We start from the raw sequence: 57,671 nt of genomic DNA, 5'->3' as shown, positions 1-57,671 counted from the left end.
TGGCACGCGAGCGCGATCGCGACCGTCTTCGGGTTTCGTGCGATGCGCGTGAAGTCCGCGACCGTCAGCGACAATCCCAGGCCGAACATGATCACGGCCAAAGCCAGTGGCAGGCCGACGGATACGAGTGGAGAGTCCATATTCTTCCTCGACATTCCGCGGGCCGCGGCCCGCATGTGAGACCAATTCGTCTCAGAATGAATGGAGGGTAGCGGGATGTGACCTACGTCGCAACAGGTTCGAGGCACATCGGAACCCGTGCGTGCCTCCGGATGGCCGGACTACGAAACCCCCTCCGGCCATTCGGAAGGGGTTTCGCGATTCGACCAAGCTGTGGTTCGACCAAGCTGTGGGTCGTTCGAGATTGCTACTTGCTGGAACCGCCCGCCGACAGCGAGCTCAGCAGGCAGTTCCAGTGTGGACCGCCGCCGATGCAGCCATGGCCGACGACCGGCTCGGACTGCTGGGCGGGTGCGGCGGGCTCCAGCGGGATGGCCGAGGCGGGCACGGCGGTGGCCAGCGGAGCGAGCAGGATTGCGCCGACGAGCATGCCGGCGCGCAGGTGCTTACGCATTCGAGAGATTCCTTTCGGGCGGCGAGGGGAGCCGCCGCCGGAGACGCTATCGATGGCGGCGGCGTCGCCGACAGACGAGGAAAGGTGGGCCACCGAAACTGGGGTCGGTCCCTCGCGCGGGGCGACTCGGCCGCGGTAACGGCCCGTCGCAACGCCCTCCGCGGCCTCCGATCTTGCACAATCGGTACATGGCCAAGCCCTGCTTGCTCTTGCAGTTGCGGCCCGAGCGCGCCGCGGCGGATGACGAGTACTTTGCGATCCTGCGCGCCGGAGATCTCGACGCCGGCGATGTGGTGCGGGTGCACATGGACGAGGAGCTGCCCCATGTCGAGCTCGACGACTACGCGGCGGTCATCGTCGGCGGCGGACCGAGCAATGTCAGCAGCCCCGAGGCGAACAAGTACGGCTATCAGAAGCGCTTCGAGCCACGGCTGAAGAAGCTGGTCACCGAGATCGTCGGCCGTGACTTCCCGTATCTCGGCGCCTGCTACGGATTGGGCGTTCTCGCCGACGTGCTCGGCGGGGAGGTCGGCGGCGACCGGTACGCCGAGACGGCGGGCGCGCAGACCATCGAGCTGACCGACAGCGCCGCCGCCGATTCCCTCCTGCGCGATCTCCCGCGGTCGTTCCGCGCCTTCGTCGGCCACAAGGAGGCCTGCCAGGATGTGCCCCCCGGCGCGACCTTGCTTGCGGGCTCGTCCAGCTGCCCGGTGCAGATGATCCGAACCGGACAGCACGTGTACGCAACCCAGTTCCACCCCGAGCTGGATGGCCACGGTCTCGCGATCCGCATCGACGCCTATCGCCACGCGGGGTACTTCAAGCCGGAGGAAGCGGACTACCTCACCGAGCTCGGCCACCGCGAGACGATCACGGTCCCGCCAGAGATTCTGCGCCGCTTCGTCACCCGATATCGCGGCGAGTAGGGGACGTCGGCCCGCGCGAGCGCGACCCGTCCGGCCGGGCATGGTATGCGCGGTTCGGCCCGGGCCCGTCCGAAGCTATCCCCAGGCGACCTCGATCCGGCCTGGCCCTGGCGCCGCCGACGAGACCGGCGTGACGTCTCGTCGCGCCGTGGCGGCGTAGCGATCGGCATGTCCTAGGTCACACGGCGGCGGTCGGGTGTCTGAGTCACACAGATGTGTGGCTAAGATCTGGCAATCGGCTAGGCAGGCCCCTGCCTGGGCAGATGTCGCTGAGCCGTCACGACGTCGCGACCTGTGGTCTGATAGGGGCCGAAATTGCCCCGACGATCGATTCCTTCTTGCTTTGTTCGACACCGGGCCGCTGGACGGCGGACCGGATCCGACCGGGTTCGTGGGTCTCGAGCGGGCATGACGCGAGAGGGATGTAGTACTCGGATGGATGGAGTTCGTCGTGCTGTTCGGGGTCGAATTCGTCGGAGGTCGAGTAATCCGCTTTTCGTCCAGCTGCTGACCGCCGCGGTCGAGTCCGCGGCCAATACGATAGCCCTCAGCTATGACCCGACCGGCGATCCGGCGGACCGGCGCGAACTCACCTACACCGAGCTGGACCGGTCCTCGTCGCGACTGGCGCGGGAACTGATCGACCGCGGCGTCGGCCCCGGTGACGTCGTCGCCATCGGCTTCACCCGTTCGATCGAGTCGGTGCTGGCCGTCTGGGCCATCGCGAAGACCGGAGCGGCCTATGTGCCGGTCGACCCCGCCCTGCCTGAGGAACGCATCGCCTACCTCGTCGCCGACTCCGGGGCCGTGCTCGGCCTGACCGCCTCGGCGCACCGCTCGCAGCTCGGCACGGGCATCGACTGGCTCGAGCTCGACGAGCAGCAGCACCGGGAGCGGATCGCGGCACGGCCCGCGCACCCGATCTCCTACGTCGACCGGGTGCGCGCGCTGACCGAACAGCATCCGGCCTACGTCATCTACACGTCCGGCTCGACCGGCCGCCCGAAGGGCGTCGTCGTGACCCACGCCGGTCTCGCGAGCCTGGTCACCGCCGCGCGGGAGCGCTACGCGGTGGACGCGGGCGCGCGGATTCTGCACGTGTGCTCGCCGAACTTCGACGTGTCGGTGCTCGAACTGCTGCTCGCCTTCGGTTCCGGCGCGACACTCGTGGTGTCCCCGCCGACGGTGTTCGGCGGTCCCGAGCTCGCCGACCTGCTGCGCCGCGAGCGTGTCACCCACATGCTGATCACGCCCGCCGCGCTGGAATCGGTCGACCCGGCCGGGCTCGACGCGTTGCGGGTCGTGGTCGTCGCGGGTGACGCGTTCGGTCCCGGACTGGTCGAGCGGTGGGCGGTCGCGGGGCGATCGTTCTACAACGGCTACGGTCCCACCGAGGCCACCATCCTCGCGACCGGAAGCGCCGCGCTGGCGCCCGGGCAGCCGATCACCATCGGCGCCGCCTTCCCCGGCGTCGGCGCGCTGGTGCTGGACGCGCGGTTGCGTCCGGTGCCCGCCGACGTCACCGGCGAGCTCTACCTCTCCGGCCCCGCGCTGGCGCAGGGCTACCTGGGGCGGGCGGCGCTCACGGCGGAACGATTCGTGGCCTGCCCGTTCGGTGCGGACGCGGGCGCGCGGATGTATCGCACCGGCGACCTGGTGCGCCGCACCGCGGACGGCGACATCGAGTACCTCGGCCGCACCGACTTCCAGGTGAAGATCCGCGGCTTCCGCATCGAACTCGGTGAGATCGACGCCGCGCTCACCGCCCACCCCGATGTCGACTACGCCGCGACGCTGGGCCGAGTCGCGCCCTCCGGCGCGACCGTGCTGGTCTCCTATGTCCTTGCCAGGGAAGGTGTTTCGCTGGATTTCAGCGAACTGTCCCGCTTCGCGGGCGCGGCGCTGCCCGGCCACATGGTGCCGTCGGCGTTCGTGATGCTGGACGCGATTCCGTTGACCGCCAACGGAAAACTGGATCGGCAGGCATTGCCCGAGCCGGTGTTCGAGGCGGCGGTCTCGCGCGCCCCGGAGGGCGCGGTGGAAACCCGGATCGCCGAGTTGTTCGCGCAGGTGCTCGGGGTGCGGCGGGTCGGGGCGGAGGATTCGTTCTTCGCCGCGGGCGGCGACAGCATTCTGTCGATCCAGCTGGTGTCGCGGGCCAGGGCGGCGGGGATCCTCTTCACGCCCCAGGATGTGTTCGAGCACCGCACGGTCGCCGGGTTGGCGCGGGTCGCGGTGGTCGGCGGCGAGTCCGCGCCGATGCTCGCGGAGTTGCCGGGCGGCGGCGTCGGAGAGATCCCGCTGACGCCGGTGCTGGCCGCCTATCTGGCCGGGGGCAGGTCGTACGGCCGCTTCACCCAGCACATGGTGCTCGCGCTACCCGAGCACATCGACCGGGCGGGCTTGGTGGCCACGCTCACCGCCGTGCTGGATCACCACGACATGCTGCGTGCCCGGGTTCGCTCCGTCGACGGGCAGTGGCGGCTGAACAGCCTGCCCGCGGGCGCGATGGATGTGGACGCGCTGCTCACCCGCGTCGACGTCCCCACGGGTCTCGACCTCGAGGATCTGAGCGAAACCGCCAGTGCCGCAATGGATGCCGCCCTCGACACGCTGGACCCGGCGGCCGGGCGGATGATCGCCTGCACCTGGCTGTCCCGCGAGGACGGCCGGGACGCGCTGATCGTCGCCGCACACCACTACGTGATCGATGGCGTGTCGTGGCGAATCCTGATCGCGGACCTGGTGGCCGCGTGGGCGCAACACGATGGCGGGCAACGGATCACGCTGCCCGCGGTTGGCACGTCGTTCCGGCGGTGGGCGCACGGCCTGGCCGAGGCGGCCGCCGACCGCGCCGACGAATTGCCCTACTGGCGGCGAACTCTGGCCGTCGCCGACCCGCCACTCGGCGCGCGGGCGCTGGATCCGGCCGTCGACACGTCGGATACGGTGCGGCGCTTCACGGTCGAGGTATCCGCCGAGGTCACGCACGCGGTGCTGACCGAGCTGCCGACGCTGTACCGGGCCGGGGCGAACGACGGTCTGCTCGCGGCGTTGGCGCTCGCGACACGCGCCTGGTGGGCGACGAGGGGTGTCGACGCCGCGGCGACCAGGGTGCGGCTCGAGGGGCACGGCCGCGAGGAGGCCACCGTCGCGGGCGCCGATCTGACCCGCACCGTCGGCTGGTTCACCACCATGTATCCGGTGGCGCTCGATCTGTCCGGCATCGACGCGGAGGCCGCCTGGCGCGGCGGCGAGGCGACCGCGGCGGTGCTCAAGGCGGTGAAGGAGCAACTGCTCGCGGTGCCGGACAAGGGCATCGGCTTCGGCATGCTCCGCTATCTGAACCCGGAGGCCGAACTCGGCGGCGCGCTCGGCCAGATCGGCTTCAACTATCTCGGCCGGATCTCCGCGGGCGACCTGCCGGAGGCGCTGACGGATCGGAGCTGGCTGCCGACCGACGACTGGGGCGCCCCCGACGCCGCACAGGATCCGGCGATGCCCGCCGCCGCGGTGGTGGACATCAACGCGCTCGTCAGCGACACCGACTCCGGCGCGCAGCTGACCGCGTCCTTCGCCTATGCGTCCGACATCCTCGACGCGGATGCCGTCCAGGAACTGGCCGACCACTGGGTGGCCGCGCTGACCGTCCTCGCCGGGCACGTGCGCGATTCCTCCGCGGGCGGCCTGACTCCGGCCGACGTCCCGCTGGTGCGGGTCGGCCAAGCGGAGCTCGACACCTGGCGGCGGGAGCGGCCGGGTCTGGTCGACGTGCTGCCGCTCTCGCCTCTCCAGCTCGGCTTGCTGTTCCTCACCCAGATCTCGCCGACCGCGGACCCCTATCTGCTCCAGCTGTCGGTGGAATTGTCCGGGGCCATCGATCTCGATCGACTCCGGCGGGCGGCGCAGGCGGTGCTGGATCGTCACTCGATCCTGCGGTCCGCGTTCGGATCCTCGGCCGTGGGCGCTGCGGTTCAGTTCGTCGGCGAAGGACTGGAGGTGCCGTGGCGGGTGGTCGACACGCCGGACGCCGATCCGGCGGCGTTCTTCACCGCCGAACAGCGCCTCGGATTCGATCCGGCGCGGGCGCCGCTGCTGCGATTCACCGTGTACCGCGGCGATTTCGGGCGCACGCACCTGGTGCTGACCGCGCATCACATCCTGTTGGACGGCTGGTCGATGCCGTTGCTGATGAAGGATCTGCTGATTTCCTATGCCGCGGACGGTGTTTCGTCGCCGCTGCCGCGGATTCGGCCGTATCGCGACTATCTCGCGTGGCTGGCGCACTACGACCGGGACGCCGCGCTGCGCACGTGGGGCCGCGCGCTGGACGGTCTGACGCCGACGATGCTCGCCGCGTCTGTCGCGCCGCCCGCGCACCCCGCCGAGGGCTACGGCGTGTGCGCCGCGGACCTGTCGCAGGCCGAGACCGCGGCGTTGACGGCGTTCGCCGCCGCGGCGGAGGTCACCGTGAACACGGTGGTGCAGGCGGCGTGGGGCCTGGTGCTCGCCGCTTGCGCCGGACGTGACGACGTGGTCTTCGGCGCGGTGGTGTCCGGGCGGCCGCCGCAGCTCGACGGAGTCGACGACATGGTCGGCTTGTTCGCGAACACCGTCCCGGTCCGGGTCCGGTTCGACGCGGGAACCTCGCTGCAGCAGCTGGTGACCAGGCTTCAGGCCGAACAGGTTTCGCTGCTCGACGGTCATCACGTCGGGCTGGCCGATATCCAGCGCGCCGCCGGTGCGGGCGAGTTGTTCGACTCGCTGCTGGCGTACGAGTCCTATCCCGTCGACGCCGACGGCCTGCGGCAGGCCTACGGGTCGATCGACGGTCTGGAGATCGTCGATCTGCAAGCGGTCAACTACACCCACTACCCGGTGGCCGTTCAAGTCGACATGGGCGCCGAGCTGCGACTACAAGTGCAGCACCGGCACGACACGATCACCGCCCCGGCCGCGCGGGCGCTCGCGGACCGGCTGCGGACGCTGCTCGGCGAATTCGTCGAAGCGCCGGAACGTACGGCGACGGAAACGCTCGCGCTGCTGGACGATCGCAACGATCTGATCGCGCAGACGAGGTACTGGCGCGACGCGCTCGCGGACCTGCCGGACGAGCTGAACCTGCCCACCGATCGCCCGAGGCCCGCGGCGCCCACCGGCGCGGACGGCCGGGTCGGCTTCGCGATCGATGCCGACCTGCACCGGCGACTACATCAGGTCGCGCGGACGGCCGACACAACCGTGTTCACGGTCGTCCACGCGACTTTCGCAGTCCTGCTGGCCCGACTATCCGGCGCCGACGACATCGCGATCGGCACACCGGTCACCGACGGATCGGGCAACACCCTGGTGCTGCGCACCAGCGTGCCGGGGGACCTCCCCTTCGTCCATCTGCTGGCGCACGCGAAAGACGTTGCGCTACAAGCCTTCGCGCGAATCGATCTGCCTTTCGACGGCCTGGCGGCGCTGCTGGATTCGGACCACCCGCTGGTGCGGACGATGTTCTCGGCCGGAGATCGGGCTCCCCACGCGGTCGAGCCCTCCGGTTCCGGTGACCCTCACGCGAAATACGACCTTTCCCTGCACATTCGGGAGCACGCGGCCGGCATCGCGGCCGACTTCACCTTCTCGCGCGCGTTGTTCGACGAGCGCACCGTTCAGGTGTTCGCCGAGCGCCTCCTCCGGCTGCTCGCGGCTGCCGTGCGCCGACCGGAGGTTCACGTCGGCGACCTCCCGCTGCTCGACGCGCACGAGCAGGCGCTGCTGACCCGCGTCGCCGCCGACGACGTCATGGCCACCGGCCTCCTGCCCGACCTGTTGACCAGCGGCGTCGCGCTGGGTCGCGATCGCATCGCGGTGCGTGACCGGAACCGTTCGATCGGCTACGGCGAACTCGACGAGCGCACTTCGCGATTGGCGCGCGTGCTGATCCGCCGCGGCGTGGGCCCCGAGCGATCGGTCGCCGTCGCCCTGCCTCGCTCGGCCGACCTGGTGGCCGCGGTGCTGGCCATCGCCAAAGCCGGTGGCGCGCACGTGCCGATCGACCCGGGGTATCCCGCGGAACGGGTACGGCACATGGTGTCCGACTCCGGTGCGGTGCTCGGTATCACCAGCGCCGAGTACGCGGATCGGCTGCCCGGCGGCGTGGACTGGCTGTTGCTCGACGACCCGGCTACCGAGCGGGAATGCGCCGATCGGTCGCCCGGCCCGGTGACGGACGCGGATCGCCTTGCGCCGCTGCGCATGCGACACCCCGCGTACGTCATCTACACGTCCGGTTCGACGGGTGTGCCCAAGGGCGTCACCGTGACCCACGCAGGTCTGGGCGGCATGCTGGACGAAACGGTGAAACGCTATCGGCTGGAGCCGCATCACCGGTTCCTGCAGGTCTGCTCGCCGTGCTTCGACCCTTCGGTGCTCGAGTGGCTGTGCGCGTTCTCCGTGGGCGCGACGTTGGTCGTCGTGCCGCCCGGTGTGGTTGGCGGGGCCGAGCTCGGCGACCTGTTGCGCGACGAGGCGGTCACGCACACGATCATCACCCCGGCGGTCCTCGGCACCGTCGACCCGGCCGGGCTGGACGCGCTGGCGGTGGTGGCCGTCGGTGGAGACGTGACGACCCCGGAGCTACTGGCGAAGTGGCAGCCGGGCCGGCGCTATCTCAACGCCTACGGCCCGACCGAGGCCACCATCGTCTCGTCGTTCGCGGAATTGTCCGCCGGACAGCCCATTACGATCGGTACGCCGGTACACGGCCTGTCCGCGCTGGTCTTGGACGCGCGGCTGAACCCGGTGCCGCCGGGTGTGGCGGGCGAGCTGTATCTCGCGGGTGGCGCGCTGGCCCGCGGCTACCGCAACCGGGCCGGCTTGACCGCCGAACGTTTCCTCCCCAACCCGTGGGGCGGACCCGGCGCGCGGATGTACCGCACCGGCGACGTGGTGCGCCTGCGTCCGGCATCCGTCTGCACCGCCGCAGGATCACGCTCGGCGCCTTGGGATCTCGACTACGTGGGGCGCGCCGATACGCAGGTCAAGGTGCGCGGCTTCCGCATCGAGCTCGGCGAGATCGACGCGGTGGTCGCCGGACACGACGACGTCGGCTTCGCGGTCACGATCGGACGGACGATGGTGTCGGGATCGACGGCGCTGGTGTCGTACGTGCTCGCCGCACCGGGCCGCACGGTGGATCCGGCGCTGGTCACCGAGCACGCGGCGAGGATTCTGCCGTCGCACATGGTGCCTTCGGCGATCGTCGTCCTCGACGAACTCCCGTTGACCACCAACGGCAAACTGGATCGAAAGGCGTTGCCGGAGACGGTCTTCGAGACAACGCCGACTCGTGCGCCGCTCGGCCCCCTCGAATCGCGCCTCGCCGAGCTGTTCGCGCAGGTGCTCGGTGTGCAGTCGGTCGGGGCGAACGACTCGTTCTTCGCCGTCGGCGGCGACAGCATCATGTCGATCCAGCTGGTGTCGCGGGCGAAGGGAGCCGGAATCGTCTTCACGGCGCGCGACGTGTTCGAACACAAGACCGTGGCTGGACTGGCGCGCGTCGCGACGGCCGACGCGGACGCGGCGCCGACGGTGCTGGCGGAGTTGCCCGGCGGCGGTGTCGGGGAGGTGCCGCTGACACCGGTGCTCGCCGAATTCCTCACCAACGGTTCCTGCGATCGCTTCGCCCAGACCGTCGTGCTCGCACTGCCCGATGGCATCGACCGTGCCGGACTCGTCGCGACGATCGCTGCGGTGCTCGACCGGCACGAGGTGCTGTGTTCCCGGGTGTGGCAGGACGACGGCCGGTGGCGGTTCGAAACGCTGACGCGCGACGCGGTCGACGCCGACGCATTGGTGATCGAGATCGACGCGACTGCCGTGGCCGACTCCGAGTTGACCCGAACAGGTAGTGCGGCAATGGCTTCGGCGCTGACCGCCCTGGATCCGGCCGCCGCCAAGATGATCGCCTTCGCGTGGGTGCGCAGGACGGGCGCGCGCGACATGCTGGCCGTCGCGGCACACCACTACGTGATCGACGGGGTGTCCTGGCGCATCCTCATTCCCGATCTGGCGCTGGCCTGGGCGCAGCGTGCGGCAGGGCAGCCGATCGCGCTGCCCGCGGTCGGCACGTCGTTCCGGCGCTGGGCGCACGGCTTGGCCGACGCGGCCGCGGGCCGGGCCGCCGAAGCCGGGTACTGGCAGCGGGTGCTGACCACGCCGGATCCGCTGCTCGGCGCGCGCACCGTCGACTGCGCGATCGACACCGAGCCGACCATGCGATCGATCACCGTGCAGGTGCCGGTCGAGGTCACCGAGGCCATGCTGACCACGCTTCCCGCGCTGTATCGCGGCGGCGTCAACGACGGACTGCTCGCCGCGCTGGCGCTGTCCGTGCGCGCGTGGCGGGCGCGGCGCGGTGTCGACGCACCGACGACCCGAATCCGGCTCGAAGGCCACGGACGCGAGGAAACCGCCGTTCCCGGAGCCGATCTCACGCGCACCCTCGGCTGGTTCACCAGCATCTACCCCGTCGCCATCGACCTGTCCGGCATCGACACCGTGCAGGCGCTCGCCGACGGCGCGGTGCTCGCCACCGTACTGAAGACGGTCAAGGAACAACTGCTCGCGGTGCCGGACAAGGGCATCGGCTTCGGCATGCTGCGCCATCTCGATCCGGGCACCGCCGGACGCCTCACCGGCGACATCGGACAGATCGGCTTCAACTATCTCGGCCGCGCCTCGGCGGGCGGCGCAGTCGACCAGATCGACGGAAGCTGGCTGCCGGCAGCCGATCTCGGCGAGATCGAGATCGAATACGATCCCGCGCTGCCCGCCGGGGCGGTGATCGATATCAACGCGATCGTCGCCGACACCGCGACCGGTCCGCGGATGGAGGCGAGCTTCCGCTACCCGAGCGGAATCCTCGACGAGGCGGCGGTGCGGGAACTCGCCGACGACTGGACGGCCGCGCTGGCCGCGGTCGCCGGGCACGTGCGGCACCCGGCCGCGGGCGGTCTCACGCCCTCGGATGTGCCGCTGACGCGGGTCTCCCAAGCCGAACTGGACCGGTGGCGGCGGACATATCCGGGACTGTCGGACGTGCTGCCGCTCTCGCCGCTCCAGTCCTCGCTTCTGGTGCTCATCGAACTGCTCGCCGGATCGGTCGACGCCTACATCATCCAGCTGGCGGCCGAGCTGACGGGCGAACTGGATACGAACCGGTTGCGCCGGGCGGCCCAGACCATCCTGGACCGGCACGCAAACCTGCGCTCCGCCTTCGTCGCCACCGCCGACGGGACGCCGGTGCAGCTGGTGGTGGACGGCATCGAGATGCCGTGGCGGATCGTCGACGGCGTCACCGATGCCGATCTGCCGGACCTGCTTGCCGCCGAGCAGCGCACCGAATTCGATCCCGCGGTGGCGCCGCTGCTGCGATTCACGCTGTACCGCACCGATTCCGGACGCAGCCACCTGGTGCTGACCGGCCACCACATCCTGCTCGACGGCTGGTCGATGCCGCTGCTGATGAAGGAGTTGCTCGTCCTGTACGCGACCGGTGGTGACGCGTCGCCGCTGCCGCCGGTCCGCCCCTACCGCGACTACCTGCGCTGGCTGTCGCAGCAGGATCGCGAGGGCGCGGAGCGGGCCTGGTCGGAGGTGCTCGCGGGCGCCACGGCGACCATGCTCGCCCCCGAACTGACCTGGCCCGCGGCATCGGGCAACGGATTCGGCCTCTGCGAATTCGAGCTGTCGGCCGCGCAGACCGCCGAGCTGACCGCGTACGCGGCCGCGGCCGAAGTCACCGCCAACACGGTGATCCAGGCCGCGTGGGGTCTGGTCGTCGCGGCCAGTACCGGACGCGACGATGTCGTCTTCGGCGCGACCATCTCCGGCAGGCCCGCGGAACTCGACGGCATCGGCGAAATGATCGGCCTGTTCGTCGACGCGATCCCGGTGCGCATCCGATTCGATCGGGGCACGACGGTCCGGGCGCTGATCGACGGGGTGCAGGCTGAGCAGGTGTCGCTGCTGGACCACCACCACCTCGGGCTCGGCGCCATCCAGCGCGTCGCGGGGCAGGGCGAACTGTTCGACACGATGCTGGTGTTCGAGTCGTACCCGGTCGACGTGGAGGGCCTGCGGCAGGCCAGCGGCGCTCTCGACGGCGTGCGGGTCGACGGACTGGACGGGGCCGACTACACGCACTATCCGATCACCGTGCTCGTCTTCCTCGGCAGCCGGACGCTGGTGCAGATGAAGTACCGGCGCGACATCGTCGCCGATGCGACGGCGCAGGCCGTTGCCGATCGGCTTCGTCGCGTGCTCGGCGATCTCCTCGACGCACCCGACCGCGCCGCCGCCGAAACCGCGCTTTTGCTCGACGTCGAATCGGACGACTCGATCACCCGGTCCCGGTACTGGCGCACCGCGTTGGCGGGCCTGCCCGATCTGGAGCTGCCCGCGGGTGGACCGCGGGCCGCGCGGGGGCCGGATGACCGTGGGCGCGTGGCGTTCTCGGTGCCGGACGAGGTGCACCGGGGTCTGCGCGTGCTCGCGGACACCGCGGGGGTGACCTGGTCGGCGGTCGTGCGCACGGCGTTGGCTGTACTGCTGGCACGACTTTCGGGCGTCGACGACGTCTCGATCGGTTCACCCGTGCGAGACGGCCGCAGCGCCGAGGTGGTGTTGCGTACCCGGGTGGATCGGCGCGCGCGCTTCGTGGACCTCCTGCCGGACGCGCACCGGGTCGAGCTGGAAGGCTTCGCGCACTCCGGCATTCCGTTCGACGAACTGGTCGAGCTGCTGGGTGTGGGCCGCTCGTCGGCGCGGCATCCGCTGTTCCAGGCGGCATTGTCGTTCCAGGGACCGGCGGAAGCGGTGGGGGATCTCGCCCTTTCGCTCACCGATGACTCCTCCGGCCTGCGCGGCGAGATGTGCTACGCCCGTGATCGTTTCGGTGACTTCGACGCGGATACGTTCGCGCAGCGCTTCGTTCGAGTGCTGTCGGCTCTCGCGGAGCGGCCCGACCTGCCGGTCGGCGATCTGCCGCTGCTTGCCGCCGACGAGCACGAGCGGTTGACGCGGATGGGTGGTGGATCGCTCGCTGCCGTCGGCACCTTGCCGGATCTGCTGGTCCGGGGCGTGCGCTTCGGCCGGGACCGGATCGCCGTGCGCGACGCGGGCGGCGGGTACACCTACGGTGAACTCGACGAGCTGTCCTCGCGGCTGGCGCGCGTGCTGATCGAGCGCGGCGTCGCGCCGGAAACCGTGGTGGCGCTGGCGATGCGGCGCTCCTACGAGATGATCGTCGCGGTGTGGGCGGTCGCCAAGGCCGGTGGCGCGTATCTGCCGGTCGATCCGACCTATCCGGCGGAGCGGGTGCGCTACATGATCGCCGATTCCGGTGCGGCGCTGGGCATCACCGTCTCCGATCAGGCCGCCGGACTGTCCGGCGCGGTGGAGTGGCTGCTGCTGGACGACCCCGCGGTGCGGGCTCGGTGTGCCGCGCACTCGGCCGCCGCGCCTGTCGACGCGGACCGGCGTGCACCGCTGCGCCTGTCGCATCCGGCGTATGTGATCTACACGTCGGGGTCGACGGGCCGTCCCAAGGGCGTCGCCGTCACCCACGCCGGGCTCGGCGGACTGGTCGGCCACACGGTCGACATGCTGCGCCTCGCACCGGAACACCGGATGCTGCACGTGTGTTCGCCGAGTTTCGACCAATCGGTGGAGGAGCTGTCCAGCGCCTTCTACAGCGGGGCGACGCTCGTGATCGCGCCACCGGACATCGTCGGCGGCGCGGAACTGCACGACCTGCTGCGCGCCGAGCGGGTGACGCACACCATCATCACGCCGGCGCTGCTCGGCACCGTCGACCCGAGCGGCCTGGACGACCTGGCCGTGGTATCCGCCGGTGGCGAGGCCACCACCCCCGAACTGGTCGCCAGGTGGCAGCCGGGTCGCCGCTTCATCAACGGCTACGGTCCGACCGAGGCGACGATCGGCGCCACCTACACGACTCTGCTGGCGGGACAACGCGTCACGATCGGCCGCCCGGTCCCCGGCGTGTGGGCGACGGTGCTCGACGAGCGCTTGCATCCGGTCCCTGCTGGCGTCGCGGGTGAGCTGTATCTCGCGGGTCCCGCGCTCGCGCGCGGCTATCACGGACGCTCCGGTGCGACCGCGGACCGCTTCGTCGCGCATCCGTGGATGCCCGGCGAGCGCATGTACCGGACCGGCGACCTGGTCCGATGGGTCCCCGCCGTGGAATCGGGCGGCTGGGAGCTGGAATGCCTGGGCCGCACGGACTTCCAGGTGAAGGTCCGCGGCTTCCGCATCGAACTCGGTGAGATCGACGCGGTGCTCGGCGGGCACCCGCTGGTGGACTACGCGGTGACGGTGGGGCGTGAGAATCCCAGCGGCGTCACGGTTCTGGTGTCGTATGTGACCGGCCGCGGCATCGATGCCGACCGGCTGTCGCGGTGGGCCGCGCGGACGCTGCCGTCGCACATGGTGCCCGCCGCGATCGTCGTGCTCGACGAGGTTCCGCTGACCGCGGTCGGCAAACTCGACCGAAACGCCCTTCCTGAACCGGAATTCGCGGCACGCGTATTCCGGGAACCGTCCACGGCCATGGAGCGGACGGTGGCCGAGGTGTTCACCGAGGTGCTCGGCATCGATCGAATCGGCGCAGACGACGATTTCTTCGAGCTCGGCGGCAATTCGCTGCTGGCCACCAGGGTGACCGCACGTCTCGGCGCGGCGGTGGAAGCCAGGGTTCCGGTGCGGCTGCTGTTCGCCGCGCCGACCATAGCGGGGTGCGCGCGCAAGGTGGCTGAGCTGACCGGTGCGGGCGGGCGTCCCGCCTTGGTGGCGGGCCAACGGCCGGAACGTATTCCGCTGTCGCCCGCGCAGCAACGGATGTGGTTCCTCAACAGGTTCGACACCGGGTCGGCCGCCTACAACCTCCCGGTCGCGATCCGCCTGACCGGCGACCTCGACAGCGAGGCGATGCGGCAGGCGTTCACCGACCTCGTCGTGCGGCACGAGATCCTGCGCACGGTGTATCCGCAGCTCGCGGACGGTCCGGTACAGGTCGTCCTGCCACCGGGACACCCCGGCGTTCCGCTGCTGCGCGTGCGGGCCGTTGCCGATGTCGAAACCGCGGTGGCCGAGCTGCTTTCGACGGCCTTCGACGTCACCGCCGAGGTGCCGGTGCGGGCCGTGCTGTTCCAGGGCGGTGACCGCGAATTCGTCTTGGCCATGGTCGTCCATCACATCGCGGGCGACGGCTTCTCGGGCGGCCCGCTGACCCGCGATCTGGCGGCGGCATACGCGGCCCGTGCGCTGGGACAGGCACCGCAGTGGACGCCGCCCGCCGTGCAGTACGCGGACTACGCGCTGTGGCAGCGTGCACTGCTCGGTCACGAGGACGAGCCGGGTTCACTGGCGGCGCAGCAGATCGCCTACTGGCGCGAGGCGCTCGCCGGGCTGCCGGATCAGCTGGAGCTGCCGAGGGATCGGCCGCGGCCGGCGGTGCAGTCCTTCGCGGGCGGGCGCGTGCCGCTGCGCATCGAGCCGTCCACCCACGCGGCGCTGGCGGAGCTGGCGCGGGCGCAGGGCGCGACGCTGTTCATGGTCGTGCACACTGCGCTGGCGGTGCTGCTGGCCCGGCTGTCGGGCACCGAGGACATCGCGATCGGCACACCGGTGGCGGGACGCGGCGAAGCGGTGCTGGACGATCTGATCGGCATGTTCGTCAACACCCTGGTGTTCCGCACCCGGGTGGACCCGGACGCGGACTTCACGGAATTGCTCGCGCGGCAGCGCGATACCGACCTCCAGGCCTTCGCCAACGCCGACGTCCCGTTCGAGCGGCTTGTCGAAGTGCTGAATCCGGCGCGGTCGACGGCGCGGCATCCGCTGTTCCAGGTGGGTCTGTCGTTCCAGAATCTGGCCGAGGTCCGAATGGAACTGCCGGGCTTGACGATCGCCCCGTGGGAAACGGATCGGCAGCTCGCGCAGTTCGATCTGCACGTCATCGTCGCCGACAGCTACGACGAGGCAGGCACGCCAGCGGGTATCGGCGGCTTCTTCACCTATGCGGCGGATCTGTTCGACGAGTCGACGGTGCGCGGTTTCGTGGACCGGTTCGTCCGGGTGCTGGACGCGGTGGCCGCCGACGTGGCGGTGCCGGTGGGTGCGATCGATCTGCTCGCGCCCGAAGAGAGCACTCGGATTCTCGCGGCATGGAACGACACCGCGCACCGGGTGGATGCGAGCGCCACGCTGGTTTCCCTGCTGGACGAGACCGTCGCCGCCATGCCGGAGTCCGTGGCGCTGGTGGCCGCGGACGGCCATCCTACGCGCTATGCCGAGTTGGATGCGCGAGTCAATCGCCTTGCGCGCTATCTGATTTCGCTGGGCGTTGGTCCGGAGTCGCGGGTGGCGCTCGCCCTTCGGCGGTCGGTGGATCTGGTTGTCGCGATGTACGCGGTGAGCAAGGCCGGCGGTGCGTACGTGCCGGTCGATCCGGATCAGCCCGCGCAGCGGACCGAGTACATTCTCGAGACGGCGGCGCCGGTCTGCGTGCTGACCGATGCCGATGCGGATTTCACCACTTCCGCCGCGCCGGTGGTGCGCCTGGATCGGCTGGACCTATCGGCGATGGACTCTTCGGTGCTCACCGACCTGGACCGCCTCGCGCCGTTGCGCGCCGAGCACACGGCGTACGTGATCTTCACGTCGGGTTCCACGGGTCGTCCGAAGGGCGTCGCGGTGTCGCACGGCGCGATCGTGAATCAGTTGCTCTGGAAGACAGCCGAATTCGATATGCGCGCCGATGACGTCGTGCTGTTGAACACGGCGGCGACGTTCGACGTGTCGGTGTGGGAGTTCTGGTCGCCCGCGGTGCGCGGCGGCCGGTTGGTGATCGCCGCACCAGGCGGTCATCGGGACCCGGCGTATCTGAACGACCTCATGGCGCGGGAGGGTGTGACGACGCTGCACATGGTGCCGTCCATGTTGGACGTCTTGTTGTTGGCGGGTCGCCTGCCGGATTCCCTGCGCCGGGTGCTGGCCATCGGCGAGACGCTGCCTGCCGCGCTGGCGCGCAGGTTCGCGGCGGCCGCGCCGAATACGGCGCTGTTCAATGTGTACGGTCCGACCGAGGCCGCCGTGTCCATCACCAATCACCCGGTGCGACCGGCCGACGAGGTGGTGGTGCCGATCGGCGTCCCGCTCTGGAACAGCCAGGTGTACGTCCTGGATTCGCGGCTGCGGCCGGTGCCGGTCGGCGTCCCCGGTGAGCTGTATTTGGCGGGTGCGCAGTTGGCGCGCGGTTACTTCGGCAGGCTGGATCTGACCGCGGAGCGATTCGTGGCCAACCCCTTCGGCGCGGGCGAACGGATGTACCGCACGGGCGACCTCGTGACGTGGAACGCGGCGGGGGAGTTGGAGTGCCTGGGTCGCACCGACTTCCAGGTGAAGATCCGCGGGTTCCGCATCGAGCTCGGCGAGATCGACGCCGTGCTCGCCGAACACCCGGAGGTGGATTTCGCCGTCACGGTCGGTAGGGAAAATGCCGCCGGGGCAACGGTTCTGGTGTCGTATGTGATGGCACCCGGCCTGGACTCGAGTCTCTTGATCGAGTGGGCCGCGCGAACGCTGCCCTCGCACATGGTGCCCGCGGCGATCGTCGTCCTCGATGAGGTCCCCTTGACCCCGGTCGGCAAACTCGACCGCGCGGCGCTGCCCGAACCGGAGCTCGCCGCCCGCGCCTACCGCGCTCCGTCGACCGCGTTGGAGACCACCACCTGCGAGGTGTTCGCGGAAGTGCTGTGCGTCGATCGAATCGGACTGGACGACAACTTCTTCGAGCTGGGCGGCAACTCGCTCATCGCGACCGCGCTGACCGCACGGTTGAGCGAGGCGGTGGCCGTGCCGATTCCGGTGATGTGGGTGTTCACCGCGCCGACCCCGGCGGGCATCGTCGCCGAGCTACGCGCAGGCGGCGCCGACAGTGCGGACGCGGCCTTCGACATGCTGCTGCCGCTGCGGACCTCGGGCACGGCCGAGCCGCTGTTCTGCATCCACCCGATCGGCGGCATCGCCTGGTCGTTCGCCGGGCTCGCCGCGCACCTGGACGCGGACCGGCCGCTCTACGGCCTCCAGTCGCCCGCCCTGAGTTCGGCCGACCAGCTTCCGGATTCGATCGAGGACTGGGCGCGGCTCTACGTCGAACAGATCCGCGCCGTGCAGCCGGAGGGGCCGTATCACCTGCTCGGCTGGTCGCTCGGCGGCGTGCTGGCGCACGCCATGGCCGTTCAGCTCCAGGACGAGGGCGAGCAGGTGGCGCTGCTGGGAATGCTGGACAGCCACCTGCGCGGCGGCTCCGATCTCCCCGTCGCGGCGACGCCGGTGCCAGTGCCGGAACTGCTCGGTGGACTGCTCGGCGAACAAGTCGTGGAATTCGGCCTGGACGACATCGTGGATCTGTCGCAACTGGCTGAGCGGTTGAGCGCCCTCCCCGAACCGTTCGCCTCGTTCGGGGCCGCACGGATCGAGCGGGTCGTGGACGCCGCGGGTGCGTCGGTCGCGCTCGACGCGGCCTATCGCCCGCGACCGTTCGACGGTGACCTGGTGTATTTCACCGCCGCCCAGGATGATTCGACCGGCTCGGCAGGCGCGTCGACGTGGTCTGCCGCGATCACGGGTTCCGTGCACAACCACGCGCTGGACACCACGCACTGGCGCATGACCTCCGATCCGGCGCTGCGCCGGATCGCGGAGGCGTTGCGCGCGTGGTGGTGACGAGCGGTCACGCTCGGCGGGATCGGCAGGGGTGCGTTCACCCGTTCGCCGATCCCGCCGCCCACGGTCTATCGCGCGGCCTTCAGAGCGGCGCCGCGCGCCCGCAGGTCATCGGCCAGCTGCTTGCCCTGCGCCCGCGCCTCGTCCCGCACCTGCGCGATCTCCTGCTTGGTCGGCCGGACGAAACCCTTGGCCTCCTCGATACGCACGCCTGCCCGCTGCTGCGCCGCCTCCGCCGCGATCATCCGCTGATCGGCCTTCGCGATGGCGCTGTCCATGCGGGCGCCGACCAGGTTCGAGAGGGTGTTGTTCGACATTGTTCTGCTCCTTGTGCTGGGGCCGGAGTCGGTGTCTCCGGCTGACAAGAAAGACAATGACCGCCGCCGCTGACAGCGCGCTGACAGACCGCCGACACCCTTCGATTCAGTAATTGCAGAGCTCGACCCAGCGGTTGCCACGGGTGTTGTCCTTGAACCACAGACCCGCGCCCGAGATATAGGGCACCGCAACGTCATAGCGGCCCTCGCGGTAGACGACATGCTGATGGTCCCAGGTGACGCGGGGCGAGTTGTTGTCCACATCGTCGAGGAATCCGTAGAAGTAGAGGTAGCGGTATTCCCGGTCGATGTCCCCGTCGTCGAACTCGACTTCGAGGTCGGTGTCGGCCTCGAACCACCCGTACCCCGCCATGTCCCCCTTGCACTTACCCTCCACCCGATACGACTTCGCCTGCGCCGTACCGGCCACCGCGACCACGACGGCGGCGAACACGGCAAGCACACACAGCAATTTCTTCACGATGAACCTCCCCGGATTGCGTTGGCGCCCTCGACGTTAGGGCCCGCGCCCGGGCAAACGCTGAAGAAGTTCTTGCAACATCAGCGTTTGGTTGTCGCTCGCGCGATGGCGCGGAACGCGCGTTGCCGTAAGTGCTTCCGCGCCCTGGCGAGCAAGGGCGTTTCCGGCAGCGGTGCCGCGCCCCCGAACCGGGGAAACAGGGTGGCCGCGTTCGCGCGCTCGATGCCGCGGCGGGCGGATTCGTCGAGCGGGGAGTACTCGTCGAGCCCGGCATTGAAGTAGTGCACCGCGGGTTCGGGCGCGAAGGGCCAGTCGCTGCCGTACAGGACGTGCCCGGGTTCGGCGAAGGCGAGCAGGCTCGGGAGCGCTGCGGCACTGGCGGACAGGGCGGTGTCGAAGTAGAAGCCCGCGAAGTCGTCGAGGACGTCCACGGGGCTGGCGCCGGTCTGGTTGAAGATGCTCAGCGCCATGCGGTGTGCGGCGTAGGGGACGAACCCGCCCGCGTGGCTGAGGATGAAGCGGATGCGGGGATAGCGCTGGCGGATTCCGTTGCGTACCAAGAGATACGCCGCGCGTGTCGTGTCGAGCAGGAAGTCGGTGGCGAAGGGCGGAATTTCGGGCACGGCCTCGGCGGGCAGATCCGCGGGATGCACGAGGACGACCGCCGAGCGGTCGTCGAGGACGCGGAACAGGTCGTCTTGGCCCTCGGCGCCGAGGTAGGCGCCCCGCGAGTTGCCGAGGAGGACGACACCGTCGGCCCCGAGCTCGTCCAACGCTCGCCGGGCTTCGGCGGCGGCCGCGGCTACATCGGGCATCGGCAGCATGGCGAAGAAGCCGAAACGATCGGGGTGATCGGCGGCCAGCTTCGCGGTGTAGTCGTTGACGGTGCGGGCGAGTTCCGCGGCCTCGGTGGGATCGTCCAGAAACGTCGTGCCGGGAGTCGAGACCGAGAGCACGGCGGATCCGATGCCCGCCGCGGTCATCAACCGAAGGGCCGCCTCCGGCGTCCATTCGGGCAGTTCACGGCCACCCGGAGCGTCGATCCCGTGCGTTCGGAGCGCCTCCCGGTAGCCAGGTGGGATCAGGTGCTGATGAACGTCGATGCGGTCGCTCGACATGTCGCTTCCTTCCTGCGAGGCCGGGTCTGCCGTGGTTGTGATGATATCATCAATAAGTACGTTAACTCTAGATTAATGATGAAATAATCAAAATCTTCCTCATGGCTCGCGCGGCGAGATGTGGGCCTTGGGCAGTGACCGGCTCCTGGCCGAAACGAGGTCGGCCGACACGCTCTCGGGACCGGCTCTTCGACGTGGCGTTCCGGCGTTCCTCGACCGGGGACGATGCGACGATCGACGAAGCGCGACGCCTCGTCAGCGCCTACCTCGATACCTACGCGAGCCCCTCTTCGTTCCGGGCTTGACCTTGCCCCTGGGGCAGGGTTCGACGATGGTCCGCATGAACGACAACGCACTCCACACCGTCGAAGCCCAGTTCCGCGAGCAGATCGCCGCCTACTGCGAAGCCAACATGGTCCCCGGCTTCGTCGCCGGTGTCTACCACGCAGGCGAGCAGGTCGTCGTCGCCCACGGCACCGCGAACATCGCCACCGGCGCACCGATGCTCGAAGACACCGGATTCCTCTTCGGCTCCGTGACCAAGGTCCTGACCACCACGCTGGTCCTCCAGCAAATCGATCGCGGACTCCTCGACCTCGACGCGCCGGTGACCAAATACCTGCCCGAATTCGCGCTCACCACACCGGGCGCGGCGGACAAGATCCTGGTCCGGCACCTGATCTCGCACACCAACGGCATCGACGCCGACCTGTTCTTCCCCGATGCCAAAGGTCGCGACGCCCTGAAGGCCTATGTCGACGGCCTCGCGAGCAATTGCGGCACCCTGTTCGAACCCGGAGAGCAGCTCAGCTACTCCAACGGCGGCATGATCCTGGCGGGCCGCCTGCTGGAGGTGGTGACCGGACTGTCCTTCCACGACCTGCTCGAGCGCGACATCTACGCACCCGTCGGCATGCGAAACTCCTGCACCTCCGCCGAGCAGGCCATCCTGCGGGGCACCGCCGTCGGCCACTTCCCTGACCCGGAGACCATGGCCGCCAAGCCCACCCGCATGTTCATGCTGCCCGACACCTGGGGACCGGCAGGAGCCACGCCGATCGGCACCATCTCCGACCTGCTCGCCTTCGGGCGCACCCACCTCGCGGGCGGTGTGTCCCCCTCCGGCACGCGCGTCCTGTCGGCCGAATCGACCGCGCTGATGCAGCAGGTCTCCTACGACATGGAGACCCCGAACGTCCCGCCGATGGGCCTGGGCTGGGTGCGGTATCCGTTCGGCGACACGACCGTCCTCGCCATGTCGGGAGCATCGCCCGGTGGCGTGTCCATCCTGTTCGTCCTGCCCGAACACGACTTGGTTCTCGCCGCGTTCGGCAACACCCCGGGGGCGGTCGTGCTGCAGGATCAGATCCTGCAATGGCTGCTCAGCGAACATCTCGGCGTCCAGATCCCCGCTCTGGTCACCGAATCGTCGCAGGACATCGATCTCACCCCTTACGTGGGCACCTACCGCTCCAACCAGTTGCGCATCGACATCAGCATCGTCGACGGTCAGCTCGAGGAGCGGGTGACCTACGAACCGGCGGACGCATCGCAGGAGGGAATCTTCACCGAGTTCGTCGGCGGCGCGACCGCCGCACCGCCGCAGCGCTACGTGCCGATCCGGCCCGGACTCTTCGCGCCCGTCGGCTACCCGCTCGAGTCCTTCGACGGATACCTGCGCCTCCTGCTCGTGTCCTATCACGACATCCGCGACGGCCGAGCGCAGTTCCGCAACGGCGGCGGCCGCCTGACCCGGCGGGCCTGACCGATCCCGAGTGACCCGAACGCCGAGTGGAAGGATCTCCAGCATGATCACGATCGGCCGGCTCGCGGAATACGCCGGTGTGACCATCAAAGCCATCCGCCACTACCACGAGCGCGGTCTGCTCGCCGAGCCCGACCGCGACTCGTCCGGCTACCGGCGCTACACCGCCGAACACGCCATCGACCTCGTCAAGATCAGGACCCTGGCCGATGCGGGCGTGCCACTGGCCCGCATCGAGGACCTGCTCGACGCCGATCCTGAGGCGCTCACGGCGGCCATCGCCGAGATCGACCACGACCTGCGAGACCGCATCGCGCAGCTGCGGCGAACCCGCACTCGTCTCGCCCAGCTGCGCGGTGGCGACCGGCTCTTCGTCTCTCCGGAGGCCGCGGACTATCTCGACGAGCTGCGCGAACTCGGCGTCAGCGCGCGCCAGATGCGCCTGGAGCGCGACGGCTGGATCCTCATGCAGACCGCCTCACCCGAGGACGCGGCCCTGTGGATCACCGAAAAACGCGAGCTCCTCGGCGATCCCGAGTTCTGCGCCCTCTACCTCGAACACGACGCGGCTTACGACTGGTCGCCGAACGACCCCCGCCTCCCGGGCCTCGCCGACCGCACCCGCCACTGGTTCGCCAACCATCCCAAGCGTTCCGACACCCGCCCCGTCGCCAACCCGACCATCGCCCGATTGGCCGTGCAGTCCCAGCCCGGAGCCTCCTCCCCGGCCTGGGACCGCCTCGCTCAACTCATGAACGGCTAGCCGCGAACCCGAGTCGCCCGCTCGTGGTGGTTGCACCGACCAGGTCTGGAATTGGGCCGGTGCTGAACTGTCTCGACACGCTGACGCCAAGGCCCAGCACGCTCCCTGCCCGCGCCGAGCGCCCCTGATCGCCCGGAAACATCTACGGCCAGAATGCCGTTTGCTCCCGAGCGGTCAAGGGGCGCTCAGCGAGCGTCACACGCGGACACGCCTCACTGCGTGCCGAACCACCGAGCGAGTGCTTCGCGCAGTGCGGGCGCGTCGGCGTGCTCGTCGGCGGTCGCGACCCAGGCGATGTAGCCGTCCGGGCGGATCAGCAGTGCGTCGGCCGGCCGGTCGTCGGTCTCGGCGGTGACGAGGTCGACGCGGTCCTTCCAGTCGCGGGCGGTGTCGAGCAGGTCCGGGCGATCGGCGAGAACGAGCAGGACGGGACGTGCGGCGTGGAGCAGTGCCGCGACGCTGGTCGTGCCCTGCTCGGTTCGCAGGTCGAGGTCGGGTGCGAAGGTGCCGGTCGATGCGTGGTCGTCGGTGCGGGTGGTCGGGTAGCGGAGGTCGGTGCCCGCGATGTGGGCGCCGAGGCGGCGCATCGGCTGCTCGTCGGTGAGCAGTTCCCGGAACACCTCCCGGAGTGCGTCGGATTCCGCGTCGTGTCCGCGCCGGAGTGCGGCCTGGGCCCGGGCCTGGAGCATCGCGCGGGCGCCCGCGTAGTGGCGTTCGGTGTGGTAGGTGTCCAGCAGGCCGTCGGGCGCCCAGCCCTGGACGTCGGCGGCCAGCTTCCAGGCGAGGTTGACCGCGTCGCACAGACCGGCGTTCATCGACGCCCCCGTCGCGGGGAACAGGTGCGCTGCGTCACCGGCCACGAGAATTCTTCCGGCACGGTAGTTCTCGGCCTGTCGCGCCTGAAACTGGTAGCGCGACAAGCGACGTGCCTCGCCTAGGGGAACGTCCGCGCCAAGCACGCGGCGAACGCTCGCGCCGAACTCCGCCATGGTCATCGGCTCGTCGTTGTCGTACTCGGTGAGTTCGCTCTCGGTGGTCGAGACGAGCAGCACGTCGGAGGCGAGCCACCCGAACGCGAAGACACCGTCGTCCGTCCGCGTGAAACCCGCACGGACCCGGCCCAGCCCGGGGACGTCGAGATCACCGTTGTCGAGGCGGGTCACCGACTCCGCCACGGTGACCTCGGCCAGGCGGTTGACCTCGGGCATCACGGAACCGGGGAACGCGATTCCCGCCAGCTCACGGACGCGGCTGCGGCCTCCGTCGCAGGCCACGAGGTATCGGGCGGTCACCCGGTAGGTCCCGTCCGGACCCTGGACTTCCGCAATCACGGTGTCGGCGTCCTGGCTCACCCCGACAACTTGGGCGCCGCGGCGGATCTCCACACCGCGTTCGGCGGCGCGTTCGTCGAGCAGCCGCTCGACCCGCGGCTGCGGAATCTGCATCGCCCGGATCGGAGGGTCGGTCAGCGCGGACAGATCCACGCTCAGTCCGCCGAACGGAAACCCCGGCGCCGGGTCGGGATTGGTGCTGGCGGCGCGGAACCGGTCGAGCAGGCCTCGGTAGTGCAGCAGCGGCAGGATCTGCCCGCCGAGACCGTTCGCCCGCGGAATCTCCGCGGGCTGCGGCCGCCGCTCGAGCACGAGCGGTTGCACGCCCGCCAACCGCAGCTCGGCCGCCAGCATCAGGCCGACCGGGCCCGCGCCCACGATGATCACATCGGTGTCTTTCACTCACTACTCCCGTTTTTCCGCAGGTGATGGCGATCGGCCAGCCATTCTGCGGCACCACCCGGGTCTTGCCGCAAGCCCCGGGGTGGGCTATACCTTGAGAGGGGGATGAAGAAGCTGGCCTGAATCCGTCGGACAGCGTGCCGGATTCGACGCCGACCTCGTCGGTCGGTGAATCAGTGCCCGCCGCGCACCGCCATACCGATTGCCGCGAGCAGGCCCAGCGCGCCGAGCGTGATGCCGATCGCGCCCAACCAGCGCGCGGTCGTGTCGTCCGGGGATCCGGCATCCGATCCGGTCGCCTGAATGTCGCCGTGGTCTTGCGCGCCCGCGTCATCCCCATCCCGCAGCGTCAACGACGGCGCCGGATACTCCGGCTCGTCGTCGCCGGAGGCCGGGACCTGATCCCAGCGAACGACCTTTCCGTCGGCATAGGTCTGTACTGCGGGCATGGTCATTTTCTCGGTATCGGGCAGGCCGTTGGCCAGGACCGAGAACTGCTCGAACTGCCCCGCTTCAATGCCGGTACCGGGATCCGCGGTCCAGGTGACGGTGGTGATGTTGCGGCCGGAGTCTTTGTCCACCACGGCCTTCCATCCCGGCATTGCCTCGGTGTCGACGGTTGTGACGCCGGAGATCTCCACTCCCACTCCGACGGTCGGGCTGCCGCTGGCCGATTCGTTCGGTACCCGGAACACCAATACCGCCGAGCCGCCCCTGGAGGCGTCCGCCGCCGACACCGTGACATGGGCGAACGCCGCGCCGGCAGCCCCGGCCATGGCGATAGCGGCTGCCAGGGCCGCCACCGCGCTACGCGCAAACGCAGTACCGCTCATCGATCAGACCTCTCCTTCATACGAGGAAACGAACACAACCGATGCCCACCGACAATAGGTCATCAGGGTGCTCTACCTGCGAATATCGCGGCCAGATGCTGGGCTTCATGTGGTGTATCCGGTCGCGAACCAGCCCGCGCATTCGCCGGGAGCCAGACACCCGTGGGCGGCCGTCAGCGATTTTCTGTGCGTGAGCGTGCAGGTCCGAGGTTTGTGAAACGGTGACATCGTGGTCCGGCGAGTGTCCACGCGGGTTCGGTCGAAACCTGTGTACTCTCCCTGCCGAGATCCGCTTCGATGTCCGGCGGCAAGTCGCGCGAGATCGTTCGGTCGATCACGGTTCGGCTGCGTCCGCGTTCGTGCATACCACCTGTTCGGCAGACCTTTGCGTGCTTTCTGGAAACGGAGGCGTCGTGGACTGGGAGTTGTGGCAGCGCAGTTGGGATCAGCAGCAGGAGCTGTATCTACCCGAACGCGAGGAGCGGTTCCGGGTGATGATGGATGTGGTGGCGGCCGCGGTCGGCCGGACGCCGCACGTGCTGGATTTGGCTTGCGGGACAGGCACTATCAGCCGACGGCTGTTCACGCGATTGCCGGGTGCGAGATCGGTCGCGGTCGATGTGGATCCGACGATGCTGGCGATTGCGCGGGGATCGTTCGACGGGGATGCGCGGATCACGTTCGTGACGGCTGATCTGGCCGATCCCGGCTGGATGGAGTCGTTGCCGGACGAGCCGTTCGATGCCGTGCTGACCGCGACGTCGTTGCATTGGATGAAGAGTGAGCCGGTGACGCGGCTGTATGCCGATCTGGCGAAGCTGGTTCGACCGGGCGGAGTGCTCGTCAATGCCGATCACATGCCCGACCCGGAGACTCCGATGCTCAACGCCCTAGACGCCGCCATCCAGGACTCGCACCGGGAACGCGCCCGCGCCAAGGGTGCGCTCGAGTGGGAGCAGTGGTGGGCGACGGTAGCGCGCGACCCAGGCTTCACCGACGAACACGCGGGCAGCCGAGAGATATTCGACCAGCACAGCGGGGGCGAGGAGCATCCGATCGCGTGGCACTGCCTGCGATTGAAAGAAGCCGGGTTTCTGGAGACGGGCGTGGCGTGGCGGTCGATCAGCGACGCGATGGTGGTCGCGATCAGGTGACGACCGATCGCTCCGGCAAGCGACAATCGGCGAGGGGCGCTACGTAGCGGGTAGCCTCCGTCGCAACCCCAGAACCGCCGCCAAACCGACACCCACCAGCAGCGCGGCGACCGCGAAAGCCCAGTGCGTTCCCCGCGCTATTTCTGCCGGTGTGCCCGTGGTGACATCCCGGGTCCCCGCGGCGCGTGCGAAGACCGCGCCCATGACCGACGCACCGGTCATCAGCCCCAGGTTGCGGGAGAGGTTCAGCATCCCGGATACCAGCCCGCGTTGTTGTGCGGCAACGTCTTTCATGATCGCGGTGTTGTTGGCCGCTTGGAATGTCGCGTAGCAGGCGGTGCAGACGATCAATGGCAGGACATAGCCGAGCACACCCGCAGCGGTGGGCATCACGGACAGGGTCAGCGCGGCGCCGATGATGCCGACGAGTCCGGCGATCACCATGGTCCTCGATCCGAAGCGGTCGGTGACACGCCCCGCCGGGACGCCGGTGAGCGCCGACACCGCCGGACCCGCCGATATCACGAGCCCCACCGCGGCAGGCCCGAGACCCAGCGCCCCGGCGAGGTGGAACGGGCCGACGATCAGGGTCGTCATCATGACGGCAGAGACCACGGTGCTCGTCGCCAGTCCAACGGCGAGCACCGGATCGCGCAACATGCCGAGGGTCAACAGCGGGAACGCAACCTTGCTCTCGGTGACACCGAACAACACCGAGCCCGCACCGGCGACGCCGAGCAAACCAATGGTGAGTGCGCCGAAAGACTCGACGGTCATGGCGAGTGCGTAGGCGCCGAGCGTCACGGCCAACAGGACCGTGCCCAGTACGTCGAAGCGCCGCGCCGTGGACCCGGCCGCAGTGTCGGCCGACATCGGAAGGGTGAGCGTCAGCGCCAGCACGCCGATCGGCACGACAGCCAAAAAGATTGCCCGCCAACCGAAAGTCGCGATCAGCATCCCGCCGAGTGAAGGCCCGAGCGCCGTTCCGACGGCTGACATCGTGCCCAGCAACCCCATCGCACTACCCGTGCGGTGTTCGGGCACGACCGCGCCGACGGAGGCCATCGCCAGCGCCATCATGCAGGCGGCCCCGACCCCTTGCAGCGCCCGCGCGGCGATCAGCAGGAACAGATTCGGGGCGAGACCGCACAGCAGCGTCGCGACGGTGAACACAGCAATGCCGATCACCAAGAGGCGACCGCGGCCGACCATGTCGCCTAGCCGACCGACTCCGACGATCAGCGTCGTGATGGCCAGCAGGTAGGCGATCACGATCCACTGCACCTCGTTGAAGGACGCGCCCAGTGCCGCCGCCATCGACGGCAGACCCACGTTGGCGATGCTGATGCTGAGTGAGGGCAACAGCATGGACAGCGAGAGTGCGGTGAGCACCCAGGTCGGTGAGCGACGGCCGGCAGTCTCGAACCCGATGCCGGGAGGTGTTGCTGATCTGGACATGAAGGTCTTCCTCCTGGCCTCGACGGTGTGCACCGAACGTAAGTTCCGTTCCGACCTGGCGGAAGACGCAAAGAAGTGAATCCAATTGTGCACCGGACGCCATGTGTGCGCGCCGCTGTGCGATCCTGTCCGCATGGCACGGCCAGACCTGAACTTGCTCGTCACACTGGACGTCCTGCTGGAGGAGGGCAGCGTGACGCGGGCGGGTGAACGGCTCGCGCTGAGCCCGTCCGCGATGAGTCGTGCGCTCGCGCGGCTGCGGCGCGCCACCGGCGACCCGTTGCTCGTCCGCGCGGGACGAGGATTGGTGCCCACGCCCCGCGCCGTCGAGTTGCGCGCACGCGTGCGCGGGCTCGTCCAAGAGGCCGAAGCGGTGTTGCGACCGGTCGAGAAACTCGATTTGGCGACACTGCAAAGGACTTTCGCGCTGCGCGGCAGCGACGGATTCGTGGAGAGATTCGGTCCCGCGCTCGTCGCCGAGGTCGCCGCCGCGGCGCCGGGCGTGCGATTGCGGTTCCTGCAGAAGACCAAGAAGGACACCGCCCCCCTGCGCGAGGGCGTCGTCGACCTGGAAACCGGCGTCATCGAGAACACGCCGCCGCCGGACGTGCTCAGCAAACCACTGTTCACGGACCGCTTCATCGGCGTGGTCCGCGACGAGCACCCACTCGGCGCAGGCACGATGACCGCAGCACGGTACGCCGCGGCGCGGCATGTGCACGTCTCCCGTCGCGGACTGACCGCCGGACTGGTGGACGAGGCGCTACAACCGACCGGCCACCGACGCGACGTCGTGACGGTCGTAGACGGCTTCGGCGCGGCGCTGGCGCTGGCACGAGCCACCGATCTCGTCGCCACGGTCCCGCGACGGCACACAGCGAACCTGCGACAGGGCCTGCACTCCTTCGAATTGCCTTTCCGCGCACCCGAAGTGACGATCTCGCTGCTGTGGCACGTCCGGCTCGACGCCGACCCAGCGCACCGGTGGCTGCGTGATCGCGTGGCGGCGGTGTGCCACTTCGATGACGAGGACTGACATGACGGGACATGCCAGAGTGCATCTTCATGGGACACAACGACAACGACGCGGACACACTCCGTCGCATGGCCAGTCTGGCAACACCGATGGCTCTGCGGGTTGCAGTGACCTGGGGTCTGCCGGACCGGCTCCTCGGTTTTCGCTATAGGGAACCGGCGTTTTGAGTGGCCATGGCCAGCAGTGTCAGGGCGTCGTGTTCGGCTGTGCCGGGCGGAGCCTGATAGAGCAGCATTCGCTGCCCGCTTCCCGCATGGTGCAGTATTTCGTTGGCGAGGGTGACCTGCCCGATCAGCGGATGCCGGAATGCCGTCTCGCCGCCACGCTTGACCCATACCTCATGCCGTCGCCACAACGCGGCGAATTCACTGCTGGCAGAGGATAACTCGTCGACCAGCTCGGCGACTGGGGCCGAAGAAGCCGGTTCGGCGGAGCGCAGGTGCGCGACACAGTTGCGAGCCACCCGGTCCCAGTCGGCGAACAGCGACCGGGCGGCGGTGTGCAGGAAGGTGTAGCGGATCGTATTGCGTGCCGCGGGAAGCCAGTCGCTGAGCCCCGGCATCAGCGCCAGCCCCTCCGGGTTGGCCGCCAGCACATCATTGACCTCATTGAGCACGTACGCCGGGCTGGGCCGGACCGAATCCAGCAGTAATCGCAGGCCTGGGCGGACCGGCTGGGGATCGGCGGCCCTCCGCCGCGGCGAACGACCGGCAGTCCGGTCGGCGAGGGCGAGCAGATGAGCGTGCTCGTCATCGGTCAGTCGCAAGACCCTGGCCAACGCACCGAGGACCGCGTCACTGGGTGCGGTTTCCCGGCCCTGCTCGATGCGGATGTAGTAGTCCACGCTCACCCCGGCTGACGTATTATTAGTGCATACTACATGGCCAGTGGAAACAACCCGATTGGGCTGTTTCCACTGCGCTGGCTTCTTGAGGATCCGGGTCCGGTTCCAATCTGGACCGGACTGCGAGGCCGCATGAGAATGTCAGTGGCGCGAGCTGGGGAAACGGCGCTACGTGTCAGCAGCAAACCGCATGAGAATGTCAGTCGATGATGACCTGCGGGTTCGTCACTCGATGTCAGTAGGGGCCCTCAGCCCGGTACAGGCGGCGCAGTAGTGCACCCGCCTGCGGTGCGTTCGCGCGCGAAGTATTACGGGCTGGCCGTGAAGCTGCGCCGGTCCGGACAGCGCATCGATGACGAGATCCTGGCCCACATCTCTCCGGCGCACAGCGCCAACGTCAACTTCTTCGGCGCCCATCGAAGTCGACATCGACGCCGAACTCGCCCAGCTCGGCCCTACCGGCTACCGACCGCTGCGGGTGCGCGACAACCCCTGTTCTGACCTCATCTCAGCGCTCCGGACGCCTTGGATCGACATCCTGTAACACCCGATAGTGGACGATTGTCGAGTAGTCAGAATGGTTGCCTGACAAGGCATTACAGCGCCTGCCCGTGCGGGCGTGCCAGGATGGGTCGCATGACTCCCGTTCCGGAAGGCACCGCGCTTCCTGCCGATCCCGCCCAGGCGTACAACTACGACAGCATTGCCGAGGGGTATACCGCAGAGAACGAGACCAGCCTGCTGAACGCTTACTACGAGCGGCCCGCGGTGCTAGAGCTCGCTGGGGACGTGAGCGGTCGGCGGATCCTCGACGCCGGGTGCGGATCAGGTGCTCTATTCGCTGAACTGCGCGATCGGGGTGCCATGGTGACCGGCATCGACGCGAGTGCCGGAATGCTGGAGATGGCTCGACGCCGACTGGGCACCGACGCGGACCTGCGAATCGCCGACCTCGCGAACCCACTCCCGTTTCCCGACGACGCGTTCGACGACATCGTTGCATCCCTGGTGCTGCACTACCTGCAGGACTGGGGACCGACACTGACCGAGTTGCGACGCGTCCTGAAGCCCGGCGGTCGGCTCATCGTCTCGGTCGAGCATCCTTTCGCCATCTGGGTCACCGAACGCTCGGCGGGGAAGAAAACCGACTATTTCCAGACCCGCGAGCGGATCGAAGAGTGGACCATGGGCGGGCAGTCCGCCCGGTTGCATTTCTGGGACCGGCCGCTCCACGCGATGACCGATGCTTTCACCGCGTCGGGTTTTCGCACCAGTGTCATCAGCGAGCCGCCGCCGGTGCCTGCGGCCCGCGATCTGTTTCCGGAGGTGTTCCGTGAAGTCATCGGCGAAAGTTTCTTGGGTTTCCTGTTTTTCGTCCTGCAGACAGACTGAGCCATTGCGACCTCGCACCAACCGACGAAGCAGCACATCGATCACGCCGAACGCCCTGCAACGCCGCTGGTCGTGCTGACCGGACCGGCCAGCACAGTCGGCGGAACGCGCGATCACGCTCCGCATACTGCGCGTTCGGCAGACTTTTACCCGGGCAATCTCTTTGCCCGGGATAACGGGCTGTTATCTGGGCTATCGTCGGACCCGTGCTGCGGCGATCGGACTGCGGCGCAACACGACCCGGCCCCGTTATCCGGGGCAAGCCAGGAGAGGCAGGCCGATGGCGGCGAAGGTGACCCGGCTGCGCACCCCGCCATCGCGGACTCTGCGCAGCGCCGCCGAGGCGTTCCTGGACACCATCGGATCGGCGAACACCCGCCGCGCCTACGGCATCGCGATCGTCAAGACCGTCGACGCCCTCGACGGCGACCAGAATCACATCATGGGTGGCGTCGACGAACCACGTCACCCACGGCTTTGTCAGAACCCCGTCCACGTCGACCTGCACCGCAGCTTCGACATGATCGGCCTCCCACGCGGCATTGCGGTGCACCGGTGGCCGTTGCAGGAACACATCGAACTTGCGGCGCGCCCGCTCGCCGTTGCCACGCCAATAGGCCAGCCGCACCCGCAACTGATCATCGATTCGAAACCGGTCCCGCTGAGCTGGCGGCGCATCCATCCGGCGCGCCGACAGCCACCGCCACACCGTTCGCTCGGCCACACCGAGCGTCTCAGCAGTCAACCGGACGTGATCGCTGGACAAACCACCCTGGTCCGACATCTGCGTGAGCCGATCGACAGCCGCTCGCCGCAACGCGCGCTTGTTCGCGTCGACCACTGGCCCGGCCTCCCAGATCGGTTGGCCCGCAACCAGATGCGAGCACGAGGCCGTATTCGATCACGCACAGTCCCGGGGCGGGCCGGATTCGCTGACATTTGCGTGCGGCCCGGCCACTGACATTTTCGTGCGGCCTCGCACGGACCCTGGAGTGGCTCGTTTCAGGGTGCGACCCATCCCCGCGGCCGTTGACCCTAGTGGGCTGCGGCCATGACGAGATCGCGGTAGGGCAGGCCGACGACCGGGTAAGCGGCTATGCCGAGTTCGGTTTCGACCTCTTCGAGATGGATGGTTGCGGTGTCGGTGTCTGCGGCGGTGACCTCGGTTTCGACGAAGGTTCCGGCATGGGCGACGGCGTCGATAGCGACGATGACGTCGTCGTGTTCGGGATGCTCGTAGATGGTGCGAGCCTTCTCGACGCGAACGAGTTCGACCATGCCGATTGCGGCGAGCAGTTGGTTAGCCGATGAGGCTTGGTCGGGACTACTGAGAGCCACGTTGGTTTCGCGTTTGGCGATCACGTCGGCGTCGCTGTGGGTGCTGGCATTCGACGGTGGCTTGTACGTGATTTCGGCGAACCCATCTCGCTGCCGAATGCGGAGGCACTCAACAGTTTTCATGTAGTCGACATCGGGGCGGCTGTAGTAGGTGTCGACCTCGGTGAGGTGTCCGGCCTCGCGGTATCCGAGTTCGGTGAGCCGCTGGCGGAGGGAACTGGGGTCGGGGAGTTCGCGTTTACGCTCGACCTCGATCAAGTGCATGGGTTGAATCATCCTCTCGTGTGGATGGCGGTGTGAACGCGGGCAAGGCTGGGTTTGGAGCAATGTTGGCGGATCGTTCCGAGTGCCTGCTGTAGGGCCTCGGAGTCGGTGACGGGGATGTTCTGGAACAACACCATCTGTTTGGCGTCGCTGAGTGGGTTGGCGAGGTTCTTGCCGAGGAACCGGTTGTAGTAATGCCGTTCTCGGACGAAGACATCGGCGGGTTGTACCGGCATGAGAACGGACGGCATGCCCGTGTCGGTCTCGGCGGAGTGGACGGCGAATGCCGTCAGTAGCTCGTCGGCGGTGAGGTAGGCGTAGGTTTCGCGGCCTTCGCGCTCGAGCCAGCTACTCCAGATCTGTCCGCAGTCGTTGTTGCCGCGTTCGACGGCTGCGAGGAACAGGTTCAGCGCGACATCGGTGACGGCGTCGAAGATGTCACCGTCGATCACGTGATGGTCACCGTAGGATTCGCTGACCGCCTGGATGTTGGCGCGGTCGTTGGTCGACATCCACGCGCTGTCGGTGAATGCGAAGTGCACGCGCTTGTGGCCGGTGCGGAAGTCTATCCAGTCCCCCGAGAGTTGGCCGTCGAGTATGGGCGTGAACCCCAGGATTCCCGAACGCCATACGTGGTCGCGCAGGGTGATGTAGTGGCGTTGCGCTTCACGGAACAGCCCGATCGGGCCGTGGATGACGGCGCAGACGCGGGGGTCGAGTTCCGAGGCGGCGACGATGCGCGAGTTCTGGCGGACGATGACCTCGTCGTCGTGATGGTGGTAGGGGTGGGTGCCGTGGTGGAGGTAGTGCGGCAGGAACAGGCGCAGAAACTGCAACCATGATGGGGCACTGTAGGACTGGACTGCGGGCTCGTGCAGCGATGGCGCGTCGACGGCGTACACGTCGCGGTAGACGAAGAACCCATAGGGTTTCAGCACACTCGGGAAGGTCCGGATCATCGTGTGCACGCCGCTGTAGGCACCGCCGTACGAGTAGACCTCGTGTAGCAGCGCTGACGCGCTGATGACATCGACGGGCTCATAGACCAACGTCGCGATGTCTTGCGCCCACCCGCGTACCAGTGCGCACGTACCGACAGTATTGAAACGGTCAATGGCCTGGGTGAGAGTGTGCGACGTTATGCCCGGTGCCTCGATGAGGGTGAGACGAACATCGCGGGGCTCGGCCTCCAGTTGGGATGCCAGGAACGTGACGGCCGCGCCGCCACCGGGGCCGATCTCGATGACGTGCGGGTCGGCATCGGCAACCCGAGCAAGGGCACGTTGAACGAGTAGCCCCTTCTCCTGACCGTGGTCGTTGGCGGCCACGTCGAGGTAGGTTGCCTCGGATTTCTGTTGATGAGCAAAGGAATTCGATGTACCGATCATTGCGCACCGCTGGCCTTTGGTCTGGGAGTGTGGTCGGTCGAGGTGAGGGCGGCTACGGCTCGAGATAGAGGCGTTCATTGGGCAACCTAGTTAGTTCAGCGGTGTCACCAGGGATGACCTGCACCGCATCTGGGTAGTGGTGAGCGCGAAAGTCCTGGATGAACAGGAGCGCGGCGGTGAGGCATGCGGCGAAGTCGAACCGCGCACCATGCAGGTGCACGCTCAGATGAACGTCTGGGTCCTCTGGTAGCGGGGAAGCCTGTTCACTCATGACGTCTCCCGTAATCGGTCGGTGCTGGTGCAGGCCACGAACTTGGTTGGCGTGATCAGGTCGCACGCAACAGCGATGGCCCGGACGCGGCTGTTGAAGTGGGCCATGCTCGGCGCGATGACCGCTGTCGCTCCCTTGCCGCGTGCAGTCCCGACAATGAGGACTGTCGGCATGAACGTGTCGTCACCGATGGTGACCAGTCCCGTAAGGGTGTAGCCGCGTCGCTGCGCCAACTCGGCGATCACTCGTTCGTCCCGCAACAGGTGCGGGCCACTGACTTCAAGCGATAGAACACCAATTGCTCTGGGAGCGAGAGTATTTGTGTTCATGGCCGCTCCTGTATCGGCGGCGCGCACCTACGCTCACACATGGGCCGTCCGCCTCCGCGCGGGCCGGTACCGACCTGAGCAAGCACGTATCGCGTCGACCACCGCAAGTCCGGATGGCCGGAATGTGCAGCGGGGCGGTTCGATCCAGCGCCGGAACTGCGTGCCTTTGTCGGCTGGTGACGGCAAAGCGACGGTGCCACCGGTTCGCACTACCGAGACGTCGAGGCGATACAACTCGGCGAACAGTCGGACGTCATCGGGGACGTCCGGCCGTACCAAGAATGTCCACCTGTTCTGGCGTGGATGAGATACCACCGGGCCGAGGTTCGAACCCTGTTGCTGCATATGGACTTTCACGGATTGGCCAAGGTGTGCGGGCATAGTCAACGCCCCGACATGTTCGACCTTCATTACGATTCGGCCGAGTTGAGGTGGGTCGATGTTCGCGGGCAGATCGCACACCCGCCGGTAGAAGTGGCAGCGGGACAACGGGGTGTCCCCGAACGGTATGTGCTCCATTGAGTTCAATCCCTTGAGTCGCGTTGCTGCGTGGAGGTTGGCTCGGTGGGTGTCCACTCGTGTAGGGCGTTCCTGCAGCGCTCGATCACATCGGCACGGCGGTCAACCGGCCATGGGATAGGCGGACCAACGAACGGTGTCCGGTCCGGTAGATCTGGGTTCGACATCGTGCCCCCTCAGTGCTGCGAAATGTTGTAGGTAGGAGTCGGCATCGGCCCCGCATCGGACGCAGGTTCAGTCTGTGACCAGCCGCACGGAGGTCGGTATATGTTTGATGCGGACAGAAAATCTGTCCGCATCCGAGGCTGCACCGAAGCCGGTCCCAAACGACCAGGTCAAAGAGGATGAAGCGATGGCCCAACAACCGCGCGAGCTGGCCGCTATGGAGTCGGCGCAACAGTTCTTCGGCGCGGAACTGCGGCACTGGCGACTGTTACGGAAGATGTCGCTGAACCGGCTCGGCGCTGTCAGTCACGACAGTGGTTCGCTGATCTGCAAGATAGAGAAGGCTCAACGGCGTCCAACACGAGATTTCGCACAGCGAATGGACGAAGCGCTGGAGACCGGCGGTGTCCTCGAACGCATGTGGGTCGACATGAATGCGCAAGCGCCACAAAGCGATTCGACTATTTCGTTGGTAGCGGACGAGCCTAACACGCCATGGGTCGGCTGTGACGCGTTCGATCCTGTAAGCGAATGGTTGGACGAGACTGTTCCGGTCTTTGCCACAGGCGAAAGCCATCGGCGTGTTGGCAACGCCGATATCGAGGTCATGTGGTCGATGTGCGACGTGTTCTCCAATGCGGACCACCACCTCGGCGGGGGCTACGCACGCGCGACTCTTACGCGGTTTCTCGATGACGTAGTCGGACCGGCGCTGCGTGGCTCTTACGACAGCCGTACCGCGCCCGAGCTGTATGCAGTCGCGGCGCGGCTGTGCGACCTGAGCGGCTTTATGTGTTTCGATTCAGCTCGACAGGGGTTGGGACAGAAGTATTTTCGGCAGGCTCTGCGGCTTGCGAAGGCAGGCGGCAATGCCGCGCTGGGGGCGCATATCCTCACGGACATGTCGATGCAGGCGCACTACCTTAGCCGTAAGAAGGAGGCGCTGTGGTTCGGCGCGGCGGCTGTACGCGCGGCAGAGCAATCGGGTTCACCGAGCAGTACCGCGCGGTGCAATGCAGTGTTAGCGCGTGCGCATGCGCTGAATGGCGATATGACCGCTGGCGCACAAGCGATGCTGGAGGCAGAGCGGCGGTTGAACCGTGCACGTCCGGATGACGAGCCGGATTGGATTCGGTTCTTCACTGACCGGCAGTTGTCGGCCGAGTTCATGTATGTGGCGCACGATGGGCGACGTGCTGTGGATGTACAGCGACGCGCGCCTGTGGTTCTGGCGGATTCTGCGGGGATGGAGCGTCGGCAAGTGTTGGCAGCGGCGACGCTGGCGGCGTCGTATCTACCCGATTCCGACGAGGCCGCAACAGGCCAAAGTGTGGAGGTCGAGCAAGCGTGCCGGGTGCTCCTGGACACAATGCGTGTTGCTCGCGGCCTGACCAGCGCTCGCGGTATCGAGTTGATCAACATTGTCCGTCGTCGTCTGGCACCGTACGCTGATCTGGCTATCGTTCAGCAGGTCGAAGACGAGTTTCGATCCACAGTCGCACTAGTCGGGTAGGGCTGGCATGTCGTTGGAGGTGTACGCGGCGCTCTCCGCCGCGTGCCAAGTCTGCGGGCTCGATCCCGCCGGGGCGGAGCTGATCCACCATTCGAGCAACGCTGTCTATGTCCTGCCACGTCACGGAGTTGTTGCACGGGTCGGCGCCAACGAGGCGGACGTCGACAGGCCGAGACGGATCTACGCAGTTGCCGAATGGTTGACCGCGCAGCACCAATTCGGCGCGACGGCTCCGCTCTCCGGCGTCGAACCGGTGCGAGTCAACGGGTACACGGTTGGATTCTGGCAGTACTACCGACAAGTGGCCGACACCCCGGAGCTGACCTCGAGGGAGCTTGGCCGTCTTCTCCGATCGCTGCATGACTTGCCCACGCCGACAATCGAACTTCAACAGTGGACGCCGTTGGAATCGTTGCACGGAGCGCTTCTCGTGGACAGCACGGTGAGCGTCATCAGCGAGGACGAGCGTGCGTGGTTACTGAGTCGAATTGACCAGGTTCGCACGCAACTGACCGAACTAGATTGGCCATTAGGCGTCGGACTGATCCATGGTGACGCCTGGGCAGGAAATCTTCTGTGGGACAATAGAATCAATCCACCTCGGCCGATCCTCGGAGATTGGGACTGGGTCAGCATCGGCCCACGAGAAGTGGACTTGATTCCGACATGGCATGCCGCGGTGCGGTACGGACGTGATGAGACTTGGGTTCGGAACTTCATCGAGGAGTACGGCTACGACTTATCGCAGTGGTCTGGGTACCAGGTGCTGCTGGACATGCGTGACCTTGTTCAGGTAACTGGCCCACTCCGACGGGCGACAACTTCGGTTGAGCACGCCCACCGGTTGCGGCAACGAATCGATGACCTCCGTGCAGGCAACCGGCAATCGTCGTGGAGCCATTACATTCCGGGCAGACTTTAGACCAGCGCAACTGTGTTAGCGGTCTTGTTGCTGCGAGGGTGGGGTGTTGGTTTCGGGCCGTGGTCAATCCGTGGGGTTATACGTGGGGAAGTACGTGGGGCTATACGGGGGGTCATCAAAAGGCCCCACTCTATCCCGGGATATCCGCAGCTCGCACGGTGTATCCGCGTGTGGGTGTCATCCAGGATTGTCTATTCATACATAGTGAATAGACATCCGTGCTCGGCGCTCGCTGGTGTCTGCCGGAGTTCTCGCTGATCGCGTGCTCGGTGCTCGCTACCCCGTCTCGCCTGGCGGTGCCCCGTGCCACCGTGGCGGATGCTGTTCGGTGGGGCAGCGGACCGCTTGGTCGCCGCGAGTGGGCGAATGGGTGGGTGAGGCGATGAGATTTTTTCCGTGGCACCTTCGGTGGTGAGGTTGCGTGCCCTATTCGGTGAGGGAGTCAAAACGACCCACCCGCATCCGGTGTATCCGCTGGTCACCGGCGGTATATCCGCGCGGATATCACCCAGGATTGTCTATACACATCTGCTGTATAGACATCCGTGCACGCCCACCTCTCCGCGCGGTGTCTCGCATTCCCCCTGATCGGGAGCGGCTCGCCTCGGCCTCCTGCCGCCTGTAGTCCGTGCTCGGCGTTCTCGTCTCGCTGCTTGCTGTCGCGCTGGTCTGGGGGCGTGCTCGCGCGTTGGGCCGCGTCCCATACCGCTGACGCAGCCCGCCGCTGCCGTGCTCGCGCTCGTTGCCGACAGCGGCGTGCTGCCCGACTGTGCCTCGCCGGGGCGCGCTCGGCCCGGTGTGACGAACTACCTACGGGGCCGGTGTCCCGAAATGGCGATTTCGGCGGAAGTAGATGAATACACCCCGTCGTCTCCCGACCGTCAGGAGCCACCCGCCATGACCGGAAACCCCGCCGAACCCGAACCGCCCTCGCCCGACCCTGACCGGCCCGTGGTGGTGCCGCTGGACCCGGAGCGGATCGACTACTGGCGCGAGGTCGTCGCCGACTGGGAACCCCTCGACCGTGCCCAGCTCGACGGCATCGCCGCCATCCTCGACCGCGTCCGGGCACGGAAACGGGCCGCCACCAACACCAGTAGCGACCCGCGCCAGTACCCGAACGCCGCCTGACGGCCCCCGTCAAGCCGCAGAAACCCCGTCCCCGGCCCCGGTGCCAGCGTCGCCCGCGACGCCCGCCCCGGGGCCGTCCTGTACCCCGGGGCGGGCGGGGTTCTTGTCCACAATCCGGATCCGGGACGCATCGAAGACCGGTCCCGCCGGGGTGGCCGGGCCGACCTCGAGGCGCTTACCGCGCAGCGCACGTTTGATCATGGCGCGTTTGTCGGCCGTGCCCGCGTCCTCCCAGTGGGTTTTCCATGCCTGCGCGGATTCGGTCCGCGCGGTCGGGGAGTCATCGACGTCGTATTCGGCGTCGAGGGCATCGAGTTCGGCCTCGAGTTTGGAGATGCGGGCATCGACCCCGGCCATCACCGTGTCGTAGCGGTCCAGGCTGATCTCGCCCTTGCCCAACCGCGCCGACATCGCGGTCGCGGTCTCCTGCGCCTCGGCGAGCGCGTCCGCGATCGGGCGACGCCGCCGGGCCAGATCATTCGCGGCGGCGACCAGAGCGTCGGTGTGGCGGGGATCGGACAAGATCGCCACCACCAGCGCGCCCACCTCCTTGTCGAGGGTCCGCACGTCGACCGAGACGCGGTTGCAGCCGCCTCCGGTCTGCCGTTTCTGGCACCAGTACCGGCGGCGCACTTCGCCATCGGGGTAGTTGCGGCCGTACTGGGGGCGGCCGGTCAAACCCCGCCCGCACAACCCGCAATGCACCAGCCCCGAGCACGCGTAGTCCGCTGTCGCGGGCCGACCTACCCGGGTCGTGTCCCGCAGCAGGCACAACCGCTCCCACTGCTGCGGTGTGATCAGCGGATTCGCGCTCGTCATCGCAGTGACGATCTGCCCGTGATGGGTCACGAACCCGGCATAACGCGGGTTGAATACCACCCGTTTGACCTTCTCCCCGCTCCACGCGCTCCCGGTGCGGGTCGTGATCCCGCGCCGGTTCAAATCCGCCGCGATCGTCTTGTAGCCGACCGCGTCTGCTTTTGCGTCCGCTTTCGTGTCCTCGTCCGCCGCTTCGGTTTCGGCCTTGTTCGCCGCGTGCTTGTCCAGCACCCGGGCCACCATCTCCCGCACGATCGCCGCTTCGGACTCGCGCACCGTGATCCCGTCCTTCTCGTACCCGAACGGGCGGTGCGAATGATTCGACTCCCCGCGTGCCACTTTCACCCGTTTGCCGCGTTTCACTCGCGAGGACAGGCGGTCCGATTCGTAGGCCGCCGCGTTGAGCTGGTCACGGAAAGTCTTGCGGCCGTTCGCTGTTTCCAGGTCGTATTCGCCCTCGCTGTCCAGCACGACCAGACCACGTTCGGCGGCCAGGATCAACCGCTCGCCCTCGATCGGGCGACGGGAGAACCGGGCCATGTCGAACACCACCACCCCGCCCGTCTCCCCGGACTCGAGGCGCGCCATCAGCCGATCCCACGAGGGCCGCTTCACATTCGGGTTCCATGCCGATCGCCCATCATCGACATGCACCTCCCCGACGGTCGCGCCCAGGTCCTGGACCCGCACCGTGCAGTCATCGACCTGCCCACCGGTGGACCGCTGCCGCTCATCACCCACCCGCGACACCCGCGCATAGATATCCAACTCCAACGAGGAACCGGCCGTAACCTGCGGTTTCACCATGGCAATCACTCCCAAACGGGTAGGGGGCCACTAATCACATGCTAGCCCCGGCCAACGCGGCCAGCTCCTCACGACGCAGCCCTGAGGTCCGACGAATGCCAGGTCCGTTCGGCAGGCCCACCTCAGCAGGGCCGATCGACCCACGTCGGATCCGAAGGAACTCGGCCATTGCGTTCATACGTCGAGTGTGCCTGCCGTCGAGCGATCCTGGGTGGCCGCATCACAGCCAGGAACCGCGCGGCCTTCCCAGTCCTTCGGCGAGGGAGCAGTTTTGGGACCATGACTGAGACAATGATCATCGGCGGCGGTTCCGGGATGGGATTCGCCCTCGCCCGTGTCCTCGTGGCCGAGGGCGAGGATGTGACCATCGTCGGCCGATCCGCCGACCGGCTCGCCACGGCGCGCGCGGAGCTGGAGCAAGCCGGGAACGGCCGGGTGCAGACCAAGCGAGCCGACATCAGCCGGGAGGAAGACGTCGCTGAACTGTTCGCCGGGGATCAGCAGGTGGATCACGTGGCTGTCACCGCGGCCGATGCCACCGGTGTGTATGGCCCGACCGCTCGGGTCTCCACCGAGACAGCCCGTTTCATCCTGGATACCAAGCTGCTTGGCGCGTGGCTGGTCGGCAAGCATGCGGCCGGGAAAGTGACCGGATCGCTCACCTTCACTTCGGGTATCAACGCGTATCGACCGAACGGATCGAACACGATCATGGCCGCAGCCAATGGTGCGCTGGCCTCCCTGGCCTCCGGGCTGGCAATCGAAATGGCACCGGTGCGGGTGAACGCGATATCACCCGGCTGGGTGGACACTCCGATCTGGAACCAACTCGGCATGGACAAGCAAGCTGCATTCGCCGAACTGGCCCAGCGACTGCCCGCCCGCCGCATCGGCACTCCCGACGACATCGCCCAGGCGTTCCTCGCGGTGATGCGTAACCAGTTCATCACCGCGACTGTGCTACATATCGACGGCGGTCACCGTCTCACCTGATTGGTTGGTAGTTCCCGGGCTCCCTGACCCGAGCAGGTGTGTAGTCAGGAAGTCGATCTGGTCGGCGACGATCTGCTCGACCGCCGGCGGGTGATAGACGGTGAAATGGTCGGCGTCGTAGTACTTCAGGACGGCTCCCGGTGCGGTGGCGGCCACCCGTCCGGCGATGGCGGGGTCGATGAGGTTCTCGTGCTCGCAGGCGCACACCAGCAGCGGGCAGCGTACGCGTGGCGCGGCGGATGCGGCGTTGTAGAACAGCATGCCGAGGCCGGAGGCCGCCGTGATCCGATTGTCGAAGCGGTATCCGGGAGGCGTCACCGACTGCCATCCTTCGAGGGCGCCGGGCTGGGTCACGAACGCCGGTTCGCCGGGTTCTCCGACCAGTTGGACGTAGCGGCGCGGTCGTCGTAGTGCGGCGCGTGTCAGGTCGGCGGCGATCGGGGCCGTGAATCGCAGTAGATGCCGTACCCCGGCTCGGAACACGACGGCACGTCCACTGAAAACCGGGCATTGGACGACCACGGCACGCAGATCGTGGTGGCGGGCGGCTGCGGCCAGGACGTGACTGGCGCCGAAGGATGTGCCCCACAGTGCGATCCGGTGCGGATCCAGTTCGGGCCTCGAACGGGCGAAGGCCAGTGCGGCGTCGACATCTTCGGCGTAGCGGCGCTGGCTCACCAGCTGGCGCGGTTGACCGCCCGATTCGCCGAGGTACCGAAAGTCGAAGGCCACCACGGCGAATCCGGCCTGTGAGAACCACTTCTCGTACTGCGCGAGCATCATCTCGTGGGTCGCGCCGCCGCCGTGGACGAGAACGACAGCCGGGTGCGGGCCGGGACCCTCGGGCAGCGTCAGCCATGCCGTGCATTCGTCTGCTCCGGACGGGAATGTGGTGCGAATCGTCATGCGACCCTCCGTTTAGGTACGTTGTACGTGAACGAGCGCAAGTTAATCACGTACGACGTACTTAAACAAGGGAGGATCATGCCTGCGCCCAGAAAGTTCAGCCGGGAGCAACTGCAGACGGCCGCGCTGGCACTGGTGGACGAGCAGGGACTCGCAGGTCTCACCATGCGCAACCTCGCCGCCCAACTGGGGACGGGGGCGATGACGATCTACAACTACGTCGATGGTCGCGAGGGTCTCGAAGGGCTGGTCACCGAGGCCGTGATGGCCGAGACGCAGTGGACCGACCCGGGCGGCGATTGGGAGACGCGCGTTTCCGCGATCGCCGAGGCCATGTGGCGTACAGCGCGCGCGCATCCGCACGCTATCCCATTGATCCTGACCCGGCGCACCTTCGACATCCCCACTCTCGTACCCGCAGAGGCGCTGTTGCAGGCCCTCGCCGATTCCGGAAGATCGGGGCTCGATCTGCTGGTCGCCTTCCGCGCGGTGTCCGGCTTCGTGACCGGCTTCGCCCAAGCCGAATTCACCAACCCCCTCTCGGCACCCGCCGGCGGGGACCGCGCCGCTGCCACCGATCGCGTCGCGCAACTACCTGCCGACCGATTCCCCCGACTGATCGAGATCGCCCACGCGGCCGCCACCGGAGATCCGGAAATCGAATTCCGCGACGGACTGAAAATCGTCCTGGCAGGACTCCGGGCCGAGCTCTGATCGGAGTGCCGTAAGCGATCGGTTCTCGGGCACCCGCATCGGAGATGCAGCCGCGGAACTTCGGCGCGCAACACGAGGGGCGGCGCGTCTTCGACGACAGTCGAGCGATGCTCAGGGATCATGCGGCCCTGCTGCAGTGTTTGTGTGTCACGCTACGCGCAAAATTCCCTCTGACCTCGGGGCCGCATCGTGACACATTGCACCGCGGCGTGTCGCGGTAGACCGTGGTCGATGACCGGAGCTCGAACGATTGGAGACCTCGACGGGGCTGTGGCGCGGCTACCGGTCGAGGGCTGCCCTTGTCCCGGCGACAATCGGCGGCTTCGGAAGCTGACTTGACGGTGCATCTGCGAGTCTGCAGACGTTGCGCAGGTACACGCCATCCATGCATGGGCGCAATCCATCGGCGCTGTCGGTCAGTTGCGCGTTCCAGCACCTCGACCGACCACTCCCGCCCAGCTGCCCCAGCAATTAGTACACGCGGTGCACGCGGAGCCGTGATCGTCGGACTTCGTCCCGGTCAGAACGCGATCGCTAGCATTACTCGGGCTGGCCATCGCGCTCCGATGAGGTCGGTCGATGCTCCGATGAATTGGGTATGCAGAATGTTGGGATATTCCCAACATGACCGCTAGGCTGGAGGAATGGACGACGAGCTGCGGGCGGTGGGTGATCGAATTCGATCGCTCATGCCGGTCGGATTGAGCCAGCGACAGCTCGCTGAGCGAACCAGTATGAAGACTGACGCCCTGTCGCGAGCTCTGAACGGGCAGCGGGGGTTCTCATCCGTGGAACTTGCCCGGATCGCCGACGAGCTCGGCACCGATCTCTACTGGCTGGTCACCGGCGAAGCGGATCCGCATCGTGTCAGGATCGCTGCTCGGCACAGCTGGGACGCCAGTCAGCGTCTTCGGGTCAACCCGGGACGTCCGCGCGATGACGAGCTACTCAGTCAGGTGGCCGAAACGTATGCTGCGGCCTTCCCGGATGGGCCGTCTCCAAGTGAACCGCTACCCGATAGCGCTCAGGCCATGCGCGAGGTGCTCGGTCGGCATTTCGTGAGGGAGTACGGCGCGGTCGTCGAGGATCGGCTGGGTGTGGATGTCGTTCGCCTGCCGATGTTGACCACCGATTATTCACTGAGCATCGGTGCCCGGGCAGTCATCATACTCACGACTACGCCGTACTGGTTCCGGAGCAACTGGTCGTTGGCTCATGAGCTGGCGCATTTCGCGCTCGGACATCACAAGGGTGACTCCGAGCCGGGGGAGGGAGACGAGGCGCCTGCAGACCGGTTCGCGGCGGAGTTGCTCCTGCCGGAGGACCTGATTGTCCAGCAGGATTGGCGGCGGATGAGCGAGCCCGGCGTGGCGGAATTCTTGTGGCAAACAGGGGTATCCACGAAGGCATTGAGGAATCGACTAGCCTCGCTGGAAGTGTCGGTGTCCACCGAAGTGGTTGCTGCGCTGAAGCGGAGCACACCGGATCTGATTCGCGCCAATGCGGGTGAGGATCAGGGGGCGATCGGTGGTGTGAAGCAATTGATCGTACGTCAGCAACAGTCGGCCGCCCGCGTGTTTCCCGCGGCCTTGGTCGATGCGCTCCAGCGTCGGGTCGAGGCCGGTGCTGCCTCGCCCGTGTACCTTGCGTGGGTGCTGGATGTGCCGGTGGATGAGATCGACTTTCCCGAACCCGACGATGACAGCGAGTTCGATGACGACTACGAGCGGGTGCTTGGCGCGCGCCCGAGTGGTACTGATCTGGAGGACTGGCTGGCTACGGATAGCCAGTCCGCAGAGTGAATCCGCCCGAAATCCGCTGGGACACGATCACCGAACGCCGAGAGGTGAAAAGCCATCCTTTTCAGGCGTTTTCGTGTACCGAGCCGCATCCTGAGACGCCACAGGGGCGAAGGTTACCTCATCCGAAGCCGTGGGAATGGGCTGCGCAACGCCTCATTCGGCAGAGCTCACGCTGCTTCCAGTCGGGCAGTTTGTTGGTAGTCGGCTGGTCGCGCGCCAGCAACGAAATCCTTGCAGTCGCTCACTTGATTCCGGAAGTTTCGGCCGCGGGGTTCTCTGTTCACATCGGGGTAGTCGGTGTCAGTACGGCTGTGCGTGGCCAGGGTGGGACGGTAGCGGACCAGACGCTGGAAGAGGTGCGCAATGTCATCCTGGAAGATGCGAGGGCAAGCAGTGTGAGCGCTGTGTTGGCGACCGCGAACATCGATACTCAGAACTTCGCGAGTCAGCGGCTCTTCGAGCGTGCTGGCTACGAGCCGCGCTCAGTCCCCAGCGGCGACCTCCAGCAATGGATTCGCCGCCTCGACAGCTGACACGGAGTTGGCGACGATGCTGCTGTCCGCCGACTCAGCGGCGTGAACCGCGCGAGCGATGGAAGGAGTGTGCGTCGTCCGCCGCCGCTCGGTCAGGAGGTCAGTGCTCGCACCATCTGGTTTGAGGGCAACGATTGGCCGCCACCGATGAGCACCCCCTGCGATTGATCGCGGGCAGTGCTGCCGTCCCTCCGGCCCGATCGAGCCACACCGCCAGCTCCTCGACCAGGTCGGGCGACAGCCCCGAAGTAGCGGGACAGCATTCGAATCAGCGCAGGATTCTGTCGCGCCGCAACCGCCTCTCGCAGCCGTGCCCGTTGGGTCCAAGCACTTAGGTTGAATTTCCTTCTGTCACAAGAGGAATCATCCCCAAGGCCTTAGTTCAAGATCAACCGGGGCGCCACTGTTACGAGACTAGTCGTTTCATCAAATGATCGGCTGCGCTATGCAGTATCTGGTGATCGCCGGAATGCAGATAGCGGTAGCTCTGTGGTGGGTGGAAGCCTGACTCTGCACGCAGCATCGCGAGTGAAGGGGGGTCAGGCAATTCCGTCGGAAACCCGAGGGTGAGTGCGGTCGCTGTTGGGCTACCGCACAGATAGGTATCGAACTCGGCTCGGGTCAATCCGAGCTTCCTTCTGTGTCGTCGCCAGATTAGTTGGGCGGTATCGGTTTCGCTATCGAGAAGCAGGGCTACACCGACCACGGCCATGACCGGAGCGCTGGCGTAGAGAATGAGCTGTGTCTGGGGGGGTGCGGCGACACGTTGGCGACGTAGCTCAACTGTCTTGTCTCCATTGAGGATTGCGGAGGCGAAGCGCGGCTTGAGAGACAGCACCAGTGGCCGCATCTCTGTCCTGTCGGTGTTGTCTCCGGTCGCAGTCATCACGTTGTGATCTTAGCCCCGGTGCCCCGGATCGAGGCTGGAGCCGGAGATTTTCCCAACGTGTCAGCGGCTCGGCCTGCCGTGACGGTACAGGGCTTCGAAAAGTTCGGAGGAGATATTCGTCGGCGCGAGAGGCACACGGGGACCTGTGTGATGAGTGCGGATCGAGTCGTAGGTGGAGCGCGGAATCGGATTGCGGAATAGCTCCATGTCCGACAGCAGCAATGCTTCGGCCAAGTCACCGCCGCCAGCGCGGCGGATATCGTGAAGACCGAATACGCCGAAGTGGCTGTATTCGCGATGCAGGTCCTCTGGTGTTCCTCGTTGTATGTCATCGAGCAGCGAGGTGCCGATGATCAGCCCTTCTCGGACGTTTTTGTCTTGGCTCAGATACCAGAGGATTCGACCTGGCGCGCGAAGGCAACTGCGTCTGCCGCTGCGGTAATAGACGTGTTGTCGTCCCAGGGCGAGTTGGGAGTCGCGTGGAGTGAGTGTTTCCGGCACTCCGAATAGATCTGCGCTCCATCGGGGAGTGATTGAGACCATGAAGTGCGGCAAGTCGCTGTCGGTGATTTTGGCCGGCCACCACAGTCGCTCGTACTGAGCCGCTGTGGTGGCTGTTTCGTGTGGACGTACGAGGGTGGTTGTTTGCAATCGATGTAGCGCGAGACTGTTGTTGACTACATGGGTGACTTCGCGTGCAGTGCCGATAGTGTCGATGACCAGTGCGTACATCACGGTACCGCTCTTCCGATAGGACTCGGTTTCCGCGATGCGCCGCGTGGTCGGCGACATGTACTCGTCTGTGAGTCGAACTACGGATGCCCCGGAGGTCAATGCCTGCTGGCGCAGCATCCACAGCAGTTGTCGGGTCAACGTCTCAGCGGTTGGGTGGTCGGCAACTCGAAACAATGGAACGTCGAGTGCCTGGTCTTGGGCTATGGTTCCGTACGCAGCGACGACGGTCGCGTCCGGTGCCCGGACAATCCGGTAGGTTGCTATCTTCTGTGCGACCGCACGAAGCAGAGTGTTGAAGTTCGCCTTGGTTTCCCCGTTGTCCGAGTCGCGTAGAGGTTGCAGTAACTGTCGGGCGTCCGAGCCGGCATGCGCCGTGGTGAACTGGCTGCCGTGAAGTGAACTTGGGCTGTAGGCCAGGCGGTTTGCCAGTTCATCCAACCGGATCTCCAGATGATCAGGGTCCAAGACCCGCATGCGTGCCAACTCCGATGCGGCAGCTGAGAGTGCGATCGGAGCAATATCTTTGAGCAGGCACTCATCCCAGGTGAGTAGTGCTTGGGCGCCGCATGCCGCAGCCTCGGCCAGTTGCCACAGATCAGCGGTGTCCTGGTCTGTACGAGGAAAATCGGGTCGCCGGATCTGGACGTTCGCGAGCATCATGTCGAACAGTTCGCTGGCCCGTTTCGCGGATCGGTTGGGCCGTCTGAAGGTTTTGGCAAACTTCACCAGCTGGTCGCCGGACTCGATGCCTCGGTGTTGGATGTCACGCTCGAGCGCGGGGGATACGATCAGTTCGATGCGTGCGTCGAGGTGTTGGGCGCGCAGCATTTCCGATCGTTTTCGCCGTGGAGTGCTTGCTGGTGCCTGAAGGTCCAGGAGGATGTTGGTGTCGACCGCTATTCGTACGACAGTGGGTTCTTCGTCCGGGGGCGTGAACAGGTCGGGATGCCCGTGGTTGCGCCACCAGATAGTCATGTCGGCTTTGTCGATGCCGCGACCCTGTGCCTTAGCGCGCGGACAAAAGCCGAGTCCGTACCAGATCCGCTCGATCCCGGGGTAATCGTCGCGGCATTTGGCTTTGATCCCTTGCCGTGAGTGGTGGAGGCTGCTCACTTTCTCAACGAGCAGTCGCGCGATCTTCCAGCCGCGGAAGGCCGGATCGACACAGACATGGGTGAGAACAACTTCGTTGCGCGGCAGCCGAAACAAGGTGTACCCGATCGGCACGTCGCGGTCGAAGGCCGCCAAAAGACAGCCCTTTTCGGCGGCGTCGTGGTAGACGGCGTGAGGAAGCATTCCGAGGGTATCTTTGCAGCGGTCACCAAGACCGATCAGAACCTGGATCGTCGCCTTGTCTGTAGCCGCGACGAGTGCTACTCGGAAACTTGTAGCGTCGACCCCACCCATGCCTCCAAGTATGACCAGCGTCGGTAGAACTGATGGCGGATTCATCAAAGCGCTCTGCAGCGGCTGCTACGGCTGTTGTCTCTTCGATGGATGCTCGGACGTAGGTGAGGGCGATGGTCGCCTCCTGTGGTTCGGTCCCGGATGTGTGAGAGCCTTTGTAGCCCATGTCGTGGGTGGTAAGACTCGACGAAGTGATGGTGACGCGGGAGCGGCATACTGCCTGAGCAGGTGGTTCGGAAGTCGACAGAGGCCGATCGGCTGCTGGCCGATGGCACTGACGTGGCCGAGGTGTGCCGGTTCCTGCAAGTCTCCGAAGCCATCTACTACCGCTGGCGCAACCAGGTCGGCGACCTGAAGGCCGACGACGCGAAAAGCTCAAGGAAATCGAACGCAAAACCGCAGTGCTGAAAAGGCTTTCGGCCGAGTCTTCGGCATCCAACTCGCAGCCATTACCTTGCAAGCCGCAGCAGACGCCGAATCCGCCGTAGCGATCCGCCCACTCACCTCCGACGAGCAGGTCGCATCCGGGTTGAAGCTATCCGCGAAACCATCGGCCCAGCCAATCCGGAGCCGAAGCCACGGCGCCCCCGCGCAGATCGAACAGATCAGTTGAACGAGTTGTAATTGTCGATCAGCAGGGTGCGCACACTCATCGATCACCACCACTGGGGATCTCGCAGGGCGCCAACACAATTGGAACCACGTCGTCGACACCGCTGTGTTTCTGTTTCGCTCCATGGCGGCAGACCGGGCGAGTAGTCGAACAGTTGCTGCCCGGCTTGTGCGGGGATCAGAACACCTACTTATCGGTCGGGATCGGTTCGGGTGGGCGTCGTGGGGAGTGTCATTGCGAGTTCCCCCCGTCGGGCAGCCCGCCGCCATCGCTGTCCGGAGTCGATGGCACGCCGGATCTTTCGCACAGTGGGTACCTGTGTGAGCAGGTGAAGCTGGTATTGCCACGGCATTTGTGGCCCGTGCCGAGCTGCCATCGCATAGGCGAACTGCACGGCGCTGCGGTCCAGATACCGGTCGGCGTGTTCGAACCAGATCATGCTGGCACGGGCGGCGGCCTGTACCGGGCGCAGCGCAGCGCGCCGCTGCGCGTCGTAGTTCTCCAGCGCGTCGGCGATCTCGGCATGCTCGTACAGGTTCTGTGCGAGCACGACGGCGTCGACGATTGCCAACCGGGTGCCCGAACCGATGGTGAAGTGCGTCGTGTGCGCTGCATCGCCGAGCAGCACCACGTTGTCTTGATACCAGGTCTTGTTGGTTATCTCGGGAAAGCGGCTCCACCTTGCGAACTCGCCTCGTGTCTTGCTGATCAACGAGTGACCGTCGAGAAGGCGCGTGAAGATGTTCTCCAGAACACGCAAGTTCTCCAGGTTGTCCAGGGAATCGAATCCCAGTTCCTGCCAAGTCTGCGGTTGGCACTCGACGATGCAGGTGCTGATCTTTTCGGCAACCGACGGGTAGGCATGGAACCAGATCCAACCGGCCGAGGTGTGTTCGAAGGCGAAGGTGAATCGGGTGAAGACCTTGTCCGTACCGAGCCAGATATATCGATTCTCGCCGAGTGCGACGGACGTGCCGAAACAATGATTACCCAGCTGCCGTACCCGGCTGTTCGCGCCGTCGGAGGCGACGACGAGATCGGTGTCGTCGAAGCAGGACAGATCGTGGACCTCGCGCTCGTGCTGGACATCGACGCCCAGGTCGCTTGCTCGTCGGGTAAGTATGTCGAGCAATGCCGCGCGCCCCATGCTGAATCCGTAGCCCCCGAAATGTGCGGTCTGGTTATCGCGCACATGGATTGCCTGTTCACGCCAGAGGACCGAACCCGCGCGCACCGCCTGGGCGCTGTCGGGGTCATTCCGGTACAGAATGTCGAGCAGGTCGTCCCAGTAGACGACGCCCCAGCCATAGGTGGACCCGGCGGGATCGCGGTCGATCACCGTGATGTCATGGGCCGGATCGCGCCGCTTCATCGATATAGCGAAGTACAACCCGGCCGGCCCGCCACCGATACACACAATCTTCATCTCGTCACCAGTTCCAGCCCGGGTGGTCGAACCTGGCCTCACACGATCGGTACTCGATGAACCGAGCCCGGCACGCTGTGCGTGTCCGGGCTCAGTCACCGGGCTCTAGAAGCCAACCTAGCGACCCCAGCCGCCCCATCCGCCCCAACCACCCCAGTGGCCCCATCCGCCCCAGCCACCCCAACCGCCCCAGCCACCCCAGCCGGGACTCCATCCCCAGCCGCGACCCCATCCCCAGCCGTGACCCCAACCCCAGCCCCAACCCCAGCCGTGACCCCAACCGGGGCTGTCGACGAACTGGGTTGAAGACGTGGGCGTTGTTGCTTGCGCGGTAGACGCTTGCGCCGAGGCTGCGACGACCGGAATCGCGGCAACTGCGGCTATGCCGGCGGCGGCCGCCAACCGGGCGAACTTCGTGTGTGAATTCTTTCTTTCGATCATGATAGGACTCCGAAATGCTGTCCCGACCTGCTCGAAGTCTACGCGGTTTCGCCTAACTCTAGAAGTCGCCGCGGGGACCAATATATAATGCCCGCCACATTCCCCACCGTGGCCCAATCCGAGGGTGCCCGCGTTCTCCGTGGCGGAGGGAGTCGGTGGCGAAGGGCGCAAAGGGGTGCGACGAACGAGCGTCGACGGAGCGGACCCAAGGCCATGACCAAAAGTCTTGCGGCGGCGACGGTTTCGACGGTGGCTGCCGGTTGCGTGCGTGATGTCGTCACTGATTCACCGCTGCTGGTAGTCGCAGGTTGGCCGCAAAGAGCTCCCTGACGGTGGCTGCTCCGTCGAGAGTCGGTTGCGCGATGAGTGCTCCGTTGTCCGGAGAGGTGATCGGAGGTGGGTGTCGGTGATCCAGCCCGAGACCGCCATGACGGACTTGTCGACGATGCGGCCTGCGTCGCCGACGGGCACGTGCCGTAGACGATGGTGTCGTCGGCGACTCACGCGATGGGGGCCGCGGGCATTGGCCCGTGGATGAGCTCCTGAGGGGGGAGTGCGGCGGATCGACGGGGCCGATCACCTCTGCGAGCAAACCACTGGTGCGCCATCGATGAGGTGGATTCCGGTAGCGATGCCAGATGTTTCCGCAGGTCGGAGTGGGTAATCACAGGTCGGCCTCCATGTGCGAGCGCACTCGAACGCGCGGATACCGAAAAGTGACGTCAATGACGTGAATCTGTGCGCGAGAGGGGACTTGAACCCCTACGTCCGTGGACACCAGAACCTAAATCTGGCGCGTCTGCCAATTTCGCCACTCGCGCTTGATGGTACGACCGTCCAAACTCTACCGGGCTTGACCGCGATCGCGAAGCTTCTGTGGCGAGTGTCGTACTGGCCGGTAACCCCACCAGGGATTATAACGATTCTGCAACATCCAACATGAGGGGCACTCATGTTTCATACGTGTTAGTAACCCAACGGACCAGCGTGTTCAAACATGAGGACGAGTCATGTTTTTCGCCATTCTGGTACGGCAGTACGGAAATACTCGAGCGTACGCGCCCATGCGCGGACCAAACGTGAGGATTTCCTCATGATTTTGTGCCATCCTCGCCCGTATCAGGCCTAGAGGTCGAGGACGACCCGCGCACCCGAGGGAGCGGCGTGTCGACAACGGGCATGTCGCCAGGAGAAGGAAGTCGAAGCGTCTTGACGATCAACGAGAGCACCGAGACCGGGACCGGAGCGAGCGCGAAGGCGGTCAGGACTGCCGGACAGGCGGCCGGCGTGCGATCGCCTCTGCTCGATCGTTTGCTGAACGGGACGCCGTACGCGCTGGCCTTCGGGGGGCAGGGCGCGCAGTGGCTGGGCGAACTGGAGGAGATCGGGCGCGACAGCGCGCTGGAGCCGGAGCTGACCGCGCTGGTCAACGAGGCGGCCGCGCTGCTGGAACCCGTTGCGGCACAACTGCTCGTGGTGCGGCCGGTCGGATTCGACCCGGTCGCGTGGATGCTCGAGGACGAGCTTGTCGACGCCGAGCAGGGTGAGACCTCGGCCGCGCCCTCGGAGCAGGTGCTGCGTTCGGCGGCGGTGTCGATGCCCGGCGTGCTGCTGACCCAGCTGGCGGCGCTGCGGGCGCTGCGGTTGCAGGGCCTCGATCCGGCCGAGCGCGAGCCGGTCGCCGTGGTCGGGCATTCGCAGGGCAGGCTGGCCGCCGCCGCGGTTCAGTCGGGTGGCGCGCGGGACGCGGAGCTGCTGGCGATCGCGCAGTTGATCGGCGCGGCGGGCACCCTGGTGGCGCGTCGGCGCGGACTGATGCCGTTGGGCGAGCGGTCGCCGATGGTGGCGGTATCGAACGTCGATCCCGAGCAGTTGCGCGCGGTGGTCGCGGAGGTTGCCGAGGGTGTGAGTCCGGATGCCGCGGCCGTGGTCGCGATCCGCAATGGGCGGCGCCGGGTGGTGCTGTCGGGCACCCCGACGCAGCTGGAGCGGGTGCGGCAGCGCTGCGCGCAGATCTCAGAGGAGCAGACCCGCGCCCGCGACGCGAAGGTGCGCGGTGGCGGGGTGTTCGCTCCCGTCTTCGAGGACGTGTCCGTCGACGTCGCGTTCCACCACCCGGCCCTGGCCGACACGGTCGAGATGGTGTCCGGCTGGGCCGTGCAGTGCGGGCTGGACGAGGAGCTGGCCGGATCGCTCGCGAAGGCCATCCTCGTCGATCCGGTGGACTGGGTGCAGTCCGTGGACGACGTGGTCGCCGCGGGTGCGCAGTGGATTCTGGATCTGGGCCCCGGCGACCTGCTCAGCCGGGTCACCGGCGGTTCGTTGAAGGGCAGCGGCGTTGGCATCGTGGCCGCCGCGACCCGCCCCGGCCAGCGCAGCCTGCTGACCCCCGGCGCCGCGCCCGAGCAGGCGCGCCCGTGGTCGGACTTCGCGCCGCGCCCGGTGCGGCTGCCGAACGGCCGGATCGTGGTGGAGACCTCGTTCACCAAGCTGACCGGTCGCTCGCCGATCCTGCTCGCGGGCATGACGCCGACCACCGTGGACGCCAAGATCGTCGCGGCCGCGGCGAACGCGGGCCACTGGGCCGAGCTGGCCGGCGGCGGTCAGGTGACCGAGCAGATCTTCGCCGACCGGGTCGCCGAGCTGCAGCAGCTGCTGCACCCGGGCCGCGCGGTGCAGTTCAATTCGCTGTTTCTCGATCCGTACCTGTGGAAGCTGCAGCTGGGTGGCAAGCGCCTGGTGCAGCGGGCCCGCAGCGCGGGCGCCCCGTTCGACGGCGTGATCGTCACCGCGGGCATCCCGGAGCTCGACGAGGCCGTCGCGCTCATCCAGGAGCTGACCGAGGTCGGCATCTCGCACGTCGCGTTCAAGCCGGGCACCGTCGCGCAGATCCGCGCGGTGCTGCGGATCGCCGACGAGGTCCCCGACTACCCGGTGATCGTGCACATCGAGGGCGGCAAGGCGGGCGGGCACCACTCCTGGGAGGACCTGGACGACCTGCTGCTGGAGACCTACGCCGAACTGCGCAACCGCGCCAACGTGGTGGTCTGCGTCGGCGGCGGCATCGGAACCCCCGAGCGCGCCACCGACTACCTCACCGGCGCGTGGTCGGACGCGCACGGCTACCCGGTGATGCCGCTGGACGGCGTGCTGGTCGGCACCGCGGCGATGGCGACGCTGGAGGCCACCACCGCGCCCGAGGTGAAGCAGCTGCTCGTCGACACCCCCGGCACCCCCGACTGGGTCGGCGCGGGCACCGCGTCCGGCGGAATGGCCTCGGGCCGTAGCCAATTGGGCGCCGACATCCACGAGATCGACAACGCCGCCTCGCGCACGGGCCGTCTGCTCGACGAGGTCGCCGGCGACGCCGACGCGGTCGCCGCCCGTCGCGACGAGATCATCGCGGCGCTGAACGGCACCGCCAAGCCGTACTTCGGCGATCTCGGCACCATGACCTACCTCGACTGGCTGGAGCGCTACGTCGAGCTGGCCGTCGGCCTGGACCGCCGCAAGGACTTCGACTGCGGCAGCGACCTCGGGGACGCCATCCTCGACGCCACCCGTTCGGTGTGGCTGGACATCACCTGGCGGGACCGCTTCGCGGAAATGGTGCGCCGCACCGAGTCCCGGCTGCATCCGGCCGACCGCGGCGAGATCCCGACGCTGTTCGCCGACGACACGGCGTTCGAGCGCCCGGTCGACGCGCTGTGCACACTGAAGCAGCAGTACCCGGCCGCCGCGCAGACCCTCCTGCACCCGGCCGACGTGCCGTTCTTCATCGCGCTGTGCAAGATCCCCGGCAAGCCGGTCAACTTCGTTCCGGTCGTGGACGCCGACGTGCGGCGCTGGTGGCGCTCGGATTCCCTGTGGCAGGCGCACGATCCGCGCTACTCGGCCGATCAGGTGTGCATCATCCCGGGCACCGTGGCCGTCGCGGGCATCACCCGGGTGGACGAGCCGGTCGGTGAGCTGCTGGACCGCTTCGAACAGGACACCGCCTACTCGCTGGTGCGCGCGGGCGTGGTGCCCACCCCGGTCGACGCGCGCCGCGCCGCCGGCGTGACCAGCGGCCCGATCGACGCGGTGCTGGCCGCCCCGGACGTGCAGTGGTCCGGCCGCACCACCGTGAACCCGGTGCACCGGCTCGGCGACCTGTCCGAGTGGACCGTGGACGGCAAGGGCGCGGTGCACCCGCGCACCGGAGCCACTCTGGTCGAGACCACCGGTCCGGAGGACGACCACTCCTACGTCGAGCTGACCGTCCCGCTGCTGCGCAGCGACGCGGTGCGCATCCGGATCACCGTGCCCGCGTCCCTCTACAACGGTGGCGCGCCCGTGATCACCGAGGACGACGCCGAGGCCGCCATGGCGGCGCTGCTCGCGGTCGCCGCGGGCCAGTCGCTGCCGGACGTCAAGGGCGCGGTGGCGCACGTCAACCTGGCCTGGACTCCGGATCTGATCGCCGACCACGCGGGCGTCACCGGTTCGGGTCTGCCCGCCTCGCTCAGCACCCTGGGCCGCACCGTGCCCGACGTGCTGGTCGGCGCCTGCTGGCCCGCGGTTTTCGCGGTGCTCGGCGCCACCCGCACCGGCGACGCGCGCTCGGTCATCGAGGGCATGCTCGACCTGGTGCACCTCGACCACCGGATCGAGCTGCTGCGCGAACTGCCCGCCACCACGAGCATTCTCGTGGTCCGCGCGGAGTCGACGTCGGTGCTCGACACCGACATGGGCCGCGTGGTCGAGGTGGAGGTCACCGTCGGCGAGATGCGCGACCAGGGCCTGGACGTGGTGCCGCTGGCCCGGCTCAACGAGCGGTTCGCCATCCGCGGCCGCAACGGCGCGGGCGAACTGGCCGATCCGCCGCGGGCCGCGGGCACGGCCGCGCAGGCCACCGACACTCCGCGCCGCCGTCGCCGCGACGTCACCCTCGTCGCACCGCGCGCCATGCACGCTTTCGCCGCGGTGTCCGGCGACCACAACCCGATCCACACCAGCGACAACGCCGCCAAGCTCGCCGGGCTGGGCAGCCCGATCGTGCACGGCATGTGGCTGTCGGCCGCCGCGCAGCACGCGGTGTCCGCGGTGGATCCAGAAAGCTCGATTCCCGCACGCACGCTCACCGCGTGGACCACCCGATTCCTCGGCATGGTGCGTCCCGGCGCGGAGATCGACGTGCGAGTCGAGCGGATCGCTGTCGACGCGGGCAGCGAGATCGTCGAGATCTCCTGCCGCACAGGCGGTGATCTGGTGATGACCGCGACCGGCCGCACGGAGGCGCCGAAGACCGTGTACGCCTTCCCGGGGCAGGGCATCCAGCGCAAGGGGATGGGTCTGGACGCCCGGTCGCGGTCCAAAGCGGCCAAGGAGATCTGGGAGCGCGCCGACAAGCACACCCGCGAGGCGCTCGGCTTCTCGATCCTGGCCGTGGTGCGCGACAACCCGACCTACCTCAAGGCGCGCGGCGTCGAGCACCGGCACCCGGACGGCGTGCTGCACCTGACGCAGTTCACCCAGGTCGCGATGGCGACCCTCGGTGTCGCCCAGGTCGCCGAGCTGCGTGAGGCGGGCGCGTTCGTCGAGGGCGCCATGCTCGCGGGCCACTCGGTCGGCGAGTACAACGCACTCGCCGCCGTCGCCGGGGTGCTGCCGCTCGAGGCGGTGTTGGAGGTGGTGTTCCAGCGCGGTTCGGCGATGCACGAGCTGGTGCCGCGGGATGCCCAGGGCCGCAGCGATTACCGGATGGCCGCCATCCGGCCCTCGCAGATCGGTCTGGCCGACGAGGACGTGATCGGGTTCGTTCGCGAAATCTCCGAGCAGACCGGCGAGTTCCTCGAGGTCGTCAACCTGAACCTGCGCGGCTCGCAGTACGCGATCGCGGGCACAGTGGCGGGCCTGGACGCGCTGGAGGTCGAAATCGACCGCCGCCGCGCGGAATTCGGCGGCAAGAGGGCGTTCATCCTGGTGCCGGGCATCGACGTGCCGTTCCACTCGACCGTGCTGCGCAAGGGCGTGCCCGAGTTCCGGCAGAAGCTCGAGCAGCTGCTGCCTCAGGATCTGCAGCCGGAGGTGCTGGTCGGCCGCTACATCCCGAACCTGGTGCCGAGGCCGTTCTCGCTGGAGCGCGCGTTCGTCCAGGAGATCGCGGACCTGGTGCCGTCGGAGCCGCTGGCCGCGGTGCTCGCCGATTTCGACAGCTGGGCGGCCCGGCCCGCCGACCTGTGCCGGGTGGTGCTGATCGAGCTGCTCGCGTGGCAGTTCGCCAGCCCGGTGCGCTGGATCGAGACACAGGACCTGCTGTTCACCGATGCCTCGAACGGCGGCCTCGGAGTCGAGCGGTTCGTCGAGATCGGTCTGGGCGCGACGCCGACCGTGGCGAACCTGGCGAGCCAGACCCTGAAGCTGCCGAGCTTCGGCACGGCCGTCGTCGAGGTGCTCAACATCGAGCGCGAGGCCGCGGTCGTCTACTCGACCGACACCGATCCGGCGCCGGTGGACGAACCCGACGAGACCCCGGCCGAGACCGCCGCTCCGGCCGCCGCCGCGCCCGCC

34 protein-coding genes, 1 tRNA gene and 2 pseudogenes (1 of these 37 running past the window's edge) are annotated in these 57,671 nt (G+C 67.3%); 18 read left to right on the top strand and 19 right to left on the bottom strand.

The window, feature by feature from the left end; all coding sequences use genetic code 11:
- Both NL1_RS17605 and NL1_RS17600 read right to left on the bottom strand, forming a co-directional pair.
- Positions 1-140 carry the start of a bile acid:sodium symporter family protein gene (locus NL1_RS17605; RefSeq protein WP_067840719.1) on the bottom strand. Its footprint begins 745 nt before the window's first position, so 140 of the gene's 885 nt are visible here — the first part of the coding sequence; the start codon lies at positions 138-140; its stop codon lies beyond the left edge, outside the window.
- A gap of 227 nt (positions 141-367) precedes the next feature.
- Positions 368-574 carry a hypothetical protein gene (locus NL1_RS17600; protein WP_067840718.1) on the bottom strand — a complete coding sequence of 69 codons (207 nt, stop codon included), beginning with the start codon at positions 572-574 and terminating at the stop codon, positions 368-370.
- A gap of 188 nt (positions 575-762) precedes the next feature.
- On the opposite strand from NL1_RS17600, the gene NL1_RS17595 reads away from it, so the two are divergent.
- Positions 763-1,500, top strand: a complete 738-nt coding sequence (locus NL1_RS17595; protein WP_067840716.1) for a glutamine amidotransferase — start codon at positions 763-765, stop codon at positions 1,498-1,500.
- A 315-nt stretch (positions 1,501-1,815) separates the two neighbouring features.
- The gene (locus NL1_RS17590; protein ID WP_156094921.1) at positions 1,816-18,300 is read left to right on the top strand and encodes a non-ribosomal peptide synthetase; all 16,485 of its coding nucleotides are present in this window, start codon (positions 1,816-1,818) and stop codon (positions 18,298-18,300) included.
- A 68-nt stretch (positions 18,301-18,368) separates the two neighbouring features.
- On the opposite strand, the gene NL1_RS17585 is transcribed toward NL1_RS17590, so the two are convergent.
- The 3 genes from NL1_RS17585 to NL1_RS17575 form a co-directional block, all read right to left on the bottom strand.
- Positions 18,369-18,617: a hypothetical protein gene (locus NL1_RS17585; protein WP_067840712.1), complete on the bottom strand. Its 249-nt coding sequence runs from the start codon at positions 18,615-18,617 to the stop codon at positions 18,369-18,371.
- A 106-nt stretch (positions 18,618-18,723) separates the two neighbouring features.
- The gene (locus tag NL1_RS17580; protein WP_067840710.1) at positions 18,724-19,098 is read right to left on the bottom strand and encodes a hypothetical protein; all 375 of its coding nucleotides are present in this window, start codon (positions 19,096-19,098) and stop codon (positions 18,724-18,726) included.
- 80 nt (positions 19,099-19,178) lie between these two features.
- Positions 19,179-20,216 carry an amidohydrolase family protein gene (locus NL1_RS17575; RefSeq protein WP_067840708.1) on the bottom strand — a complete coding sequence of 346 codons (1,038 nt, stop codon included), beginning with the start codon at positions 20,214-20,216 and terminating at the stop codon, positions 19,179-19,181.
- A 340-nt stretch (positions 20,217-20,556) separates the two neighbouring features.
- On the opposite strand from NL1_RS17575, the gene NL1_RS17570 reads away from it, so the two are divergent.
- Positions 20,557-21,981, top strand: coding sequence for a serine hydrolase domain-containing protein (locus NL1_RS17570; protein ID WP_218024446.1), 1,425 nt, complete (start codon positions 20,557-20,559; stop codon positions 21,979-21,981).
- Between the two features lie 43 nt (positions 21,982-22,024).
- On the top strand, positions 22,025-22,744 hold the full coding sequence (locus NL1_RS17565; RefSeq protein WP_067840705.1) for a MerR family transcriptional regulator: 720 nt from the start codon (positions 22,025-22,027) through the stop codon (positions 22,742-22,744).
- Positions 22,745-22,956: 212 nt separating this feature from the next.
- On the opposite strand, the gene NL1_RS17560 is transcribed toward NL1_RS17565, so the two are convergent.
- Complete coding sequence (locus NL1_RS17560; RefSeq protein ID WP_067840703.1) at positions 22,957-24,477, bottom strand: FAD-dependent monooxygenase; 1,521 nt, start codon at positions 24,475-24,477, stop codon at positions 22,957-22,959.
- A 173-nt stretch (positions 24,478-24,650) separates the two neighbouring features.
- Positions 24,651-25,310, bottom strand: coding sequence for a YcnI family copper-binding membrane protein (locus tag NL1_RS17555; RefSeq protein WP_067840701.1), 660 nt, complete (start codon positions 25,308-25,310; stop codon positions 24,651-24,653).
- 413 nt (positions 25,311-25,723) lie between these two features.
- Between NL1_RS17555 and NL1_RS17550 the strand changes: the two genes are divergently transcribed.
- On the top strand, positions 25,724-26,464 hold the full coding sequence (locus NL1_RS17550) for a class I SAM-dependent methyltransferase (RefSeq protein ID WP_156094920.1): 741 nt from the start codon (positions 25,724-25,726) through the stop codon (positions 26,462-26,464).
- A gap of 39 nt (positions 26,465-26,503) precedes the next feature.
- On the opposite strand, the gene NL1_RS17545 is transcribed toward NL1_RS17550, so the two are convergent.
- Entirely contained in the window at positions 26,504-27,922 is a 1,419-nt protein-coding gene (locus NL1_RS17545) for an MFS transporter (RefSeq protein ID WP_084510702.1), read from the bottom strand.
- Positions 27,923-28,055: 133 nt separating this feature from the next.
- Between NL1_RS17545 and NL1_RS17540 the strand changes: the two genes are divergently transcribed.
- On the top strand, positions 28,056-28,958 hold the full coding sequence (locus NL1_RS17540) for a LysR family transcriptional regulator (protein ID WP_067840698.1): 903 nt from the start codon (positions 28,056-28,058) through the stop codon (positions 28,956-28,958).
- 145 nt (positions 28,959-29,103) lie between these two features.
- Here NL1_RS17540 and NL1_RS17535 read toward each other — a convergent pair whose 3' ends face one another.
- Positions 29,104-29,802, bottom strand: a complete 699-nt coding sequence (locus NL1_RS17535; RefSeq protein WP_245673352.1) for a helix-turn-helix transcriptional regulator — start codon at positions 29,800-29,802, stop codon at positions 29,104-29,106.
- 303 nt (positions 29,803-30,105) lie between these two features.
- On the opposite strand from NL1_RS17535, the pseudogene NL1_RS40045 reads away from it, so the two are divergent.
- The 3 genes and pseudogenes from NL1_RS40045 to NL1_RS40250 form a co-directional block, all read left to right on the top strand.
- Positions 30,106-30,346, top strand: a pseudogene (locus tag NL1_RS40045) (hypothetical protein); the annotation flags it as partial.
- Positions 30,347-30,438: 92 nt separating this feature from the next.
- Positions 30,439-31,194: a class I SAM-dependent methyltransferase gene (locus tag NL1_RS17530; RefSeq protein ID WP_084510706.1), complete on the top strand. Its 756-nt coding sequence runs from the start codon at positions 30,439-30,441 to the stop codon at positions 31,192-31,194.
- 280 nt (positions 31,195-31,474) lie between these two features.
- Entirely contained in the window at positions 31,475-32,155 is a 681-nt protein-coding gene (locus NL1_RS40250) for a hypothetical protein (protein ID WP_067840695.1), read from the top strand.
- A gap of 74 nt (positions 32,156-32,229) precedes the next feature.
- Here NL1_RS40250 and cyaB read toward each other — a convergent pair whose 3' ends face one another.
- The 4 genes from cyaB to NL1_RS17505 are packed head-to-tail and all read right to left on the bottom strand — an operon-like array spanning position 32,230 to position 34,784.
- Positions 32,230-32,796: a class IV adenylate cyclase gene (cyaB, locus tag NL1_RS17520; protein ID WP_156094919.1), complete on the bottom strand. Its 567-nt coding sequence runs from the start codon at positions 32,794-32,796 to the stop codon at positions 32,230-32,232.
- 8 nt (positions 32,797-32,804) lie between these two features.
- The gene (locus tag NL1_RS17515) at positions 32,805-34,184 is read right to left on the bottom strand and encodes a hypothetical protein (RefSeq protein WP_067840690.1); all 1,380 of its coding nucleotides are present in this window, start codon (positions 34,182-34,184) and stop codon (positions 32,805-32,807) included.
- Positions 34,185-34,236: 52 nt separating this feature from the next.
- Positions 34,237-34,455, bottom strand: coding sequence for a hypothetical protein (locus tag NL1_RS17510; RefSeq protein ID WP_067840688.1), 219 nt, complete (start codon positions 34,453-34,455; stop codon positions 34,237-34,239).
- Positions 34,452-34,784 (bottom strand): hypothetical protein, encoded by a 333-nt coding sequence (locus NL1_RS17505; protein ID WP_156094918.1) that lies wholly within the window; start codon positions 34,782-34,784, stop codon positions 34,452-34,454. Before NL1_RS17505 ends, NL1_RS17510 begins: the two co-directional genes overlap by 4 nt.
- Positions 34,785-35,544: 760 nt before the next feature.
- Between NL1_RS17505 and NL1_RS17500 the strand changes: the two genes are divergently transcribed.
- The 3 genes from NL1_RS17500 to NL1_RS17490 all read left to right on the top strand — a co-directional run bounded on the left by NL1_RS17500 (position 35,545) and on the right by NL1_RS17490 (position 39,034).
- Complete coding sequence (locus tag NL1_RS17500) at positions 35,545-36,981, top strand: helix-turn-helix domain-containing protein (protein WP_156094917.1); 1,437 nt, start codon at positions 35,545-35,547, stop codon at positions 36,979-36,981.
- Between the two features lie 7 nt (positions 36,982-36,988).
- Positions 36,989-37,903: an aminoglycoside phosphotransferase family protein gene (locus tag NL1_RS17495; RefSeq protein ID WP_067840682.1), complete on the top strand. Its 915-nt coding sequence runs from the start codon at positions 36,989-36,991 to the stop codon at positions 37,901-37,903.
- A gap of 897 nt (positions 37,904-38,800) precedes the next feature.
- Positions 38,801-39,034 carry a hypothetical protein gene (locus tag NL1_RS17490; RefSeq protein ID WP_067840680.1) on the top strand — a complete coding sequence of 78 codons (234 nt, stop codon included), beginning with the start codon at positions 38,801-38,803 and terminating at the stop codon, positions 39,032-39,034.
- A 9-nt stretch (positions 39,035-39,043) separates the two neighbouring features.
- On the opposite strand, the gene NL1_RS17485 is transcribed toward NL1_RS17490, so the two are convergent.
- Positions 39,044-40,660, bottom strand: a complete 1,617-nt coding sequence (locus tag NL1_RS17485) for a recombinase family protein (RefSeq protein WP_067840679.1) — start codon at positions 40,658-40,660, stop codon at positions 39,044-39,046.
- Positions 40,661-40,939: 279 nt separating this feature from the next.
- On the opposite strand from NL1_RS17485, the gene NL1_RS17480 reads away from it, so the two are divergent.
- Positions 40,940-41,653, top strand: a complete 714-nt coding sequence (locus NL1_RS17480; RefSeq protein ID WP_067840677.1) for an SDR family oxidoreductase — start codon at positions 40,940-40,942, stop codon at positions 41,651-41,653.
- Here NL1_RS17480 and NL1_RS17475 read toward each other — a convergent pair.
- Entirely contained in the window at positions 41,621-42,559 is a 939-nt protein-coding gene (locus tag NL1_RS17475; RefSeq protein ID WP_067840675.1) for an alpha/beta hydrolase, read from the bottom strand. The genes NL1_RS17480 and NL1_RS17475 overlap by 33 nt on opposite strands.
- Before the next feature lie 27 nt (positions 42,560-42,586).
- Between NL1_RS17475 and NL1_RS17470 the strand changes: the two genes are divergently transcribed.
- From NL1_RS17470 to NL1_RS37675, 3 genes are all read left to right on the top strand, one after another.
- Positions 42,587-43,273, top strand: a complete 687-nt coding sequence (locus NL1_RS17470) for a TetR/AcrR family transcriptional regulator C-terminal domain-containing protein (protein ID WP_218024445.1) — start codon at positions 42,587-42,589, stop codon at positions 43,271-43,273.
- Between the two features lie 644 nt (positions 43,274-43,917).
- A complete protein-coding gene (locus NL1_RS17465) occupies positions 43,918-45,075 on the top strand; it encodes a helix-turn-helix domain-containing protein (RefSeq protein WP_067840672.1) in 1,158 nt (385 codons plus the stop codon).
- On the top strand, positions 45,072-45,608 hold the full coding sequence (locus NL1_RS37675) for a GNAT family N-acetyltransferase (RefSeq protein WP_156094916.1): 537 nt from the start codon (positions 45,072-45,074) through the stop codon (positions 45,606-45,608). Before NL1_RS17465 ends, NL1_RS37675 begins: the two co-directional genes overlap by 4 nt.
- 406 nt (positions 45,609-46,014) lie before the next feature.
- Here the strand turns inward: NL1_RS37675 and NL1_RS36675 are convergent, their stop codons facing one another.
- Together NL1_RS36675 and NL1_RS17455 are read right to left on the bottom strand one after the other, a co-directional pair.
- Positions 46,015-46,497 (bottom strand): ASCH domain-containing protein, encoded by a 483-nt coding sequence (locus NL1_RS36675; protein ID WP_218024444.1) that lies wholly within the window; start codon positions 46,495-46,497, stop codon positions 46,015-46,017.
- A gap of 60 nt (positions 46,498-46,557) precedes the next feature.
- On the bottom strand, positions 46,558-48,639 hold the full coding sequence (locus NL1_RS17455; protein WP_162272749.1) for a GNAT family N-acetyltransferase: 2,082 nt from the start codon (positions 48,637-48,639) through the stop codon (positions 46,558-46,560).
- Positions 48,640-48,833: 194 nt separating this feature from the next.
- Here NL1_RS17455 and NL1_RS17450 point away from each other — a divergent pair.
- Positions 48,834-49,067 (top strand): annotated as a pseudogene (locus NL1_RS17450) (transposase); the annotation flags it as partial.
- Between the two features lie 375 nt (positions 49,068-49,442).
- Here the strand turns inward: NL1_RS17450 and NL1_RS17445 are convergent.
- Both NL1_RS17445 and NL1_RS17440 read right to left on the bottom strand, forming a co-directional pair.
- Positions 49,443-50,624, bottom strand: a complete 1,182-nt coding sequence (locus NL1_RS17445; RefSeq protein ID WP_218024443.1) for an FAD-dependent monooxygenase — start codon at positions 50,622-50,624, stop codon at positions 49,443-49,445.
- A 1,234-nt stretch (positions 50,625-51,858) separates the two neighbouring features.
- Positions 51,859-51,940, bottom strand: a tRNA-Leu gene (locus NL1_RS17440).
- A 388-nt stretch (positions 51,941-52,328) separates the two neighbouring features.
- Here NL1_RS17440 and NL1_RS17435 point away from each other — a divergent pair.
- Positions 52,329-57,671 (top strand): fatty acid synthase subunit beta domain-containing protein (locus NL1_RS17435; protein ID WP_156094914.1); only part of this gene is annotated, 5,343 nt, incomplete at its 3' end.

The sequence above is a fragment of the Nocardia lijiangensis NBRC 108240 genome (assembly GCF_001613045.1).
Lineage (GTDB): Bacteria > Actinomycetota > Actinomycetes > Mycobacteriales > Mycobacteriaceae > Nocardia > Nocardia lijiangensis.
Note: the sequence above shows the minus strand (reverse complement) of the source record. Positions and strands in the feature narration are given on the sequence as shown.

Coding starts and splice junctions, on each gene's coding strand:
- NL1_RS17600 (WP_067840718.1), bottom strand. CDS start 574: ATGCGTAAGCACCTGCGCGCCGGCATGCTCGTCGGCGCAATCCTGCTC.
- NL1_RS17495 (WP_067840682.1), top strand. CDS start 36,989: ATGTCGTTGGAGGTGTACGCGGCGCTCTCCGCCGCGTGCCAAGTCTGC.
- NL1_RS17530 (WP_084510706.1), top strand. CDS start 30,439: ATGACTCCCGTTCCGGAAGGCACCGCGCTTCCTGCCGATCCCGCCCAG.
- NL1_RS17485 (WP_067840679.1), bottom strand. CDS start 40,660: ATGGTGAAACCGCAGGTTACGGCCGGTTCCTCGTTGGAGTTGGATATC.
- NL1_RS17480 (WP_067840677.1), top strand. CDS start 40,940: ATGACTGAGACAATGATCATCGGCGGCGGTTCCGGGATGGGATTCGCC.
- cyaB (WP_156094919.1), bottom strand. CDS start 32,796: ATGCACTTGATCGAGGTCGAGCGTAAACGCGAACTCCCCGACCCCAGT.
- NL1_RS17575 (WP_067840708.1), bottom strand. CDS start 20,216: ATGTCGAGCGACCGCATCGACGTTCATCAGCACCTGATCCCACCTGGC.
- NL1_RS17465 (WP_067840672.1), top strand. CDS start 43,918: ATGGACGACGAGCTGCGGGCGGTGGGTGATCGAATTCGATCGCTCATG.
- NL1_RS17570 (WP_218024446.1), top strand. CDS start 20,557: ATGAACGACAACGCACTCCACACCGTCGAAGCCCAGTTCCGCGAGCAG.
- NL1_RS17595 (WP_067840716.1), top strand. CDS start 763: ATGGCCAAGCCCTGCTTGCTCTTGCAGTTGCGGCCCGAGCGCGCCGCG.
- NL1_RS17545 (WP_084510702.1), bottom strand. CDS start 27,922: ATGTCCAGATCAGCAACACCTCCCGGCATCGGGTTCGAGACTGCCGGC.
- NL1_RS17455 (WP_162272749.1), bottom strand. CDS start 48,639: ATGGGTGGGGTCGACGCTACAAGTTTCCGAGTAGCACTCGTCGCGGCT.
- NL1_RS17555 (WP_067840701.1), bottom strand. CDS start 25,310: ATGAGCGGTACTGCGTTTGCGCGTAGCGCGGTGGCGGCCCTGGCAGCC.
- NL1_RS17475 (WP_067840675.1), bottom strand. CDS start 42,559: ATGACGATTCGCACCACATTCCCGTCCGGAGCAGACGAATGCACGGCA.
- NL1_RS17515 (WP_067840690.1), bottom strand. CDS start 34,184: ATGATCGGTACATCGAATTCCTTTGCTCATCAACAGAAATCCGAGGCA.
- NL1_RS17445 (WP_218024443.1), bottom strand. CDS start 50,624: ATGAAGCGGCGCGATCCGGCCCATGACATCACGGTGATCGACCGCGAT.
- NL1_RS17540 (WP_067840698.1), top strand. CDS start 28,056: ATGGCACGGCCAGACCTGAACTTGCTCGTCACACTGGACGTCCTGCTG.
- NL1_RS17510 (WP_067840688.1), bottom strand. CDS start 34,455: ATGAGTGAACAGGCTTCCCCGCTACCAGAGGACCCAGACGTTCATCTG.
- NL1_RS17490 (WP_067840680.1), top strand. CDS start 38,801: ATGACCGGAAACCCCGCCGAACCCGAACCGCCCTCGCCCGACCCTGAC.
- NL1_RS17505 (WP_156094918.1), bottom strand. CDS start 34,784: ATGAACACAAATACTCTCGCTCCCAGAGCAATTGGTGTTCTATCGCTT.
- NL1_RS17565 (WP_067840705.1), top strand. CDS start 22,025: ATGATCACGATCGGCCGGCTCGCGGAATACGCCGGTGTGACCATCAAA.
- NL1_RS17585 (WP_067840712.1), bottom strand. CDS start 18,617: ATGTCGAACAACACCCTCTCGAACCTGGTCGGCGCCCGCATGGACAGC.
- NL1_RS40250 (WP_067840695.1), top strand. CDS start 31,475: ATGGCGGCGAAGGTGACCCGGCTGCGCACCCCGCCATCGCGGACTCTG.